The organism is Neorhizobium sp. SHOUNA12A (genome assembly GCF_023006505.1).
GTDB lineage: Bacteria > Pseudomonadota > Alphaproteobacteria > Rhizobiales > Rhizobiaceae > Neorhizobium.
On record NZ_JALBGV010000045.1, the window covers coordinates 1 to 47,705 of the forward strand.

The following is a 47,705-nucleotide window of genomic DNA, read 5'->3' on the forward strand; positions in this document are numbered from 1 at the left end:
ATGCTCTATGGGATGCCGTCGGCGCCTTGATCCCCCGCTTCACACCGGCAGAATGCGCAAACTACTTCAGGGCTGCTGGATATGACCCGGATTGAACAGGATGTGCTCTAGTATCGGTGAAGTTGCCCGACGTTACCAAAATCGAGGCGTTCTTCGATTCCTCGGCAAATCATCTGATTTCATTGATCGATGCCAATTCTGAATAAAGTTGGTTGCGTCAGAGAGCCACCCCATGCAAGCACGATCATCGCCACCGTAGCATAAAAAGCCAGAAGGATTTTCAGCGCATTCATTTCATCCCTTTGCGGCCCGCGGCTTTCCCTGCGCCACGATGGCGCACGTTGAAGGGCAGCTCCATCGCGAGCGTTGTGTGCTCCACCACCAACGCGGCATTCTCCGGCGACGGGTCTTTCCGGTAGTTTTCATGGAAATCCCATCGGATGCCGGCAGAAGCTTCTAGTCGTGCCTGTCGTCAGGCTAGGGCTCGGACGAGTTCCAGAAGCGGATCTGAACCATCATCGGCAACCATGAGAGGCCTCCTCCTCGCGTGTGGATGGTGAGGGGAGCGTAGCCGGTTACACAATAGAATCAATGGCCGCCGTGAGGGGGTAGGTGAGGGAATTTCGGACAGCCAAAACGAAAAAAGCCCAGCGTTTGCAGGGCTTATTGGGCTGTTTTCATGTGAAAATTTGGTGGGCGATAACGGCAGACCTCACACGTGGTCGTACTACATTGACGAAGGTATTCACGCGCTCCGCCAACCAGAGAATGGCTCAGTCTTATCTTCGGATGTGGTCCGGAAAGGGTCTGCTGTTTGCGACGGTTTTTCGACTGCTTCGCGATCAGGATCATCGCCGTTTTTCGAGTTGGCATGGTCGCCGTCGACGACGCGATGTCCATCTGGCACGGAAATCACGGTCCTCTCAATTGAAGCCGTCCTGGCCAAAACGCGCGGGATAATAAGCAAACCGCCGCCCGGCAGAGTGAAGAGCGGCATCTCCACTAGGCCCATTGAGAAGTGGAGACCGGCGTGGCGTGGGAGGTACTCAGCGATAACCTCAACTCCTTCGCGAATCCCATCACTGACAATCAATAGCAGAAAGCGCCCTCGACGGAGATGAAGACTTAACGCGTCATTGAACGTAACCGCCCGATTGCTACCGCGGAGATTTTGCTTTGATGCGAGCGACGAGCAGCTCGTCGTCAACAAAGCTGTCGAGGAAGTCGTCCCATTCTTGGGGTGAGCGGCGGGCGTCTTTGAGCATCTGCTCCAATTCGTCCATGCCGTCGTCTGTCAGTGCGGTCACGGATTCGTCGTCTCCGGTGTACACGGAGATGATGCTGCCGTAGCTCAGATTATCATCGTTGGAGACGATTGCCTGAAGAAGCTCCGGGTCCTCTTCGAGAATTTCGGCAACAAATTTGATCGTACGGACGTAGGTGACTGTTGCCATCAGGCTGCCTTTGCGTCGATTGTGGTGATCGCCGACCAGTTCCACGGAAGCAATTCGTCTATCCTCATTGAGTGTTTTGTGCCCGCAGCCGGAAATTCAAACAGAAGCAGCGACTGTGCCGGTTGATAGCTCCTGCTGTTCCTTCAATCACTCAGGACAGGACAAGATGTTTGCGATATCCGCGACGCAGGAAAAGGGGGATCCAAGCCTTGCTATTGTAAATGCCAGGGCACCAGAGTGCTGTGATGACATGCGATGGGACGTTATTCTGTGTGATGACCAGGGAAGCTGCCCCCGAATAGCCAAGCGCGTCTCGCTGGCAACTCTCAAGGTCAACCGTGCCATCGCGGGTGCGCACCTGCTTGAGGACTTGTACCCCACATTTTCAAGAAAAGTCCTCATCCCAGTTGAGACTGAAAACGTGTGGCTATCCAGCTTCTCGTTGAAGCGCACCGAGAAGTGTTCGAAACCCAATTCAGCAGCAGCTTCCTCAACCCTCTTCTTGCCGGCGTTGGTTCCATACGTAAATCCAAGGGCGATATGGCTGGTCTTCATCATGGCGTTTTTAAGATCCGGCAGGATCTCGGTCGTATCGATGTTCTGCTCGTCACGTATCAACGGTGGCCATTCGGAACGTGTCTGTCCCGCCCAATGCCGTACCTGTGCAACGAACGCGGCGCAAAGATCGTCATCTCCCAGCATCCAAGACCGGCATCGCGCTGCCGCTCGACGCCGAACTCTACAAATGGCGGGACCTCATCGAGAATTTCTAACACAAATTCAAAGTTCAAGCGCATCGCGATGAGATCCGACAAAACCGACCAAAGCTTCTCAGCCATCATCCATCTCTGCTCAACGGACATCAATTCACGATGAATATCAATGAAGCTTAGATTGCGCGCGCAAAATAAGCACCCCACGGGGGGAGAGCGACAATGTCATCCTCAGCCATCGCCTCGAAGCCGTGGCCGGTCAGCACTTCCCAATCGCCGGTCGGCAGCTCGGTTGTCGTTTCCGCCGCGCTCATGTTGAACAGGCAGAGCAGCGTCTCGTTTCCGTATTGGCGCTTATAGCCGAGAACGGCACCGTCCTCGGCCAGGAATTCGATCTCGCCCTTGGCAAAGGCCGGGTGCTGCTTGCGGAAGGCGAGGAACCGTCGGTACTGTTCCAGAACAGATGCTGGATCGCCGTATTGAGCGCCGACGGCCCGAAGCTGATGCTCTACCGGGATAGGCAGCCAGGTTTTCTCCGCCGTCGAGAAGCCAGCCTGCAGTGCCTGGCTGTCCCAGACCATCGGCGTGCGGCAGCCGTCGCGGCCCTTGAATTCCGGCCAGAACTGAATGCCGTAGGGATCCTGAAGGTCGGCATAGGCGATGTCGGCCTCGGTCAATCCAAGTTCCTCGCCCTGATAGATGCAGACCGAGCCGCGCTGGGACATCAGGATGGCGGACGCCATCTTGGCGTAACTGTCGCGATCGAGAACGTCGTGGCCCCATCTGCTGACATGGCGCACTACATCGTGGTTGGAGAATGCCCAGCAGGCCCAGCCGTCCGGTGCAGCGATAGAGAACGCTTTCTGCACCTCTGAGACCCGCGCCGGCGTCAGCGGATCGGGCGCCAGGAATTCGAAGGCGTAGCACATCTGCATCTTGTCGTTGCCGGACGTATATTCGCCGACGATCTCCAGGCCCCGTTGGCTGTCGCCGACCTCGCCGACGGCGGCAATCGCCGGGAATTCGTCGAGCACGGCGCGGAAACGCCGCAGGAATTCCAGGTTCTCCGGCCGGTTCTTGTCGTAGAGATGTTCTTGGAAATTATAGGGGTTCACGGCCGGCGCGGTGGAGGCGTTACGGCGCGAGGGATCGAGCGCCGGGTTGTCGCGCAAGTCCTTGTCGTGGAAATAGAAGTTGATCGTGTCGAGCCGGAACCCGTCGACGCCGCGCTTCAGCCAGAAGCGGGTCATGTCGAGCAGCGCATCCTGCACTTCCGCATTGTGCAGATTGAGATCCGGCTGCGATGTCAGGAAGTTGTGCATGTAGTATTGCATGCGGGTCGGATCCCAATGCCAGGCCGACCCGCCGAAGATCGACAGCCAGTTGTTGGGCGGCGTGCCGTCCGGCTTGGCATCGGCCCAGACATACCAGTCCGCCTTGGGATTGAAGCGGCTCGACCGGCTCTCGATGAACCAGTGGTGCTGGTCCGAGCTGTGCGACATCACGAGATCGATCATCACCTTGATGCCGAGCCGGTGCGCCTCGGAAATCAGACCGTCGAAATCCGACAGCGAGCCGAACATCGGATCGACATCCGTATAGTTCGAGACGTCATAGCCGAAATCCCGCATCGGCGACGGAAAGAAGGGCGAGATCCAGATGGCGTCTGCGCCAAGCGCTGCGACATGTGGCAGGCGGGCGGTGATGCCCTTCAGATCGCCGATGCCATCGCCGTTCGAGTCCCGGAAGGAGCGCGGGTAAATCTGATAAATAACGGCCCCACGCCACCAGTCCTGGTCACCTTGCAAATCCAGATGACTTCCATCCCGAGCTATATAACCACCGGTATCCATAAAATAATTCCCGCTGAAGAAATTTTGAAAAATGGAAATCTATATGGGCCTCGGAAATCGAACGAGGCAACGCGTTTACGTTTACATATGAAATATATTCAAGTGTCGGCTTCCAAAAATACTGCAGCATTTTCTGTTTTGTGGGGGCGGTTGGCCAACGTCATGCGATGTCATCAACGTCATAAAAAATGTCGGTTTGACTTCAAGCGGCCACTCACGCGATGTCTTGAACTTACATCTAGCAAAGAGGGAAATTTTTGCTGACCCTTTCGCGGAATATTCATCGCCCGATGATGGCGCGTTCGCTTATGCTTCCAAAGAGGAGGTGATTGGAGACCTCGAGTTACCGCTGAATTGGTGATTGGCGGCACGCCCTGATGGCTGTTGGTGGCTTTTGCCTCCGATTTCAGGTTGGATTCGTGGTGTCACTGCCCCTTTCGGGGCGGCGTGCATCATGCGGTGACTTGACGGAGCGCCATTCCTCACAATAGCTTAGCGCCATTCACCAGGGGGGTCCCGTCAAGGGGCTGAGATACTGCTGGTCGGACCGGCTTTGGCCGCCCGAGGCGCAGTGACCCGTTGAACCTGATCCAGTTCATACTGGCGTAGGGACGGTGCGGGCGCTGCGGTAACAAGGGCGGGAAACCGTCCTTCGGATTCCGAGGTGTTTTTCCATCATTCCAACTCTGGAACTGGGTCTCCAAACGTCAAACCTTGGAGCCTCGAGCCATGAATATCGCAATCACCAAACTCACCCCGGTCGTCACCACCGGCCCGCTTCCCGCCTCCACGAAAGTCCTGAAGGCGGGAGCGATCCATCCGGACATCCGCGTGCCGATGCGCCAGATCGCATTGCATCCGAACTCCGGCGAACCGCCGGTGACCGTCTACGATTCCTCCGGTCCCTATACCGCGGAAGGTGCGGCGATCAGCATCGATGCCGGCCTGCCGCACCTGCGCGAAAGCTGGATTGTCGCCCGCGGCGACGTCGAGGTGGGCGTCATCACCTACAAGATCGCCGCGCATGCCGCCGGTCTCGCCAAAGGCCATCCGGCGGAGCAGGCCCGCGACGGCGCGCTGTCGCGCGCCCGTTTCGAGTTCCGCTGGGAGGACCAGTTCAACCTCTCGCTCGATCCGGAAACGGCCCGTTCGATGCATGACGAGACGCTGCCCAAGGAGGCGCACAAGGTGGCGCATTTCTGCTCCATGTGCGGCCCGAAATTCTGTTCGATGTGGATTTCCCACGATATCCGCGCCGAAGCGCAGAAGGAGGGCCTCGAAGCGATGGCCGCGAAATATCGCGACGGCGGCGATCTCTATATGCCGGTCGAAAACCTTCGGAGCGACGCATAATGCCCGCGGTTCTCGTCAAGGGGGCCGGCGTTGCCGGCCTCGCGGTTACCTATGAACTCGTCAAACGCGGCTTCTCCGTCGAGGTGGCCGAGAAAGGAGACGCGGTAGGGCTTGGCGCCTCGCATTTCGCAGGAGGAATGCTCGCCCCTTTTTGCGAACGGGAAGCGGCCGAGGATATTGTCACGACACTCGGTCTGGCTGCGGCCGGCTGGTGGGAAGCGGCCGTGCCCGGCGAGGTTCATCGCCGCGGCACGCTGGTCGTGGCGCAACCGCGTGACCTGCCGGATCTCGTTCGGTTTGCCGCGCGTACCAGCGGCCATGTCTGGCTCGACCGCGGGGGCGTCGGCGATCTGGAGCCTGCGCTTTCCGGTCGTTTTGAAAAGGCCCTGTTCTTCGAGCAGGAAGCACATCTCGATCCGCGCCGGACACTGGCCGGGCTCGCCGAAGGCCTCCGCGAACGTGGCGTCGTCTTCCATCTTGCCGGACAGCAGCCGGCGGACCGGCGATTTGCGGCCATGCTTGATTGTACGGGGGCGGCTGCGATACGGCTTTTCCCAGAGCTGCGCGGCGTTCGGGGCGAAATGCTCTATCTGGAAACCCCGGATGTGACGCTGTCCCGGCCGATCCGGATGCTGCACCCCCGCCATCCGATCTACATCGTGCCTCGTGACAATCACCGTTTCATGGTGGGTGCGACGATGATCGAGGCGGAGGATGACGGGCCGATCACCGCGCGTTCGCTGACGGAGTTCCTGAATGCCGCCTATGCGGTGCATCCTGCGTTCGGCGAGGCGCGTCTCTTGGAAACAGGAACAGGGATACGCCCGGCCTTTGCCGACAACATCCCGCAAGTCATCGAAACGGAAGAGGGCCTCGCTGTCACCGGCATGCACCGGCACGGCTTCCTGCTGGCGCCGGCCATGGCGGTCCGAGCCGCCGATATACTCACTCGAAAGCGTCTTTGAAAGGTTGAACCCATGACACTGATCATCAATGGCGAAACGCAAGTCTGCGCGGTCGTAACGCTCGCCGAGCTTCTTCACATTCTGGAATACGACGGTGACTGGTTGGCGACCGCCGTCAACGGGGCCCTCGTGCATCGCGAGGATCGCTCCGATCAACGGCTCGAAGAAGGTGACCGGATCGAAATCCTCGCGCCCATGCAGGGAGGTTGAGCCATGCTCTCGCTTTATGACGCCAAGCTCTCGTCGCGGCTCCTGCTCGGTACCGCGCGCTATCCGTCACCGGCCGTGCTTGCCGATGCGGTAACCCGGTCCGGAGCGGCGATCGTCACGGTCTCGCTTCGCCGGGAAACGTCCGGCGGAAAGACAGGCGGAGCCTTCTTCGAACTCATCCGCCAACTCGGCGTTCGCATCCTGCCGAATACAGCAGGATGTCACAGCGCATCCGAGGCGATCCTGACCGCCAGAATGGCGCGCGAAGTATTTAGTACAGACTGGATCAAGCTCGAGGTCATCGGCCATCATGACAGCCTCCAGCCGGATGTGTTCGAACTGGTCGAGGCCGCACGCATTCTTTGCGCGGACGGTTTTTCTGTGTTTCCCTATACCACCGATGATCTGGTTGTTGGTGAAAAGCTGCTTTCGGTCGGATGCCGGATACTGATGCCCTGGTGTGCCCCGATCGGCTCTGCCGCCGGTCCGCGCAATCCTTCTGCGCTGACCGCGATGCGGGCCGCCTTTCCCGATGTGCCGCTGATTGTCGATGCCGGCATTGGCAGACCCTCACATGCGACAATGGTGATGGAGCTCGGCTACGACGCTGTGCTCCTCAATACGGCGGTCGCGGGCGCCGGCGATCCGCCGGCCATGGCTGAGGCGTTCGGCCAGGCGATCGAGGCCGGAAGGCTGGCCTATCGTTCCGGCATGCTCGAGCCGCGCGACATGGCGGTACCCTCCACGCCGGTTTTCGGAAAGGGCGTCTTCGCATGAAGCTTGATCCCTTCTATCTCATCGTCGACAGTTCCGAATGGATCGAGCGGCTGGTGCCGCTTGGCGTCAAGCTGGTGCAGTTGCGTGTAAAGGATCGCCCGGACGAGATCCTGCGCAAGGAAATCCGCCGGTCGAAAGCTGTTTGCACGGCGGCGGAGTGCCAGTTGGTCGTCAACGACTACTGGAAGCTGGCGATCGACGAGGGATGCGAATTTATTCATCTCGGGCAGGAGGATCTCGCCGCGGCCGATCTCGATGTCATCCACAGAGCCGGGCTGAAACTCGGCCTCTCCACCCATGATGAGGCGGAGCTCGAAACGGCTTTGGCTACGAAACCTGACTATGTGGCGCTCGGCCCGATCTATCCCACCATTCTCAAGCAGATGAAATGGGCGCCGCAAGGTCTGGAGCGGATCACAGACTGGAAGAGGCGCGTCGTACCGCTGCCGTTGGTGGCGATCGGAGGGTTGCATATCGACAGGCTACAAGGCGTGTTTGACGCGGGCGCCGACGCGGCGGCCGTTGTCACGGACATCACCTTGAACGCCGATCCCGAGGCGCGGACACGCGAATGGATCGAACGCACGACACCGTGGCGTCAGGGAGGGTGCCACCACGCTTCGTGGCGTTCTCCAGGACGGTCCAGTCCGATATCGAGCGTCGACGCGCCGTGCGTGCACCCGCCGGGCATCGAGCCAGCGCCTCGGGCGCGGCCTTGCCGGCTCGATGCCCGAGAAATGACCAAGAAATGACCGAGAAAATTGAACCCCGTGCGTTCCGCCATCAGCAGTCCACGCGATGATCCCGAAATCGTCGTGATGATATAGCAGGCTAACGAGCCTCGTGATCCGGGTACTCGACGATAATCGCATTGCGCCCCTTTCACAGGATGATGCTGATGGTCGGCTTATCATCCAGATGGGGCAGTTGATCATCAACGGCGCGACAACGATCGACATATACGGCGGGCGATTTCATCGCACTCTATCTTCCTATTCATCGAACATCGTGAGGGCGTTCGTTTCACGCTGTTCTCGCCAATACCGCTCCGACTGCCTCTGCGGCGAGGATCCAGCGGCGGTGGGCACTTGATCGCGCGTTTCTTTCGATGCAGCACGACGCGGTTTGCTATGCGGCCCTCCGTCGCGGTCACCAAGTCCAAGAACCGGATTCGTCGCGGGAGCAGACAGGTGGCTCAGGAAAGTGGTTTCGCTCAAAAGAAGCCTGCCGCTGAGTTGACGACCCCTAACACGCCTGATTTCTACAGCGGGGGCATCGGATGATGGAAGCAAGGCGGGTTGGGATGCTATCGCTCTTGTCATGGCTGACTCAGCGCTTGTGCCAACCGGCGCACGTGGTAGCTGCACCACCGTATGACCATATCGGCCACGGATGGATGTGGGACGAGAATAAACGAGCTGGCCGCGAGGAGTGCTGCCGTCTGCCTCCAAACCGAACCCAGGATTGTCTTGCGGGCCAAAAACCGACACCCAAGTAGGCTCTGCAGGGCTGAACCCTTCGAATGCGAAGTACGGTCCTACGGGAACCGCGGCCCTGACATAGGCCTGGAGCGCGAGATAGCTTTGATGAAATCCTTTCTTCTCATCGTCACCTCCATGAACCGCGGCCATCGTCTGGAGCAGCATATCCGCGCCGATGGAAAAGATCGGCAGACCGCGATCCAATGCGGTTTTGATGTAGTCACGGATCGTCTTTTCCGCTGTTCCATCCAGTCGCGCGGTTAGTGCGGCTGCAATTATTGCCCCGTCCGCCAACGCCGGGAACCAATCCATTAGGTTCCGTACCCATGCCTGGCGCTCGGTAAGTTTATTGTTCCGCAGCAGGACGTACCCGGCCGCTGCTGCGGAAATCGGATCCTCGATCTTATCCTTTAAGAGCTGATTGGCGATATCCAACGTTTCAGCAAGTGTGTTCGCCTCACTGATCGCGCCCTCCCTGAGATACGAGAGAATGATTTCGTTGTCCGCCTGTTTACGCGCGATGGTGATGTCGATCGAATCGCCGCCACGCCGTGGGCTTCGTGTCAGTGCGACACGCACTGTCTGGTCGGGAGGTAGGGTCACAAGGCGCCAACCGACCTCATCGCCACCGACCTGCAGAAGGTGCGGATTGTTCGGGACGTCGATGGTAACTTGCTGCATGCCATTGGGATCGGCGTCTCGAGATGCGACCTCCAGAGGTTTGCTTTGCCAGCGGCCATCATTTAGGGACCAAAGCGTCATCCATACCCTGCCGATGCGGCGGCGGGAAAAAGGATCAGTTTCGCTGCCGTCGCGCAAGTGATCTAAAGATTGGAACGGCGCGACCCATTGCAGCCATTCATGTGGAGAGCGCAAATCGAATCGCACGCTTCGTTTGTCATCGTTGGTGTCGACGCTTTCTTGAAGCGTTCGGCCGTTCGGCAGTCTTACAACGACATACACCCTGTCCGACCTCCTGCGGTCGTCGGTAAGGTTGAAGGTCGCCGGTCGGTTAGGGGAGGCCGCGCCAGATGCGAGGAGATCGCCCTTTGACGAAAAGATGTCGAGCGGAAGCGTAAGAAGCCTATCGTCTTGGCCGGAGCCGGAAATATACACGGTTAGATTCACCGGACTATCCTCCCTCAGGTCTCAACGTTGATCAATCGGCGCATGGCTGCGCCTGTCAGCAGTTTTCTTGCAAGGAGCTTTTCCGGAAACGATGTCGAATCCGAGGAGTTCGCTCCGTATGTCCATTCGCCATGTTCACGGATGAATTGGACCGGACCCCCGGCCAGTGGTTGGGTATCTCGGGGGAAAGCAGCGCTTTCCATGAAAGCCTGCCCGATTGCCCGAAATCCTTGCGGCTCTATGTCCAGTTCGAGGAGAACCGATGGTCGCTTCGTCAAAACGTGCATCGGCACATTCCCGTTGCCTTCACCTTCGGTGCTTCCGAGTTTCTGCCGGTCGTCAGTGTCACCGGGCTGTGTGAAATCGAGGAATTCAGCGACAGCCGGACGAAGCCTGTTCACGTCGATGCCGTACCCGGTTCCGCTGGGATGTTCAATGCCACAGCGACCACGAAGAGAGGAAAGCAAAGCCGCTGTAAAGTAGGCAACCTGGCCAGCCGGCGCATAGGCGAGGCGATTTGTCGTCGTGGCCCGCAGGATCGCCCATTCGGTCGTCGTTGCTTTTCCAGTTCTCGTCATATCGAAGAGTGGCTGTGGCGATGCGACTTGATTGATGATCTCCTGACTCAACTCCATGCAGGCGTCGATAAAGTAGAACAGGCTAGCTTTGGCTTTCCGGATCGTGCCCTGTACTGTGTTCGACAGATGGAAAACCGCATCGAACGGTCGGATTTTGTTTTCGCCGAAGTCGTCCGCGACCAACTGCTGCGTCAGCCCGTCGCTCACGCCGTGGCCGCAATAATAAAATATTCCGCGACTTTTTGAATTTAAGGCAAGCCGCTGAACCCATTCGAAATAGGCTGTTCTGATGTTGTCGATCGATGGTCTTTCCGGCGTAATCGTGGCCCCGAATGGTGTTTTGAACGGCGCGCTTGGAGACGTTAGCATGACGACTGAACCGAGTGGTGCTTCGTCATTGAAGAAGGCCTCCTCTGATCCCTTTCCCTGCCCCTCAGGCATTGCATCGACGCCGGTGAGAAACCAATTGGCCACCGCCTCGACAGACACCCTTGGTGAGGTTAAAGAGGAAAGACTACCGAATGCGGTTTTCGATAGGCTGGGATATTCGGCGCATCCGATAAGAAGGACATGGGTAACCGCCGAGGACGGGTCGGCCTTGATGGCATCCGATTCAAATATCAGCGTCATGATAATGCCTATGCAAGCAGCCGCGTCTGGAGACGCTTGTAAAAACTCGGACGCGCGAAGTATCCCCCATGCGCGCCAAGCCCACCATACCCAGTGTCGTATCTGAAATCCTTGACGTTTTGGTAGATTCCTTCGGCGCTGAACGAAAAGACGTCATTTGTGTCGAAGACGTTCAGCCATTTGCCAATGTTCGGGTTGGCCGCGATGCGATCCTTCAGCGCATCGTTCGGCATTCCAGCTGGCAAAGCTCGGCTATAAAGTGACATTTCCTCGAAGAGGCCGACTTGTGATCCGATGGTCGCGAGATAGTCGACCTTTAGATCAGGCGCGAAATAGGAAAGGATATCGTAGGTGATGACGCCGCCAAGGCTGTGCCCCACGATGACAAGTTTGTCGTCGTCCGGATTCCTGGCAATATCCGCCTCGCGAAAAGCCCTGAGAACGGTGCTGACGATCGGGCCGGGGGCTCCCACCGTTCCGCGGTTTTTCAGGTAAACGAACACATCCCCCAGGAAACGGGATGCCTTTTGGTGTGTCGATTTTCGACCGAGTGCCAGCACGCCACTGGTGGCCAGGTCGGCGGGTGCTGAACCTAGCCGATCCAGCGCCTCCTTCGTCGAGGTCAACCAATCGCTCAGGCCGAATGTCTCGGGTTTCTTTTCGTCCGCAGGGAGCTCATTAATCCCTTTCAGGAGGGCGTCGACGAATTCCTTGTTTGAAAGCGGTTCAGCCTTCAACGCCCAGGCTGGCGCCGGGTGCTTTGCGATATAGCGTTGGGAAGCCTGATATGCCGTTGCGATCTTTTGGATGTTCTCCGGGCTGTTTGCCGTCGCGGCAGCGGAGGTGTCCCAGATAAGGTCGACGGCCTCCGCAAACGACTTGTCGCGGCTGATCTTACCGAGAATCACCGAGTTCGCTCCGAACGTCTTCTGGACGTCCGACAGCCAAAAGTCGATTTCATTGGTTTGGTTACCCAGCCCCAGGCTTTCGAAGCTGCCGCCCGGGAGCGACACCTGATTCCACAGGAATTTGACGCCATCGCCACCCCAGTAGGGAAAGCTGACAGCAACCTTTGTTGGATCAAGCCCGAGCGGTGGCGCAACAAGAGTTTTCAGGAACTCCTTTTTGCGCGCGAGATCATCGTTAAAACCGGCGTCTTCCTTGCGGTTGTTCACGCCGTGAACAAAAACTATTGGCATTTTTTCCCCCGAGCCGGCCGATACATTAACGTAGTTGTAGTCGAGGAATCGCTCGCCTTCAAAGGGAAAAACATTTTCCACCACATCGGAGGCTAAGCCACTTAAGACCGCGCCGGGTCAGTTTACGCAGGAATTCCGTCCAGATCGGCTCGGCTTCGGATGTGCCGATCTCCATGCCGAAAACTTCCCGCCGGCCGTCGGTGTTGACGCCGGTCTATACGGGACGCCCTCAGCGCGCAGTTGCTTTCTAAACTCACGCGCGCGATCGCCCGCAAGGGTGCCAACGCGGAAGCACGAACCTCAGCGGGCTTTGCCTTGAGCAAAAGGGTTCCGAACCTCCCCTTGCAAGGACGTTCTGTCATCACAGTCCTCAGTGTTTGGCGATTGCGTTGCGGTAACAAGCAATGTCCTCGTGACTGGGTCAGCAACGTCCACGTCGTAATGATCTTGAGATAGCGTCATAGCAAACAGGAAAATATCGAGCAGATCGCCGAGACCTGATGATTTGCGAATTTAGAACACTTAAACTATAGTAAATTGTGCTTAAATCAACCGCAATCGTCTGGAAAGGGTCCACGTATCGGCAAGATGCGCAAAGTGCTCTTGTCTTTCAACTGTAATGTTATTTCAATTTTATTCGCATCGGAAATGCTGCACACTTAAATAAATTTAAGTTATTCCAGTCTGGACCATTTTCATGAATGTATATGTAGGAGAAATTCTCAAATACGGCGATCAAGGCGAGGTCGTCGAAAATCAATACGCAGTAGAAGCGGATAACGTTCAAATGGCACGCTCAATTATTGAAGAGCATCTCCTCAATAATTATCCTGAAAGCCAAAAGAATACATGGTTGCGTATCACTCGGGAGGGTGTCGAAGTTGAAGCGCGCCAACTCCAGATCCTGCCTGGTACCGAGCCCCCTTGTACCGAGTCGTAATAAAAGAGTACTTTCTCTGACGACCTACACAGACTTCCGATGCACACTTTCGCCAACGCAACGGCGACATATGGCTTTCGGATTGCGCCATATTGCACGGCATCACGACGGCTAGCCGGCAACTGACTGCATCTTATCTATGTAAAGTGGCCGGAATGGCTTCGAAGCGCAACCATGAGGAGCGTGACTTGAAACTCTCCAAGCACTTGCGCGCCTGACAGCAGCTCTGGCTTGACAAGCGGGCCGTCCGTTGGAAGGCTGCAAACCGACGCGGATGTCTTCGGAAGCGTATTTGAGACTGTGTTGTGGTTGGGATTTGCGCCGCTACGGCAGTCGACCTGAAGGGTGAGGATTAGGTCACCCAATAGTCCAAGCGGGCATGTATTTCCAACAGGGCGAGATACCCCAAAGCACGATATAGAAGTCCGCTCGAAAGGGTCCCCAGCCCCGGAACCCCTGCGAGCGCTTGTATCGCCGCCGGCTATCGCCTAGGCGAGGCCAGTTCCGATACCGGTTTCAAAGAGAATGTCTGCTCTGGCCTATCGGGTCGCCTTTTTGGCTCTATAGGCCTATCTTGCTCGTTATTTTCAAGGATTGCCAAATCGATCAGGTAAGCGAGCAGCGAACTCCCCTCCTGTTTGCGAGAGAGCAGCAAAGCAGCTTCAAGATGTTGAGCGATATGCTCGTGATAGTTCATGGTCACCCTCCAGTCGGTATGGAAGGGCAGGCTTAATTCCCGATCGTGATTCCACCGTGAATCTGGTTCGGTTGCTCCTGAGAATTCCCGCAACTAGCGGGCTACGGCCTCTATCAGGCGAATACGACGCATGGTCGTGACCGGATAATCCTCTCTCAGAAACCAACTTGGGTGGAATTCAGGCTCGACGCGTTTCAGACGCTGAACGGCTCGGGCCAACTCGTTGCTCATTCTCATCTGCGTGTAGAGAGCGACGAGGTATCGCAGTGGGGCTACGAAGGACGGGCGAAAAATGAGCGATGCCTCGGCATGGTCGATCGCGGTTTGGTAATCGCCCAATGCCGCAGCCGACATGCAGCCGAAGAACTCGATAAACGCGCGTTGCTCGCCAGATCCCGCTAAGCTGAGGGCCATAAGCGCCGATCTGCGGCTATCTTCGCGCTTATCCAGTGCCAGCTCCGTATTCGACAGGATGGCGTAAGTGACCGCGTTCAAGGGATCGATCCCGACGGCCCGTTCGGCCAGGCGGAGCGACGTACGCGGCGATCCCGCACAAAGATACTCGATATGGGCGCCGATCGCCAAGGCGCTGGCACTGCCGGAGGCTTGCCGGAGCGCTTCCTGCGCCAAGGTCTCAAGATCGACCCGGTCGTCCAGGAAGCGGCAGGAACGGTGCTGAAAATTCGCCATGTTCCGCAAGAACGCCCGCCACGCGAGATATTGCGGTCGGGGTTCGAGCTCGTAGGCGAGCTGCAGATAGCGGTCACCCTCCCGAAGGCTCGCCTTGTCGAACCGGAACAGCAGGTTCCGGCCATGGCTTGCGAGCAGGGCGGCGGAGTTTTTCAGGCCAAGCTCATCCTCCCGTTCCCGGAACGTCGACAGCACAGCCTGGACGATTTCCCCACATACCAGGAGAACCCGATCCTCCTCGAAGGCATTTTCCCCGGTGGCCAGCATAAAGCTGCGCGACCAATACCGTTTGCCGGTCGCCGGGTGGGTGACAGTCACATAGACTTGGGTTTGCTTCGCCAATGTAGCCGTTACCACAGTGACGGAAAGACCCGAGCACAGGTCGCGCCCCTGAACGGTCGGCCATGCCGGAGATTGCGAAAAAATTTGGAAGTTGTCGAAATCGAGCAGCGCCATGGTCGTCAACGCCTCCAGGCTTCTGGTGATGACCTCGCTGCGCGGGTGGGCATCGCTGCTGCAATGAAAGAAGATGGCCGGATCGGCGGGACGGTGACTTATCGGTTTTGGAGGAGTTTTTACTGCGGGATCGTCGGCAAGAGCCATCCGCTGGTTCCGGATCCAGTCCTCGAACTCGGGATCGGGTATATTCAGATCGTGGAAAACCTCGTTCTCGTCGTTCCAGTCATGCTGTTGGGCGGGGCGGTTGTAAACCACGGCAAAGCGCTGTGGGTCGAGCGCAACGTTCTCACGGTCCGCCTTCAAGACCGCCGCATAGGGGCCGAGCGACCGCCGTATCTCCACAAGGGTCTGCCGGAGGCTGCAGGAGCCTTTCTTGGTATCCCGGTCGCTCCAAAGCTTGTCCTGCAACCAGGCCCGGTTGCGGCAATGGTGCTGCGACAAGGCCAGCAAGGCCAGGATGCCCCTCGCTTTCAGGCTTTTCGGACTTCGGTCGATGCCCAAGGCATCGATCAGGAGAAAACGCCCGAAGATCTTCAGCGAAAGCATTCCCGGCAGCCCTCACGAAATAGAGCGTCATGAACATCAGGCTTTACGGTCACCTGTCAAAAAGCTTTCCGGTGGTGTCGCGCGCATCATCGGTCACCGGGTCCGTCAGGGTCTGCGACAACGGCGCCATGAGTGCTGCCGCTGCCGTTGGCTTGAACGGGTACGGTGTGACGTCGGTGGTGGCGGATGCCTCGCCCGGAAATTTGTCCTGAACCCAAATGCGGAAAGCTGCTATCCCCTTGGAGACCTGCAGCACATAGTCAAGTGACTGGGTGTTGGGGACAGGCGAAGCACTGCCGATGTTGCGGAAATAAGCCTTGACCGCAGTGTCGTCATAGGGATCGTAGGGCACATCGGGCAGCAGGGCCTCCGCCTGGCGCGCTTCCGGGCTGTTCGGCAGCACCGCTCGGCCCCAGTCCATCGCCCGCTGGTGGCAGGTGATGCAGGCGGATTTGGGATTGTCCACCGGGCCGTTGGCGCGGCCGAACAATCCCAGATGTTGGCGCGGCAGGGAGAAAAATTTCACAGCGACAGCCGGATTGACCCAGCTTTCCGTAGCGGTGGCGGCCGCCTCAAGATAGGTTTTCGCAATAAGGCCGGGGTCGCTGCCCCAGATCAGCCCCACCGGAACAAGGCGCTGATACGGATTGTCGCCCGGTTCCATCGCGTCATACATGAAGGTCCCGAAGAACCACCCGTTGGGCGACCGCTTGTCCTTGACGGAGATGTCGAGTTGCAGGAGGCGCATGGTGATCGTGCTGCCGTCCTTGTTGGCAGCGACGGTCCATTCCTTGGAACCGGTCAGATAAGGCACTTGCGAGGCGGTCGCGGACGAAAACAACATCTTGGCTGACAGCGCGCCCTCGGCGAGGGCGAACCCACGCGTCTTCGGGAATGCCGGATCGCCCCAAATCTGGCCGAAGCCGTAGCATGCGACGTCATTGTAGATGCCGACCGCGAAATTCTGCTCCCAGTCGGTCTGCAACGCGTGCAGTTCCTTCGGGCGCGACCACCGCTCGCTGGTCATGCCATGCAAGGGCTCGCGCAGCATATAAAACCATGGAGCGTCGCACCACCGCTCTTCCTTGTTGTCCTCGATCCGCCAGTCGATGTCCGGCCGGGCGTTTACCTTGATCACGTAGTTGAGGATGGATTTCATATAGCCGGAGGGGTCGGCCATGGGATCGACCGCCAACCACGGCAAGTGGGTATTGTCCGGCAGGGTCTGCGGAAAGTCGTAGTGGATCTGGAATTTTCGTTCCCCTTCCGCGCCCTTGAGCGGCAGGCTGCTCGAACAATCAAAAAGAGCTTTCGCCGAGGATTTGAAACTGCTGTCGGCGGGTGGGGGACATTCCGCCGCGGCCCCGACGGCGCTGAACAAAAAGAGAAGCATGCAAGAAACCAAGGTCTTCATTTCGGCACCCCCGCCTGATTGATGACCCGATGTAGAACCAATTACCTCAAATTGTAAATATGCAGATCTCAACCCTAGGCCTGCTACCAGAAATTGCTGACGACGACGGAGGTCGGATCGACAGGGCGCATGTAGATAAGGTATGTGTTGAATTTGCTGCACCTTAGAATTGCGAGACCAAATGCCCTCCAGAGATGACGTGATAAGGAAACTGCTGGGCGCTCGAACCCAGGCGGAGTTTGCCAAACGGACACCGCCAAGGACAACGCTGGCAATCCTTCGGGATATCCATACAAGGCAAAAGCTGGCAAATTCGGCTGTTTCTGCGCAACAGGAGCTTACATTGTCCGAGCCGCCTTCATCCCCGCGTAGAACACCAAAATGCTGAGCTAAAAGTAATTTTCAGTTGCATCAGGTTGCGTGGCGGTATCTTTCCCTGGGGCACGGTCATTTCCCGCCTTCTCTTTAAATAGTTTCCTTGCAGTGCGTTTCCGCTCTTGAGGCGGACCCGGATCAGGTCCATTTCATGCCTGGGCGTGGCGATGCCGTCTTCGATGTCTTCTGAAGGCCTCGTGGCACATAGATCACCCGATAAAGCGGACGGTATAGACCGCGCGGTATGTGTCGCCGTCACAGTCATCGACGAGTTCCGGCGTGCCACGCCCACCAAGGCACAATGACGGTCACTTTTTCCACCAGTCCAAGTAATCGTCCGGCTCCAGATCCTCGCGCGGCATGTCTGTCAGCATCCGCTCTTCGTCTTCATGGTGCATGGTGCGGATGCCGTTCGTCCTGAACCCGCTCTGCTGCCGGGTCCGGTGCATCAAGCACCGGCCGAAGCCAATCCAGGTGGTCCTCGTGAGCCCGGCACCTCCGTTTGCCATTCCTGCGCGGCGGCCACCAATCCGGCTGTTCTTCCCGTTTGGCGGGTAATTGCCGGGTTTGCACTTGCTCGTCACCATCGCGGGTCGACAGGCGTTCGGCCTGGCCAAGTTCGGTCCCTCATCGGCGACACCCAGAGCTGGTCAAAGCCAGTCGGTCTTCGACGGAGGCAGGAGCTTACAGAACCCACCCGTTCAGGCCCATCTGGAACCACCGAAAAATGACGTAAGCTACTGTGTGCGGTCCTGCTCGGGCTCCGACCACCGTTCGCCGGCCGGAGAGGGTGACGTTTGGGGCGCTCCGCTCTCCAGCCAGTCTAAGTGATTTTCCCACCGTTCCAGCGTCTTCAGATCCGCCAGTTCCTCGGATGAGACAGGCCTATCCTCGGCGCCAAAGAATTGACCAACGAGACCGAAGGCTCCGGCACAGGAGCGGAGGTAGTTTCACGGAGCGCAGCGCTTCAAAAATGGGACTAGCCATCAAAACGTGTGGGTTGAAATGAACGCAGTCCCTGGTAGCTTTTGAATAGGGGGACGGATCAGCCATGGATGATTTGAAAAAGGTTGTTGAGCACCTGCGCGGGCTCCTAGAGCTGGTCAAGCGCCATCCGAATCTGACCATGCTCGGGTATTTCCTCGAAATGGCTCTTGTCGAAGCCGAGGAAGAATTCGCCCGTAACGGCTATAGAACGCCTAATCCATCGCCCCCAAAGTAATGACTACGGGTGGGCTGGTCCCGCTCCCGAATATCGAACTGGGAAGCATCACCGAACGACTCGACAGTAGGGATGCCTCACGCGGCTTGCGTAAGTCAAATACTAATACTATAATGTTAGATATAGCCAATATTGGGATGTTTCTAATATCATGATGTTACTTACAAGCCCATCTCATGCCCAGCAAAAGCTCGCGGATCATGTCCGTGCCCGGCGGCTGGCCATCGAATTGACGCAGGAGGGATTGTCCAACCGCTCCGGCGTGCCGCTGCCGAGCCTGCGCAAATTCGAGCAGAAGGGCGTGATCTCGCTGGAGGCCTTTTTGAAGCTTCTCATGGTAGTCGGCGGGATGGAAGGTGTTGTGGAGGCTATCGCGCCGAAGGAGACGCCCTTTGCCTCGATCGATGACGTCCTCAAGGCCGACAGCAGTAAGGTCACCCGCAAGCGGGGGCGCCGCTCATGAATAATTATCTGTCCGCCACAGAGCTCAAGGTAAGCTTGGACTTTGGGGGCGAAATCGTTCCTGTCGGAAGGCTCGCCACCCGCGAGCGTCGGGTCTATTTTGAATACAACGTGGCATTCCTTCGCAAGGACATGGAGATTTCCCCGCTCCGGTTGCCGCTGAAACCGGGACTGACGACATTCGACAGCTCGCTGTTTGAAGGCTTGCCGGGTGTGTTCAGCGACAGCCTTCCGGATGGCTGGGGCCGCCTTCTGTTCGACCGCTTTACGCGGTCCCAGGGGATCGCATTGGAGACGCTGACCCCCTTGGACAGGCTGGCGCATGTCGGCCGCAGCGGCATGGGTGCCCTGGTCTTTGAGCCGGATTACAGCGTCGAGGATGCGGAGAGCGCCATCAACCTGGATGAGCTGGCCAGGCAGGCGCAGGAGGTGCTGGACGGGGCATCGGAGGATGTCCTGAAGGAGCTGTTGCTTTTGAGCGGCTCTGCCGCCGGGGCGCGTCCCAAGGCAATGATCGGACTGGATGGCGCGCGGCAGCATATTGCCCATGGCGTGGCCAAGTTGCCGCAGGGGCATGAACATTGGCTTGTGAAATTCGCCAACACCCAGGACGGAAATGACGCCGGGGCGGTCGAATATGTCTATGCCCTGATGGCGCAAGAAGCCGGTGTTGAGATGCCGGATGTCCACCTTTTCCCGGCCCAGAAGGGTGCGGGTTATTTCGCGACCAAACGATTTGATCGGAACGGGGAGAAACGGCTGCACATGCATACCGCCTGTGGCGCGCTGCATTCCGATTTCCGCGTCCCGGCCCTTGATTACGAGGATATGATTGCCCTGACCGGCTTCCTTACTAAGGACGTCCGTGAAGTCGAAAAGATGTTCCGCCTGGCCGTCTTCAACGTGCTGGCCCATAACCGTGACGACCACAGCAAGAACTTCTCGTTCCTGATGGACGAAACGGGCCGATGGGCGTTGTCCCCGGCCTATGACCTGACGTTCTCCCATGGACCGCGCGGGGAGCAAAGCACAATGGTCATGGGGGAGGGACGTAATCCCGCCACCAACCATCTGCAGAAACTTGGCGAAGCCGCCAAACTAACCAAGAAGACGGTCGCCGATGCGATTGACCGGACGCGTGAGGCTTTGTCCCGCTGGCCTGAACTCGCGGGCGAGCATGAGGTCAGCAAGGCGACGATCGACCGGGTTCGCAAGGCAATAGCTTAGGCCGTTGCGGTACGCCGGACGCTATTCCAGGACCAGCGTGGGTGAGAGTTTTGCCCGTCGCCGCATGTTGTTGATGGCCTTGGCATCGCAGGGCCGTGATGTAGAGGCCGACGCCTGCGACCCGGAAACATCACCAGAATGCGCCGTGCTGTCAGGCGGCGCAACGTTCGCCTCGGCGTCGTTTTTCGGTACAGACGCCCTGTGCGCTTATATGGATGATTAGCCGTAAAAACGCACGCTGATAATGTCAGCCCAACCAGGGATCGACAATGATGGCGCCGGTCCTCTCGAAGTCCTTGACGTTGCGCGTGACCACTGTGAGCCCATGAATGAGCGCTGTTGCAGCAATCAGCGCATCGCATCGACTTCATTGCGCCGATCGGGGATCTGCAAGTGCGCAGAGCGTGTGGCGACGGCATCGTCGATCGATAAAATCCGGCCGGCAAATTCAGGCCGGACATGGTTGTCGAGCCAGGTCCGTAGCCGCGCCCCCTGCCGGGCATCGCGTCGTTGCAGGCCAAGGATACCGCGCTCCAGTTCCAGGATGGTAATCGCCGACAGGAAGAAGGATGCTGAATCTTCCCGTCCGACCCAGGCGACGACATTGGCGTCGGCCTTGCCGTCGCCGATCTTGCGCAGTTCGGAGACGACATTGGTATCCAGCAGATAGGTCAAGACAGATCCACCGCACGCGGCGTGATGTCGACACGCTCGGGGGAAAAAATGATCTCCGAAAGTCCAGGCATGGACAGAGTTTCGATCAGGCTGCGGCGCTTGCCGGACCGACGCTTGAACTCGTCATAGGTCATCAGCACATGCGACGGCTTGCCCCGGTCGGTGATGATCACCGGTCCATCTTGCGCAGCCTTCTTGGCGCTGCTGACGTCATGATTGAATTCACGGCTTGTAAGCGTGGACATGGCACGGCGCTCCGATGTAGGTATGTACCTACACATCGCATCGATCGGTGTTGATGCAAGGGCGACGTCAATCGCGAGCAGGGGTGTCTCGAAGGCGAGAAATCCGCTGCTGCGAGCGACAATGGTCGAACTTGCCTGGCTATGGTTGCGGCTCCAACCGAAATCGGCATTAACGTTATGGTTCAAGGAGCGCATTGCACGTAATGCCGGCCGCCTTAAAACGCCTATGATCGTGGCGCTGGCGCGTAAATTACTGGTCTCACTTTTGAAGTACGTGAACTCCGGTGTCGTAATCGCAGGTGCGATCATGAAAACTGCCTGAAGTGATGCCATTCCTTTCAATCGACAAGGAAGAGCCCGATCAGTCGGCCCATGGGTCGATGATGTCTATTCCGAAGCCTTCGAAATCCTTGGTGTTGCGCGTCGCAAGGGTCAATTGGTGAGCGACGGCGGTAGCGGCAATCAAGCCGTCCATGGAGGCGAGCCCGCGACCACTTCGCTTGGCAAGAGCCATAAGATCACCCCAGGCCAAGGCGACAGGCGCTTCGACCGGAACAATCCTGTTTTCGAAGCGCTGAGGCAGATCGTGCGTGAGCCATTCATCTAGGGCGTCGCGCTTTCGCCCACCATCCATCAGCGCGACACCGCGGCGGATTTCTGCAATCGAGATGATACTGATGAACGTGCGGTCTTCGTCCAGCCCGTGGAGCCAGTTTAAAACACCTTCAGCGGCGCGGGGTTTTGTAACTTCCGACAGGACGCTCGTATCGAGAAGGAGCCTCATAGCGACAAGTCACGCGGCTCGTCGTTTTGTCTCTCAGTATCCAGATCGGTGCCACGCAGAGGAGATGCTAGCAGAAACTCCGCGAGCGATCCCCTGCGCGCAGTCTTCTTCTGCCACTCTTCTGCAGAAACGACTACCACGCTCGGCTTTCCATTGCGGGTAATGGTTTGAGGCGCCAACTGCGCGCGCTCCATGACCTCCGAAAGCTTTGCCTTTGCCCCGGCGACCGTCCAGCTCATATCATCGTGTGTTGATGCTTGCATCGTCTCACCTATAACCAGAATGACTATAGTGACTATAATGCGCTAACGGCCTTTCTGCAAGCACTTGGCCGGAAGGGGAGGGGACAGCTAAAGCCCGGATGCCTGGGTGAGATTGACCCGGAAGCGGTCGCGGCGGCGCTGATACTTGCGGGTCATGTCGGCGCTGGCATGGCCGAGTTGCTTTTGCACATAGCGCTCGTCGACCTCGGCCGAAGAGGCGAGGCCGGCGCGCAGGGAGCCTGGCGCTATCCGCCGACGCCTGCGACCCGGAAACATCGCCAGAATGCGCCGTGCTGTCAGGCGGCGCAACGTTCGCCACGGCGTGATTTTCGGTGTTCTGATCGATGATTTGGGCCATTCCCTATATCCTATATAAGGGGCAAAACATCCGATAATGCGCCGTTCCATCATTGACCTCGGAGGCCCACCTTCTTCCTGAAGTCGATCAGCGACGGGCGGATTGGATCAAGAAGGTCAAACCGTGCGTCTTCCATTTTTGATCCTCGCCAGCGGCCTTCAGGAAATCCATGCGTCTGGGCCACGATCGACGCCTCGTACCACACCTGATCATGGATATTTTCAAACCAGTTTCGCTCAGCCGGATGACGGTCGCAGAAGCTGATCACCATTGTCTCTGAATATATCAGCGCGCGACGAACCGGTGCGGGGTGGGTCCGAATGTCATAGTCGATGACGGGTTCATGCGTCTGGTCGAGGATCTCGCGGACCAATAGCATGGCAAGCATCTGCAGGAAAAACATATCCTCGATCTCAGCGTCAGGCCAGGCGGCAATTTCAGCAAATTTGCCCATCTCGCTCATCTGCAAGTCGAGGGCTTCGATGTCGGCGTCAAATTCGATGAAACGATAAAGGTCATCCCCTTCCTCGGCTGCATGGAGGGAAAGTATCTCACCAAGCTCCGCCACTCCGCGTTCCTCGTCCAGCAGCCCTAGGTGATCGCGGATATCATGTGCGATCTCGTGATGAACGACGAAGTCGAGCATATTGAGAGCAAGATGCGTTCCAAAACTCCCTCCTCTCTTCCGAGAGTTTGTTGGTTTGCGGCTGTGGCAGATAGGTGACGAGAAATTCCGGGTTCATCAGAGCGCGCTGTACAAAGGCCTCGATTGTCTCAAGCAGGCCGATCGTGATGGCGATGGCATTGCCGTCGGGATGGCCAAGCAACATCGCGTCTGGCTCGGAGGACGCGATGATCAGCAAGAGTACCGATAGCAGCCCCTCAACCGTTCCGCTCCGATCGAGCTCACCGACAATCTGTTCGAAGCAGTCCACGACCAGGCCGCAAAGACGATGCCCGTCGGGAATGGCAATCAGTCCGCCGGCCTCCAGAATCCGAGGGTCGGAGGTCCAGTCGTTCATTGCCCACGCCCCTTGCTTGCTAATCGCGCATATGTAGAAGTTCCACTTTTAATGCAATCAGATTTCCGAACAGGGTTCCAGGAATATTGGGAGATCCACATGAACGAGCAAGACGACAAAAATCCCAATACCTTGCCCGACAATTCGGTTTCCGATGCTGGCCAGGATACGAGCACAACCCTAACCTTCGCGGAAATGTTTTCAAAGGAAAAGGCGACGGTTGGCGCCGTCAGGAAGCGCGGCAAACCTGATCGTCTTTCGCTTGGCAAGGAAAAAGAGACAGCCAGCGCGAAGCCGCAGGTCGGTTTGGCCCTTTCGGGAGGAGGGGTTAGATCCGCCGCCTTCAGCCTCGGCGTGCTCCAAGCGCTTTCGGCGAACAAAGTGTTTGAAAGCGTCGCCTTTCTATCAACAGTTTCAGGCGGAGGTTACACGGGAGCCGCACTTGTGGCGGCAATGGAACGCGACGACGGCAAGTTCCCCTTCGAAACGGTGCCGGAAAGAAAAGACGGCTTTGAGCCCGCGGATATAGCGGACAGTAAGCTTGTCCGCGCGTTGCGAGACCGCAGTCGCTATCTCATGCCCAACGGAAAATTCGACCTCGTCGTTTCCTTTGGGATCATTTTGCGCGGGTTGATGGTGAACGCGACAATGGTTGCCGCCACACTGTTTTTTCTTTCAGCACTCACGCTGTTTTTTAATCCGATCGAGGACTCGCTCTCGCACGCCTGGCCATCCTATCTTGTATCGAATTCGTCCTGGCTCACGCCTTATCTCGACGTCGAATTCCTCTTCTCCAGAATTGCCGGCGTACTTTTCCTTGTTTGGCTTGTCTTTTGGGCTCTGAGGCGATCGTTCAATACGGCCGCTTCCTCGGACCCCGGGTCCAAATCGGCACGCGCCACTGGCTGGGCGATGCTCGGCATCGCAATCATCTTCCTTGCCGAATTGCAGGTGCCGATCTTGAGGCAAGCACTTTTTCTCCGCACGGATCCCAAAGGTTTTCACGTCAGTTGGGCTTGGCTGCCGCAGATCATGGGAACGTTGGCGACAGGAACAGGTATTCTTGCTCTTTCTTGGCGCTGGCTGACGTCGCAAATCCAGGCTGCGGCGAAGGATCCGGCTTGGACGGGCTTTTTCCGCAAGGTGCTTAGCCAACTGACCTTGTTTGCTCTGGCCTTGGCCTTGCCTACCCTGATCTACATTGCCTATCTCTGGCTGACAGTCACAGGCATACGCGTCAACGACGGGTTTCCGAATGCCGGCTTTGCCTTGATGGCGTTGCGTGGCCTCGGCGCCATCCTTTGGTTCGTCATTCTAAGCCTATCTGCTCTGATGATTTGGCTTAGCGTCTGGGCTAGCAACATTGGGCCTATCGGAGAGACGCTTCCACTCAGCACCTGGAAGCGACGCGACGCTGGGCGCCGCAAGCCGTCGATCAAAGCGGCTATCGGACTCGTGGCTGTTCCAGTTGCTCTCGCCATAGCCTTGTGGTTTTTCCCCACGCTTTATCGAAAGGAGTTCTTCGAGATTTTCGCCATGGGCGCGGCGTATTTGACGATTGCCGTGGTCCTGACTTTCGTCGCGGGATTCTTCACCGAGAACGCCAATTCGCTGCATCAACTCTATCGGGACAGGCTGAACGAGGCTTTTTCGCTCGGGCTTGAGAATAACAAGGCGTTCCCGCTCTCGCAGTTAGGCGCGCCGTTCAAGTCGGGTGCGCTCCGACGTCCCTACCCGATCATCAACACGGCCGTTAATTTGCAGGGATCGAAGCAGAACCGGCGTGGGCGTAACGCCGATTTTTTTGTGTTTACGCCCGAGCATGCCGGAAGTGACGCAACAGGATACGTGCCAATTGCAGAATTCCAGATCGCCGAGCCCCATATCGACCTCGCGTCTGCTGCGGCGATATCAGGGGCGGCTGTCTCATCGGCGATGGGTCGTGTCGGCGTTCCGATACTGGCGCCGACATTGGCTCTTCTCAACATCCGTCTCGGGTATTGGGTTCGGAATCCGAAGTTCTTGACATCGGCGGCGCTCGCAAAAACCGCAAAGCTCAAAGACTGGAAACTCTCATATCTCTTCTACGAAATGTTCGGCCTGCTTCATGAAGAACGATCGAAGGTCCTTTTGTCCGACGGAGGGCACATTGATAATCTCGGCCTGTATCAACTCCTCAAGCGTCGGTGTGACGTCATCATCGTGTCTGACGCAGAGGCCGATCCGGCGATGAATTTTGGCGCCTTGGTCGATGTCGAACGCTTTGCCAGGATCGATTTGGGAGTTCGGTTCGATCTGCCATGGCAAGCGATCCGGGATAGCGCGATTAAACGTCAAAACGAGCTCCAGAAAGGAGAGGCGGCCACAGTGAAGGCGTCTCCTCATGGCCACGCTGCAATCGGGAAGATCAATTATCCGAAGACGGCCGGAGGGCCGGGGGCGCCGGCATTGGAGGAGAAGGAAGGCATCCTACTCTACGTCAAATCATCGATGACTGGGGATGAGCGCAGCTATGTCCTGGACTATGAACGCAGATTTCCGCGTTTTCCTCACGAGGCTACCAGCGATCAGTTCTTTTCGGAAGAGCAATTCGAAGCCTATCGGGCGCTCGGGTTTCACGCGATGGATCGCGCGCTAACGAGCACAGACGAGACCGTCCCATGGAGAACTCTTCTTGATCGACTGCTAGCCGACCTTGCAAAGAAATGAACGTTGGGAAGCCGTGCCGCGAGAACATAATTACCCCTGCGGGCGAAATGGTAGGCATGCCGAGGGCGATGTCATGCGACTGCAGATTTCGGCTCTTGAGGAGCCGCCAAATGGTTCTGCCCTAACGCAAACTTTGAAATCAGCTGAAGGAGTCGAGCCGCTTCCGCTTCCATAGACTGACAAGCGGCCTTGGATTCTTCTGCGATTACCGCCGTCTGTTGCGTCGATATGTCGATTTCTTTGATAGTGGTTTTGAAATCATCCAGATGCCTCGCCTGGCTTTTGGCAGTCGAGGCAATATTCGAGACGACTGTTCGGATGAGATTGACATGCTCTGCTATGTGTTTCAGCTGAGCGCCGGTCGAACCGACAAGCTGAATGCCCCGCTTAACGCGCAGGGAGGAAATGTCAATGAGATCCTTGATCTCCTTGGCCGCATCGCCTGAGCGTTGAGCGAGAGCTCGCACCTCCGAAGCAACGACGGCAAAGCCTTTTCCGGATTCGCCGGCACGCGAGGCTTCGACGCCGGCATTCAGAGCTAGTAAGTTGGTCTGGAAAGCGATCTCTTCGATGACGTTGACGATATACGCGATCTGCAACGACGATCTCTCAATATCCCCCATTCCATCGATGGCCTGTGAGACAATCACTTCGGATGAGGCAGCCACCGCGTGCGCTTCGGACACCAACGTGTCGGCCCTGCTGGCGCTTTCCGCAGTCAGATTCACATCGGCAGAAATAGCGGTCAGTGTCGTTACGACGCCGTCCAGAACAATGGCCTGATGTTCTGTGCGATGGGCCAAGGTGTCGGACGCGTGGCTCATTTCCGTAACAATCGACAAGATAGAGGTGGCCTGCCATGCAACCGATCGAATGGTATGGTTTAATTGCGTGACTGCATTGTTGAAGTCGTCTTTGATTTGCCGATATCCCTCCGGAAACTCTACTTCGATCCAACGCGATAAGACGCCATTGGCCAAGGCCGTGAGGCTGTCCCCGATTTGTGAAACGATCGCTGCTTGGGTGCTGAGCCGGTCCTGGCGATCTGCCTCCATCGCAATCCGGTCCAGCTCAACCTTTTCCTCCGCCCGTCGCATGTCGGCCTCGGCCTCGGCTCTCGCGATCGCATTGTCCCGGAAGACAAGAACAGCTCGCGACATGTCACCGATCTCATCAAGTCGGCTTGTGCCATCGACTACGATTCCGGTATCGCCTGCCGCAAGATTTTTCATGGCAGCGACCAAACGTTCGATGGGTTGCGAGATGGATTTCGAAGCTATGACCGCGACGACAAGTGTGATGGCGGCTGTGATCGCCGCGATGAGCATGATGTTCCAGATTAGCGAAATGGCCGGAGCAAACACCTCTCGCGTCGGCTCCAAGGCGATAATTGACTAAGTCTGACCTCCCCTGTTCAGCGTTTCCGTTACCGCCAGAACGTTGTGATCACGATACTGCCCAAACGAGACCCCAGGGGAGAGGAGAGAGCTGTCCACTGAACGAACTGCCTCGTCTGAAAAGCGCGATGTTGAACGAAGGATACCGTCCTTGCCTGTAACAAGCGTCTCACCCGATGGACCAAGCCCAGAACCGTCCTGCATGATCTCGTCGATCATCTTTGTGCTGGCCGTGATCAGTAATGTTCCCGCGCGCTGGCTACCATGGATTGGGTCATCGACGCCGATCACGAAAAATGCCTGGCCGGGTCTGGCGCCGGAGGGAGGAGAGAAGTCCGTCATGACGACATTCGCTGCCCCTTTGGACTGATCGATCGCAGTCGCTGTCGCGCTCGTCGATGAAAGCATGCCGAGAGCATCGTGCGCGGAGCTATAGATCAGCTCACCTCGCGAGTTGACGAGCATGATTGCGGAATAGCCATGGTCAGCCCCAAGAGGCTTCAGCCATGTATCAACTTCCTGATACGACTTCAGATAGTATTTAAGCCCCTCCGTGGCCGCGTTCTCGATGTTCGCACCGCCAGCGATTGCCGCTGAGAAAGCGGTAATTTCCTCTTTTGGTGCCACTTTGAAGCCTACGCTCAGTCGATCAAAAAGTTGGACGAAAGCGCGGGTCGATGCGAGGCCTTTCGTCTCCGACTCTACCGAGCTCAACTTGGCTTCAAGCTTCTCGCGCTTTGTCGTGGCGATGTACGAAAGGTGCTGTCCGATCAGATTCTTTGTTGTCGAAAATGACGTCATCCCGGAGAACGTGGCAACGGCACCGCATGAAAAGGCCGCGAGGCAGACCATCAAAACCGGAATCTTCCGGCCAATACTCCATCGGATCTTGTGAACACCAAAAGCTCGCACCTAGTCCCCTCCTATTGAAATCTCGATGCTCGCCGCGAATATCATCGCGGCAACTGGCACGCTCAGCGAGCACTGGTTGCCGCTTCACGTCGAAGCAGCATGCCGAAGAGGTCTCGCGGCTCATCCGGATCGGCGACGAGATCGAGCTGGTTCGTGTAGTTGGAACCGCTGACCTTATCGCGTACATAACGAAGTGCAGAAAAATCCTCGATCGCGAAGCCGACGCTGTCGAACAGGGTGATCTGCTTTTCCGATGAGCGCCCCGTCTTTTCGCCAGTGATGACCTGCCAGAGTTCCGTCACCGGATGGTCGAATGAAAGCTGCTGGATTTCGCCCTCAACCCGTGTCTGCGGCGGAAACTCCACAAAGATGTCCGAGCGAAGCAGGACGTCGCGGTGCATCTCCGTTTTCCCGGGGCAGTCGCCGCCGACACCGTTGATATGCACACCGTGGCCGATCATATTGTCGGTCAGGATCGTGGCATTGTGCTTGTCGGCGGTCGCGGTGGTGATGATGTCGGCAGTCTCGACGGCCTGCTCGGCAGAGGTACAGGTTTCGATGTCGAAGCCAAATCGCTCAAGATTGCGGCGGCATCGGGCGGTCGCACCGGGATCGATGTCGTAAAGCCGCAGTTTGTCGATGCCGAGCAAAGCCTTGAAGGCGATGGCCTGGAACTCGCTCTGCGCGCCGTTGCCGATCAAGGCCATGGTGCGCGCCTCCTTGCGCGCCAGGTACTTTGCCGCAATCGCCGAGGTGGCGGCGGTGCGCAGCGCCGTCAGGATGGTCATTTCCGATAAAAGCAGGGGATAACCGCTGTCGACATCGGAGAGAACCCCGAAAGCCGTGACCGTCTGGAGGCCGGAATTGGTGTTCTTCGGGTGGCCGTTGACGTATTTGAAGCCGTAGAGCGTTCCGTCGCTGGTCGGCATCAGCTCGATCACGCCGTCCCTCGAATGGGAGGCGACGCGCGGGATCTTGTCAAAACTTTCCCAGCGGCGAAAATCATCCTCGATGTAATCCGCCAACTCGACCAGAAACCTTTCGACGCCGGTGGCGACGACAAGGTCCATCATGTTCTCGACACTGATGAACGGCACGATGTTGAGACTGGAAGGCGCACCCATTGTAGTTCCTTTCAAATCGAAATATCTCCTCAGGCAAATACAATCGAGGATTGTCTATCAAATGGAGGAATGCCGCGTCCCAAGCTCAGACTCCGGTTCTTCCCAGCGTTCGATCTCAGTCGCGTCCAGCTGGAGTCGGCCGCGGGCTCGGGTCTGAACGTCGGTAGCCTTGCGTCATCAGAGCCGCCATCTTAGCTCGGTCGAACGGACCGAGCTGAGGAAGGAGATCATTCTCCGCCTCGAAATCGCGGCCATAGCAGGCGCTGATGAGTTCAAGACCGCTCTGGTGGAGGGGAGCAGGAATCCCGGCGAGTTTCGCCAGCTGGAGCGTTGGCACGATCCCGAATGGGACGTCCTCAAGAATGTAACGGGTGTTCAAGTCCGTTGGACCAAGTGGATCGCTTCCGCCTTCGGCGAGGACCGCGGAGATCTCGGAAACGGTATCTCCAGTGACATTGTAGGAGAGCTTGAAGTGGTCGAAGGTCGTTATGACGGACTTGCCCAAAGCCTTGGCAATCGCAACACGCTCTCGGTCCATCGCCTCGAGAAGGCGTCCTATCGCCGGCGTAACCATGGTGTTCTGGCCCCAGTTCTCCGCCTTCTCGATCCGCGACAGATTGCAGAGCGCCATCCCAAGATGGTCTTGCGGATTGATATTGCTAAGGGCGATCGAAAGCAGATCGTCCTGCCGGTTGAAACGATCGCCAAACAGAGAGACGCACACGTCGAGCGCTCGATCAAAATAATCGATCGGAACCGTCGCCATGCCAACTTTCGCGCGAATGGCACCGACGTTGAAGCGATTGGGGCCCCGCGGCTTACAGGTAAGGACCGTCGTGTTCCAGGCGACGATCGGAATGTCGATCTGCCGCTCCGCGAGCTTTTTGGAAAGATAGAGTGCCGCGAAAGACAGATGACCGCTGATGATCACAATGTGGCGTGGTTCGAGGAACGGCACCAGGCTATCCAGAACGGACCGATGACCGTAAGCCGGAAGCGCCAGGACAATCACATCTGCTTGGGCAAGGTCTTCCGGTGACGCTGATACAGCCGGTCGGAAGACCCCCTCGATGGCACCCGTAATGGTAAGAGGCTCGCCGGCGACAAGCGCTTCAGTCCTCAATCCCGAAGGCGACCAGATCGTCGGGCGATGCCCGCTCTTCTCCAGGAAGGCCGCATAGCCCATCCCAATGTTACCAGCTCCGGCGATGCCAACGTTCATATCCGCTATCCTCACACTTGTCGGCTGGCTGCCTCGATGATGTTTACGCATACTGCACCGAAGTGGGCAGGTCGATTGCAGCCGATGACGTAGTCTGCTCAGTTTTTGTAGAGTCTATCGATCTTGAATGAGCTGATCTGCCTGCTCGTGCTTCCTTGCATGATGAGGTCGGCAACAATTGCTCCACAAACAGGCACGAGTTGAAAGCCATGGCCGGAGTAACCGAACGAATGCACAACGCCGCTTGCGTTAGGAGAAAGGCACAAGACCGGAAGTTCGTCCTTGGGACTGGACTCCATTCCCGCCCAAGTTCGCACGATCCGTACTTTATCAACGGCCGGAAATAGATCGGTGGCTGCTCTCGCCCCTCTCGCCAACTGTGTGAAATCCACAAAGGTCCGCTGTGCTTCGAGATCGGCTTTGCCTTTTAGGCCACCTCCAATCAAAAGAGTGCCTTGATGGGTCTGCTTGAACGAGAGCGGTCGCCCGACCACACCGACAACCGGCTTCAGCAGCGGCGCGATTCTTTCGGTTACGATCATCATTGATGCCTTGTGGCCCACCTCGACATTGTCGCCCACCATTGCGGCGATCTTGTCGGCCCAGGCGCCCGCCGCATTGACGATTGTGGGCGCAACGAAATTCCCCTGCTCGGTACGAACACGCCAGTCTATGCCGACTTGCTCGATAGCAATAACGCCAGCCCCCTCGTAGATTGTTACGCCTGCCGCTTCAGTGGCCCGTCTGAATGCCTGCAACGTCCGGTGCGGGTCGGCGGCGCCATCCTGCCGGGCGATGATTGCACCGACGCAATGCGGTGCAAGGGCCGGCACCAGCCGCCGCAGTTCATCGCGGCCGATCAGTTCCTCGTTTTCAAAGCCCATCGCTCGGGTCATGGCGTACCGCTCTTCAAGCTCAGGGAAATGGTGTTCGAACTCGGCTACCTCGAACTGGCCGTGAGCATGGAAACCGCAATCATCGCCGACGATCGTCTCGATCCGGTGCCACATATCCATAGCCTCCAGCGAGATCGGAATCTCGGCAGGGTCGCGATTGAGGGTTCGAACGCCTGCTGCTGTGCCGCCCGATGAATGCCGTCCAACCCAGGAGCGCTCCAAAATGGCCACCTTGCGTCCCGCTCGCGCCAGATAAAGCGCAGCCGAAAGACCATGAAGACCGCCTCCAATGACGATCGTGTCCAGTTCTTTGGTCATGGCGTTTGGTCCGCGTCGATGAGCGCGGCAAGTTCGCCGAGTGTTACGGGCTTGAGAGGCGGTCGAACACGCTGCAAACCGACATCCGGCACAGCGCGCCCTTCGGCGGCCGCAAGGATTCGGGCGATGGTGTAGCCGCACTGGCGTCCCTGGCAGGGTCCCATACCCGCCCGCGTGAAGGCCTTGATCTGATTTGGCCCTGGACGGCCGCTGGCTATCTCAGCGCGTACGGAGGCCACGCTCACCTCCTCGCATCGGCAGGCGATAGTGTGATCGTCTGGCACGAAAACCTTCTGTCGCGGGCGATAGAGCCTGTCGAGAAAGGGACGCGCCGCGAGGGCGCGTTTCAATCTGGCCCGGATGGGTTTTGCAGCGGTCTGCGCCTCAGCAGCCGAAATACGCCCTGCTTTTCGAGCAACGCCAAGACCGGCAAGTTCGCCACGCAGGCAGGCGGCGGTTGCTCCGCCGATTCCGGCATTGTCGCCGGCAACAAAGACACCGGCTTCGGACGTCTCGCCCCAAGCGTCGAGCCCGGGAGCGAAGCTGTCTTGATCGATGTTCCAGACATGCTTGCAGCCGAGCGCAAGGGTCGGATGTATCGTCGGAACCACACCTTCGTGAACAAGCAGCAGTCGCGCAGCAACCGTGGCAGTACGACCCTTGGCGGTTACGTAACGGATCTGCTCGAGCCGGTCGGTTCCAAATGCCTCGATCTCGGTGACATGTGCGATGAACCGCACATGCCGCTTCAGCGACAACAGCCAGCCAAGTCCTTTAAACAGATCGGCTGGCGCGTTCATCGCTGCACCGGTGAATTTCGATAGGGCCTCCACAACGCGCCCTGCCGGTGTCGTGTCGAGAAAGCCGGCGATCTGCCCTCCGGCCTTCAGGAGTTGAGCGGCATAGAGAAGAGACAAGGGCCCGCTGCCCGCGATCCAGACCGGTTCGGAAGGGATTTGATCGGACGATTTCAGCACGATCTGCGCGGCTCCGATCGTCATGACGCCCGGCAATGTCCAGCCGGGAAACGGAGCTGGACGCTCCTGGGCTCCCGTCGCCAGCAACAGGTGTCCCGCCTCGACCGAGCTCGCCGCCCCGTTGCGTGTCATGAAGGCGCGGGCGCCGGCTTCGATCTGCCAGACCTGGGTGCCGTGTTCGAAGACCGCTCCGCTCGCGCGGAATGCGTTGACCACATCCAACCCTTTCTCATAGGCCTTGCCAAGGATTGCCATGCGGGGCGTGCCGGACAAATGCTCTATATTACGCCAGATCTGGCCGCCAGGGCTCGACTGTTCATCGACGACGAGGACGTCGAGGCCATACCGGCGCGCCGTTGTCGCCGCCGACATGCCCGCAGGGCCTGCACCAACAATGAGAAGATCAACGCGACGGCTCACGAGGCAATCCTCTGCCGGCCTAGCTGGCGCTCAATCCGCATCCCGTCCCTTACCTCAACCAGACAGGTCTGGACCGAGACGCCATCAACCAGCGCCAAGCATTCGAAACACACGCCCATCATGCAATAGGGCGCACGCTTTACCGCCGATACCGGCGTCGTCCGCGACCAGAGGGGGTCGAGCCGCAACAGAACCGCTGCAACGCTCTCGCCAGCTTCCGCCGAGCATGGCTCGCCGTCAACCAGCAAGGTCAATGCGTCGCCGCCAACTGTATGCAATTTCCTGAACATCACATTTTGCCTGTAGTGAATGACCATACGAAGGCCGCGCAAGGGGCGCGACAACCCAGCTGTCACCATGATTTCTTCATCGGTGCATCACTCGCCCGATGAGTCGTCGTAGTGACTTAAGACCGCATGAAACAGCCTCCGACCGCTTAGTGGACCCTCGACGTGAACTGATCGAAATGTGCGTTTACACCCTTGGTGAATATCTCGTCAGGGCGTCCATCAACCTCAATCTGTCCCTTGTGGAGGAAAAGAATGCGATCGGACACTTCACGAGCGAATCCCATTTCGTGAGTTACGACGAGCATTGTGCGCCCTTCATTGGCCAGTCCCCGCATGACGGTCAGCACTTCACCGACAAGTTCTGGATCGAGTGCTGACGTGGGCTCGTCGAACAGGAGAACTTTTGGTTTCTGGGCTAGGGCACGTGCAATTGCGACGCGCTGCTGTTGTCCGCCCGAAAGCTCGGACGGATAGGCTCCCCGCTTGTCAACAACACCGACCTTTTCAAGAAGGGCTTCTGCCTCGGCGATGCACTCGCCCTTTGGCCGCTTCTGGACGTAAACCGGGGCTTCAATGATATTTTGAAGGATGGTCATATGAGACCAAAGATTGAAGCTCTGGAACACCGTTGCGACCTCGGAACGAATCCGATCGATCTGGCGCGGGTTGGCCGGGCAAGAAACTCCGTAGCGAGTTTTCATTGCAATGGCCTCGCCGTTGATGCTCACAACCCCGCTTGTCGGCGCCTCCAGCATATTGATGCAGCGTAACATCGTCGATTTTCCCGATCCCGACGATCCGAGGATGGAGATCACATCTCCTTCTCTGGCATCGAAGGACACGCCCTTCAGGACTTCGAAATGGCCGAATTTCTTGCGTATATCTCGAAGCGAAACAGCTGGTGTGCCGGTCATTGCTTCCCCCTGTGCGGATTAATGTGTTGCGGCTAGTGCACCGATGGTTTCAACCGGTCGGGTCGAGCGGCGCAAATGGGGCGACAATGCGCGCTCCACGAAAGCAATCAGGCGCATGAGAACGAAGTTGATCAGCAGGTAAATCGCGCCGGCTGCGGCAAAGACTTCAAACGCCCTATAAGTTTCAGCGATGAGTTTTGCTGCGATGCCCGTGATCTCCATGATTGTCACCGTCGATGCGAGCGAGGTAGCCTTGACCATCAGGATGATTTCGTTTCCGTAAATGGGCACGACGTTGCGCACCGCGATCGGGAGTGTAATCCGACGGAAAAGCAAGAGACCTGACATGCCACACGCTCGTCCCGCCTCGACTTGCTGTGCGGATACCGATTGAAGCCCGCCACGAATGATTTCGCAGCCATAAGCAGCCGTGTTAAGTGACAAAGCTAGAAGCACGCAAAAATATGGATCGCGGAACCAGTACCACAGGTGAAGTGCCTGAAGTGTGCTTCGAAACTGCCCAAGACCGTAATAGATCAGAAAAATCTGAACCAGCATCGGCGACCCGCGGAAAGCGAATACGTAGGCTGCGACGGCCCATCGTGCCAATCGAAAGCGGCTCAGGCGCAATACAGCGAGAAAAAGGGCTAGGATCATGCCGGCAACGACAGACACAGTTGCCAGCTTTAGAGTGACAGGCACGCCGGTGAGAAGTGCGAGGAAGGTTTCCCAAATAAAGTGCAGGTTCATCGTATCGCCTCGCTGAAGCCACGGCGCGATCGCTTTTCTGAATGGGCAAACAGCATTGTCGAAATGAACGTGATTGCGAGGTATATGAGAGCGCCGGCGAGGTAGAAGTCGAAGGGAAGTCGGGTCGACCCAGCGGCAAGCTGCGTCGTACGCATTAATTCTGCCAATCCAGTCACTGACACGAGTGCAGATTCTTTGACAACGAGCAGCCAAACGTTGCCGAGGCCTGGAATTGCATGACGGAGCATTTGCGGAACGATGATCCGGCGGAACATAAGTGTTTTGTGCATGCCGGCGGCATGCGCTGCTTCTATCTCACCTTTCGAAAGCGCATTGAATGACGCCCGAAAAACTTCGGCTTGATAGGCGGCGGACACCACGCCAATAGCGACCGCACCCACGGCAAAGGAGGGCAACCCGATGAAGCCTTGATGTCCGAACAGTCCGGCGATTGCCGCAAGAACAGCACTGCCGCCAAAGTAGAACAAATAGATGACTAGCAGGTCCGGTATACCGCGCAATATGGTCGTATATCCGACTCCGAGAAGGCGGAGAGGAGCGTTGCCTGCAATTTTCGCCCATGCAACAAGTGAGCCGAAGATTGCGCCGAGAAAAAAGCCGCCGAGTGCTACAGCGATTGTGACCGCCGCACCAACCGCCAGATCATCACCCCAGCCATCCGGTCCTGTTCCAAATAATGTCAAATAGTCTATCACAACTCGGTCCTCGATCGCGCCTCGTCCGAGGCAGCGTAGTCGATGTAGTGGAGGGAGGACAGCTTGGGAGGATGCGATTGAACGCCTTCATTTGCCCTTCCCTCCATTGTTAGTCGCGGTGGCTCTAGTCGCCGCGATGGTTTTAGTCCTGGGCGAGTGGCGTTACATCGACTGCAAACCATTTCTGGGCGAGGCGCTTGACGGTGCCGTCGTCAATGGCTTCCTTGACGGATTTGTCGAGGGTTGCCTTCAACTTCGTATCGTCCTTACGCAAACCGATGCCGACACCCGTTCCGAATGGTCCGCCAAGGAAGGTCGGCCCAAGGATGTCGTAGTTGTCGAACTGCTTGTTCTTCTTGGTCGTCGCAAGAGAAATATTCGACTGCACGATCGCGTCCACGCGGCCCGACAAAAGATCGAGTTCCTGCTCTTCGGTTGACTTGTATTGGCGGACTTCCACGCCATCCTTGAAATACTGCTCAAGGAAGGCCGAGTTCGTCGTCGAGCCCTGGACACCGATCACCTTACCCTTGAGCAGCGGTCGCATCTTCTCTATAACCGCCTTCGCTCCGTCCGCGTTGGTTCCAAGGTCGAAGGACTGGCCGGTTTCGGGCAGTTTTGCGAGATCGGAATTCTTCGCGGCAAAGAAACCGTTCCTGGCTCGAGCGTACGGGATACTGAAGGCAATCGCCTCCTGGCGCTTCGCGGTGATGCCCATAGCGGCAATGATAGCGTCGTATTTACCAGCGTTTAGCGCAGGAATGATGCCATCCCAGGCCTGAGGCAAGATTTCGCACTTCAGTTTTGCGCGGGCGCAAAGATCGATGGCGAGATCTATATCAAAACCCTTCAGCGTGCCGCCTTCGGTGAAGTTCCAGGGAGCGTAGGATCCCTCGGTGGCAATTTTCACAACCTGTTCCTGCGCCGGCGCGGGGATAGCGGAAGCCGCAAGCGCAACTGCTATTACTGCCGAAGACAGAATCGAAGAATATCTCATGACTTTCATCCCTCTGGAAAACCTGGCCCATACCGATCGCAGCATCTATTTTAATCTTCTCGCGATCAGTCGCGGGTAGCTTATTCGCCCGCGACGACAACTCTAGAGCTTGCTTTCGATAGCACAACTCCATAAATTGGCATTCCTTGATAACAAAACATTATCATTCCCACGGGTCGACTTTGTCGGGGAGCGTGAGCGATTGATTGGGGAGATGTAATGCTGCAGTCGCGTCAGCTGGAAATATTCCGGGCAGTCATGCTCACGGGGGGGATGAGAACAGCGTCTGACATGGTAGGTATCACTCAACCCGCGATCAGCCGCCTAATTCGTGATCTGGAAGCAGACGTCGGATTTTCTTTATTTGAGCGACTGGGTAACCGCCTTCGCCCAACGGAGGAAGCCATGATGCTTTACAAGGAGGTTTCACGCCACTTTGAAGGCATTGATCGAATCGATAAGGTTGTACAGAATATCAGAATGTCCCGCCTGGGCTCGGTTAGGGTTGCTTGCTACACGGCCTTGGCGATTAATTTCATGTCGGACGTGATCGAAACTTTTGCGGCGGACCGTCCCGACGTGTCGATATACCTTCATGACGATGCGTCACAGGTGGTGTTAGAACTTGTCGCGCTACATCATTTCGACATTGGCGTAGCTTTCGCCAAAGGCGATTATCCCGGCGTGTTTCTGGAGCCTTTGCCCACGCTTTGTGCGGTGTGCATTGTGCCAGAAACCCACCGCCTGAATAGGAAAGACGTAATTAGTCCGACCGATCTCGAGGGTGAGACGCTGATTTCGCTGGGCATGAACAGCCTTCTTCGCATGCAACTTGATGCGGTTCTGGCAGAGCATAATGTCACGTGCCAGCGGCGTATCGAAACCACGTTTGCCATGAGTGCTTGTGATCTCGTCAGCCGAGGATTGGGAGTTGCGCTTGTCGATCCCTTCACAGCGGACGCATACCCGTCAAGAGGACTGTCTCGGAAGAGCTTTGCCCCCGCAGTGCCATACAATTTCGGGATAGCTCTTCCGAGCGGAAAAGCTCCGCCAAGATTGGTTGAAGACTTCCGCGCATCGATATGGCAGGCGATAGATCGGCTGCCGTTTGAGCGATTGTAGGTGCTTACCAGTCTCCACAACGAAAGAATTCCGGACGGCGATAGGTACACCTGATTTTGCGGACGCTTTACCGAGTCACGAGAGGCGGGCAAGCCGCCTGTCGCGCTCATCCACGAATTCAGTCACGAACTTATGTACGAATGGACAAATGAACAAGACATAAATATATATCCTGCAATAGCCAGCAATAGCCAGCTATCATCAGGCCGGACAAAAGCATTCCCAAGTAGCTACGAATTCACGCCGATCAAACGAATTTTTCAGGCTTAATGATAGTTGTATTTTGCCTAGCTGATTGTTGTATTCTGCTTGGATGAAGGAGTGACCAAGCTAGCGGCTAATCCGCAACCGAACGAAGGCGAGTGTATCGCCAACTAAACCGATCTGACAAAGACGACGACAACGAAGTGAGGACTGTGCCACAACAGGCACTGGACGATCTGCAGCGTCATGGGACTAAAATCCGCAATCCTTGAAAAGGGGCACCTTCAGACCCTGAGCCTCAGCCAGCTTGTGGAAGACGTGTTCGGTGACATAGGCATCCAGAATGGGCATGCCGACCGCCTCCATGTGAATGGGCCCGTCCCGCTTTTGGCCAGGATTGAGCTCAAACATGTTCAGGACCCCGTGCGCACCGGCTTCCTTCAGAAAGTCCATGCCCTGCTTTGCGAAAAAACGAGGCAGGCAATCAACGCCCCGCGTGCCCACCAAGATGATGTGATCGACCACGGGGGTGCCGCTCTCAAGGACTTCCCAGAGATACTCGTCGGAATAGGTCTCGATGCCCAGGCTGGTCGTCGCCGCATCGGATTTCAGATCGGCAAGCTCAAAGAGAGCCTCGTCGGAGCTGTTGATGCTGGACCTGTTGACGCTGGCCCCGGTGACGGTGACCACCAGATCGGCTTCAGCAAGCAGGTCCTTGGTGGTTGTCGATGCGATAGGCAATCTGCCGAGGTCGGCTTTGAGCTCTTGCACCAGTCGATCAGCCGAGGGTCCCGTGCTCTTGACAAGCACGCTTCCGAATTTGCCCGGCTCCAACGTTTCGAGGTGAGCGAGGAACCGAACGATCCATCCCACGACCGGCCCCGCTCCGAAGATGAACACGTTGATGCCCGTGTCCTCGGAAAAGAACAGCTCCAGGATCTTGCTGACATAGACAGCAGTTCGGGCATGCGAGATCTGGGTCCCTTCGAGAAACCCGATGGGCCGGCCGGTGTAGCGATCGGTGGCCGTAATGGTTGAGGTCGATCGCTGAAGGCCAAGCTCGAGGTTGGCCGGCAGGGCGTTGAGAAGCTTTTTGACCAGCATGTGGTCCGAGGTCGCGGTGAGGGTCGAATGATGCGCTTCGCGGCGGTACTTCTCTTCGAAATGCGCATACTTCGGCAATCCGGTGAGCTGCTCGTTCGGAGCATAGTCGATGACCTTCTTGTCACCGGGGTCCTTGCCATCACGCAAACGCTGCCACATGCCCCGGGTCGCCTCCAGCACGAGCGCCGGCGCGAGGACCACGCCCTGCGCCTTCATGTCCTCCTCGCTCCAGTAGCGGCAAGGGAGATACTGCTCCATGTCGCCGGGTAGTTTTGTGCAAGGACGATTTCAAATTGAATGTGGATGCTGAGTTTGTGTTGCTTGCTGATGTTGGTTGCTGGTGTTGGCTCTTCGATCTGCGGCGACGCTCCATCAAATAGAACTTCGGCGGCCTAACCAGGCGCGAACAGATGACGTGGCACTGTCATTCGAAATCTCTCGTATGCGCTTCACGAACCCACCGCTTGCATCTGTCGATGACGTGGCTGTCGTTGGTTGGCTCGGTTTCCCGGCGCACGCAATCGTCGTCATCTGATGACGTGGCACGGTCATTCGAAATCTATCGTATGCCCGTCACGAGCCCACTGGTTCCACCTGTCGATGACGTGGCAAGATGACGTGGCCTCCGAAATACGGCCGGGCTCGCGCCGCTGACCCTGCGATACCTCATGCCCTTATAAACTCGACTTTCGAGATATTCTTGCTCTTCCTTCTCACAATCAAATCCAAACCACCGAACACACCAACCTGATCACCTCTTTATCATTCCTCGACGCGCACTGTTCACCCGAACCATGTCTTCCTCCGCGGGCAACAACGAGATCGGACCGATGGCCGACGCCCTCGCCGGCTTGGGCCTTGTCCCGACGGATGAACAGCTGGATCTGAGACCGCCTCCGGCAACGCAGGCGGAATGGGTCGAACGCTTGTCCGGCTCGGTGCCCGCCGACCAGGTGACGTTCCTGGCAACCATCTTTGCCGACATTGCCAAGCAGGACACGCCGGAGTTCCGGCGCAAGGTTCAGCCGGTCGTCACCAGAATGCGCCATCGCCTCAAGACATTCGAAGATGCCGTTCTGGCCGGCCCCGAACGTCGGCGGGCGGCCTACGATCTGGCGCGCCCCCGATCGTTCCTCAATGGGCGCTGGACCCGATCGCCTTTTGCGGCCCTGTACAACGAGCTTAAGAACTTTCGGCTCGCCGACCCCGACGCTGCCGAAGGTGACCCCATGGCCAAAGACGGTGGCACGTCGTGGCTGCAACGTGTCCTTTGGGCCCTCGTCTGCACCCTGCCCTACGCCATACCCGCAGCAACAGCGGCCGGGCAACACGCTCGCCTTTACCTCGCCATCATGTCCGCGAATGCCTCCCGTGGCTTTGCCATACTGACGGGCAAGGTACTCGATACCCTCTCCAATGCAGCCGTCATGCTCGATCATTTCGCCGACTGGATCATGCCTACGGTCGTCGGGCCGCCGATTTTCCAAGTTGGCCCCACCTTCGACCCCTCAAGCAAACATCTTCTGAACTTGATCGACTACAATGTCGGTACACTGGCGGGGGCGACCTTTATGTACCTCATGCCGAATTACCTCCCAACCTGGATCGATAAGCTCTCCGATTTCCTCTGGAAGACCGCCGATCCCGCCATCACCGATCAACAGGGCCAAGCCGCCGTTCGGGAACTGATCGAAGGCCTCAAGCTGGACAAGACGGATTTGAACAACACGAGGGATGCCTATACCCAGAGAAACCTCGGGTGGCTAGGGGACCAAAGCAAGATCAACGCGGCTGCCAGCGAGGCCGTCTCCCAGTGGAACAATGCCATCGACAAGACCATCAACGCGCTTGCCAAATCGGTCGGCGATAGCGGTCCCGGGAAGGCAGCTCCGGTTGAGAAGTTCCCGGGCGAACAATGGGCCCAATATGGGATGGTCCTTTTTACCGGCCTGCTGTTCGCTGCGCGGATTGGTACTGCCATCGTCGAGCAGCTGCTGGTTTACGGCCTCTCCATGTACGCGGCCTACGGCATGATCAAGATGTGGATCAACGCAGGTGGCGCACGCATCCCCATTCCGGGAACTGGTCGGGCTATTCCTCTCCCTGGAGACCAGAACAAGAGATTTTCCGACACTGCCAACAGCTTTTCCAACCTCGCCGCCAACGGAATGCCCCAGCTGATCGTCGCCATCGTCAATCTCGTACTCAAAAAGACCACGGGCATGAGTGCAGTGGACAGCGATATCGGTTTCGTTGTCATACTTGTAGGTCTTACCGCCATCAACCTTGGCGTCGGTTCGCACATCGGACCCGTTGGAAGCCACGCCGGTCTCAGAGCCATCGAGAAGTTGACGCGCGGACGGTTCGACCTCATTCCACGCGAGTTCGACACCAAGCCTGTCGAGATACGTCCGACAACCCGCCTTGATGATGCATCAGCCGAGGCGATCCGGGCATTCCTCCACACGGTTATCCAGTGGAGCAGTATTCCCGCCGAACCCGTGCCCGAGGATCTGGCTCACCCAACCGAAGACGAGACTGCCCTGGCCGGGTGGCAAGCCGCCGCAGAACAGGAAATCTACCGGCAGGCGGGAACCTACCTCCTGCCGATGATTGCGGAACGGGGAACCGATAACCTCGGGTTCGACCCCAAGGTCTTTCTCGACCATCTGCGCGCTTTCGCCCTGCCCGCACTCCTGCGCGCTAGAACCACCGCATCGTTCGAAGCCACTGTTCCACCGGAGCACCCTTACATCAAGCTAGAGGGCAAGATCTATGTCTATTGGGGCCACGAGGGGATGGACGACGAAGCGGATCCGGATGACGCCGTTTCGGACTGCTCAGCGGACCACCAGTCGTGAGGCGACGTAAGTTGTCTTCGAACGATAATCAACACCATCAATGATTGATCTTCAACAGATCATGGCAGGACATCGACATTTTCTTCAATGAGCTCAACACTCAGGCACTTCGCCTAAATCTGAAAATCGGGTCCAACACCTGGCAAAAAAACAGTGCGATAAGTTTGGATCGATTTTTCTTTTCCATAGCAGGTACAGCAGATTATGAACAATAAAACACGAATGTTCTCTGCACTCTTATGCAATTTTTGAGTGCATCCGTGATGTCTCGTTTCCCGTGCCCAACTGCGCCAAGCCTCAGGTTAGAGCCAGGAAATAAGCCATATCCGCATCCAGTTACCGGCCTTTTCGGCTCCGCCGAATTGCTTGCAACTCCCGCAGCGCAGCAGAGGGCCAGAGGCGGAGCCGAAAAGGCAGGAGGTAACTACATGCGAATATATCCTGCAAAACCCCAAACCGTTGAACGCGTCTATCAGCAGGTAGACACCAAACCGGGCTATGGCTCCGGCGCAGTCGTCTTGTCATAATATCTTTTACTCTCGGCATCCAAGCCGAAGTCAGGCGGAAATTCCATTGATCTACGCTGTTCAAATTCCCGAGCCACCTCTATCTGAATGCCGGTTGGCAGATACAAAGATTTGGTCGAGTTCATTTTCACAGCGGCCTGTTAAACCCTGCCTGCTCGACGCGGTCTGTGCTTACGCAATCCGCTGCAACGCGGTTGGACAAAACTAAGTCACTTAGTCTAATTTCACCTTGAAACGCGGGTCGAGAGGATAATTGAAGAGAGGGTACGCTCAACACCTTCGACCGTACCTATCTCATCGATCAACCGATCAAGGTCGGCGATGGAAGGTGCGGCGATGATGGCGATAAGATCGAAGGTTCCGCTGACAGAGTGAACCTCGACCACCGCATTTACTTTTTCGAGCGATGCGGTCACCTGCGAGAGCGCCTTTGGCGCGATCGTGATGAGGATATGTGCTCGAACGAGGCTGGAAGCGTAACTTTCCGACAGCCTTATGGAATAACCGGAAATAATCTTGTCTCGTTCGAGACGCTCAAGGCGGTGCCTGGACCGTCGTGCGCGAAAGCGATAGCCGCTTGGCCAAAGTTGCGACCGGCATCCGGGCATTTTCGCTGAGCACCGCTAGCAATTCGCGATCCTTATCCGACAATTTCATGGATTTCACAATTCGCTAACTGTGCTCGGCATTCCGCCAAATTATGTACATCATATTGCTCATTATGTCGCTATGAATCGTTTTCCCTCGGCGGCAAATCTATAAAAATCTTATAGGCAAACTCCAGGGGATTTATATGAAGGAAATAGTGGTCATCGGTGCTGGAAAGATCGGCGGAGCGATTGCGCTGATGCTGGCGGAGACGGGCGACTACAAGGTCGTGGTCACCGATCGCGACGAGAAGCAGCTTGCTAAGGTCGATCGCCATCCAGCGATTTCGACGGCAGCCGTCGATATCACCGATAGCGCCGCGCTGGGCGCCGTCCTCGAGGGCAAGTTTGCCGTTCTCTCGGCCGCACCCTTCAATCTCACCGGCAAGGTTGCCGAAGCCGCTTTTGAAGCATCCGTCCACTATCTCGATCTCACTGAAGACGTCGCCACGACCAAGAAGGTCAAAGAGCTCGCAAATGGCGCCGATGTCGCCTTTATTCCGCAGTGTGGCCTGGCGCCGGGTTTCATCTCGATCGTCGCCAATGAGCTGGCGACCCGTTTCGACACGCTCGACAGCGTCCGCATGCGCGTGGGCGCGCTGCCGCAATATCCGTCGAATGCCCTGAACTATAACCTGACCTGGAGCACGGACGGGCTGATCAACGAATATATCGAGCCTTGCGAGGCTGTCGTCGAAGGCAAGCTGATAACGGTCCCGGCGATGGAAGAGCGCGAAGAGTTCTCGCTCGATGGCGTCATCTATGAAGCCTTCAACACGTCGGGTGGCCTTGGCACGCTGGCAAAGTCGCTCGAAGGCCGCGTGCGGACCATGAACTACCGGACGATCCGCTATCCCGGTCATCAGGCCATCATCAAGGCGCTGCTGAACGACCTGAACCTGAAGAACCGCCGTGACGTTCTGAAGGACCTCTTCGAGAACGCGCTTCCCGCCACCATGCAGGACGTTGTCGTGATCTTCGTCACCGTCTGCGGCTGGAGGGATGGTCGCTACATGCAGGAGACCTACGCAAACAAGATCTATGCGGGCGTGGTTGCCGGCAAGAAGATGAGCGCGATCCAGATCACCACGGTTCTCGATCTCCTCGCAGACGGCAAGCTTCCGCAGAAGGGCTTCGTCCGCCAGGAAGAGATCACCCTTGCCGATTTCCTGAACAGTCGTTTCGGCCGGGTCTATGATCCCGAGGCCATGCGCCTGAAGCAGGCGATGTAATCCTGCACCCAACAGTTAAGAGCGCCCGGTCGCGAAAGCGATCGGGCGTTTTTTGCCTAACCGAGTAGCTGGCTCAGAACTTCAAGCGGGTGCGGAAGGTGGGTGGTATCGATCGCCTTACCTGCGACCGGCAGGAATAGCCGGTCGCGATGACGATGGTGTCGTCCGACACGGCGGCGATGGCCCCGGCCCAGCTCATGGCATAGAGCTGTTCCGAGACAGCGCGGTTGCGGGTTTCGTGGCCGAAGGTTCCGGCCATGCCGCAGCATCCGGCCTGAATCGTTTCGAGCTTGATCTGGACGGCATCGAAAATGACTTCCCACTGGGCAGTCGATGCCGGAGCATTGCTGCGTTCCGTGCAATGCGGCAGCAGCTGAAAGCGCTTGCCGGAGGGCGGCGTGATGCCTTTCGCCAATCGCTCAAGATTGGCAGCAAGCCATTCCTGCGGCAGCAGGACCGGCGCGGATGGCTCGACGCCCGGGATCCCTTTGTATTCGCTGCGGAAAGCAAGCGTCATCGACGGATCGAGACCGACAAGGGTCACGCCTGTATCGGCAAGCCGCTGCAGATAGTTCGCGGTCTTGAGAGCAGCCTTCTCGAACTGGCCGAGATAACCATGCACATGCAGCGCCGTGCCGTTGACATGCGATGCGGCAAGCAGCGGAGAAAGCCCCATCTTCTGCGCCAGCGTAATCGCCGCCATCACCACGTCAGGATCGAAAGACGCGGTGAAGGCATCCGGCACGAACACGACGATGGTCTGCCGCTCCGCGGCCGGGAGCCTGGCCAGAACCTCGGGTTCCGCAGTGGCAATGCCGAGCCGGCGCGCCGCCGTTTGCAGCGAGATTTTCGGCAGAAGTGGAAGCGATGTGAGTCCAGCCGCCTTCATCAGACGCCGGCCGGGAGCTGTCCCGGCGGCGAGAGTGTAAAGCGGCCTGATCCTTCTCATCCACGGCAAAGTGGTCTCGATGGCCGAGACGAGCGGGTCCTTTAGCGGGCGAAGGTAACGGCCATAATAGGGGCCGTATGTATCTCGTGATCCGTGACCGGCCTTTTAACCCCTCCTTATTTCTGTTGATCAGGATAATTCTGTCTTTTGCGATCGGAGCGCTTGTTGCCGCAGTGCCGGGCTTTCTCGGAGTTACGCTTAACGGTCCGGGCGTTGCCATCCGCGCCGGGGGCGGCATCGCGGCCTTTGCTCTGACTTTTTTCTTTTCGCCAGGGACCATAACCTCGCTTCAGCCGCCCGCCGGACAATTGTCGATGGACCCGCTAAAGGTGATCGATTTCCGGACCTTGGCAGCTCCAAGGAAAACCGAAGAAGAGCGGCGAGCCTCTCAGATGGCAGTGACGTTTCCAATCGTCTTCAGGAATTGAGTAGACCCGGCCAAAACCGTATCTGTTGAAGCAACGGACGTGGAATTTACGTTTGCGGGTCAGGCGTACAGCTATCATTGGCGTGACTTTGTGAAGATGCATGAAGAAAATTTTGGGAAATGGCCGGGCAAGGAAGACGAGGCCGCGCCTTTCGAGTTGCCTGCTGGGCAGATTATCTACAAAGAAATTCTGCATATCCCAAAGGCTGGTGAAATCGCGACATGGGGAGCCTTTATCGATGCTGTCAATCGCATCAAACCAAAGAAAATTGAGGTCACGTTCGAAGCCGATTCCAACTCGGGCACGATAAAATCCGTTGCCATGCGCAGATGGAAGCCAGAGTAAAGGAAATTGGCGATTTTATCGCAACAGCAAAGACAGTACCCGGCCGAATAACCACTTTGTGTGAGGTGCTTTGAATGCGAAAGCTCTTATACGTTAATGTTATGCTCGTCGTGATGACGGGCAGTTCCGTACACGCCGACGACAAGGAGAACGTCTTCAAGACGTTCCCAGGACTGGCAGAATTCTATAACAACATCAGTCGTCGGATAGCATCACGATACTTGCGTGCCCGCCGGGTGTCGCGAAAAAGGATTTCGCACCAACACCACGCCCTGTAGCCCCGGCGGAACGCCAACCGTCCCAATCGGAGGTGGGATCCAGTTTCGCCTTGTTCCGCCGCGGGTGCCCGTGGCCCTGGGGTCGGTTTCGAAGGCGGCCTCGTGAGGCCTTCGCTGGAAAGGTGGAAAATTGACGCCGCTCCCACTCAATAGCGGTGATGATGCGTTCTAAGTCCCAGCGCGACAGATTCTGACCAGTGTCAGGGTTTCCCATGAGCTGGACCGGCAGCGGCTTCACCCAGCTAAGCCCGATCCGGTGTGGAGACTGCGGTAGATTCCAACACCTTTTTGTACTAGATCCGCAGCTCTTTATGCTCTTGCAATGAGCGCGAGCTTCAGCGGGTCCTATAGTTAGCCATGGCACGTCCTAAACAAATCCCTGTGCGCACTCCTCTAAAGGAAACGGAAGTATTGGCCGCCTGCTACTCGGGCAGCGGTGAACACAAGACCCAGCGATGGTGGGGTGGGCTGCCCCTTGCGAGATTCGACAGAGACGGCAAACCGACCAGGCCGAAGAAGGAAATGACCACTATCTGCCGATACCGTTGAAAAAGTCGCGTGCTGATCTTGCTAGAACGCTTCCGTTGTAGCGACATGCCGAGATGTATTTCCCGTCACGCCGGTTTTGGCGTTGGTTGCGGGATCA

General features: G+C 57.3%; 42 protein-coding genes, 7 pseudogenes and 1 riboswitch. Of the genes and pseudogenes, 16 read left to right on the forward strand and 33 right to left on the reverse strand.

The genetic code is table 11. The annotated features are described in order from the left end of the window. Positions 1-1,157: 1,157 nt before the first annotated feature. From MOV63_RS19465 to MOV63_RS19480, 4 genes are all read right to left on the reverse strand, one after another. Positions 1,158-1,454: a hypothetical protein gene (locus MOV63_RS19465; RefSeq protein WP_247036081.1), complete on the reverse strand. Its 297-nt coding sequence runs from the start codon at positions 1,452-1,454 to the stop codon at positions 1,158-1,160. A 147-nt stretch (positions 1,455-1,601) separates the two neighbouring features. Then, positions 1,602-2,072 carry a hypothetical protein gene (locus tag MOV63_RS19470; protein ID WP_247036009.1) on the reverse strand — a complete coding sequence of 157 codons (471 nt, stop codon included), beginning with the start codon at positions 2,070-2,072 and terminating at the stop codon, positions 1,602-1,604. Then, entirely contained in the window at positions 2,069-2,296 is a 228-nt protein-coding gene (locus MOV63_RS19475; protein ID WP_247036011.1) for a hypothetical protein, read from the reverse strand. The genes MOV63_RS19470 and MOV63_RS19475 overlap by 4 nt, the downstream gene beginning before the upstream one ends. A 47-nt stretch (positions 2,297-2,343) precedes the next feature. Beyond that, positions 2,344-3,975, reverse strand: coding sequence for an alpha-glucosidase family protein (locus MOV63_RS19480; RefSeq protein WP_405029355.1), 1,632 nt, complete (start codon positions 3,973-3,975; stop codon positions 2,344-2,346). Between the two features lie 542 nt (positions 3,976-4,517). Beyond that, a riboswitch (TPP riboswitch) is annotated at positions 4,518-4,650 on the forward strand. A 99-nt stretch (positions 4,651-4,749) separates the two neighbouring features. Here MOV63_RS19480 and MOV63_RS33060 point away from each other — a divergent pair. The 5 genes and pseudogenes from MOV63_RS33060 to MOV63_RS19510 all read left to right on the forward strand — a co-directional run. Continuing rightward, complete coding sequence (locus tag MOV63_RS33060) at positions 4,750-5,373, forward strand: phosphomethylpyrimidine synthase ThiC (protein ID WP_258719244.1); 624 nt, start codon at positions 4,750-4,752, stop codon at positions 5,371-5,373. After that, positions 5,373-6,338 (forward strand): glycine oxidase ThiO, encoded by a 966-nt coding sequence (gene thiO / locus MOV63_RS19495; protein ID WP_247036015.1) that lies wholly within the window; start codon positions 5,373-5,375, stop codon positions 6,336-6,338. The genes MOV63_RS33060 and thiO overlap by 1 nt, the downstream gene beginning before the upstream one ends. 12 nt (positions 6,339-6,350) lie before the next feature. Continuing rightward, positions 6,351-6,548 carry a sulfur carrier protein ThiS gene (thiS, locus tag MOV63_RS19500; protein WP_247036017.1) on the forward strand — a complete coding sequence of 66 codons (198 nt, stop codon included), beginning with the start codon at positions 6,351-6,353 and terminating at the stop codon, positions 6,546-6,548. Between the two features lie 3 nt (positions 6,549-6,551). Then, a complete protein-coding gene (locus MOV63_RS19505) occupies positions 6,552-7,325 on the forward strand; it encodes a thiazole synthase (RefSeq protein WP_247036019.1) in 774 nt (257 codons plus the stop codon). Beyond that, positions 7,322-7,924: pseudogene (locus MOV63_RS19510) on the forward strand (thiamine phosphate synthase); the annotation flags it as partial. The gene MOV63_RS19505 and the pseudogene MOV63_RS19510, both read left to right, overlap by 4 nt. A 393-nt stretch (positions 7,925-8,317) precedes the next feature. Here the strand turns inward: MOV63_RS19510 and MOV63_RS19515 are convergent. The 4 genes and pseudogenes from MOV63_RS19515 to MOV63_RS19530 form a co-directional block, all read right to left on the reverse strand. Continuing rightward, positions 8,318-9,769: a hypothetical protein gene (locus MOV63_RS19515; protein WP_247036020.1), complete on the reverse strand. Its 1,452-nt coding sequence runs from the start codon at positions 9,767-9,769 to the stop codon at positions 8,318-8,320. 179 nt (positions 9,770-9,948) lie between these two features. Beyond that, a complete protein-coding gene (locus MOV63_RS19520; RefSeq protein ID WP_247036022.1) occupies positions 9,949-11,142 on the reverse strand; it encodes a caspase family protein in 1,194 nt (397 codons plus the stop codon). A gap of 8 nt (positions 11,143-11,150) precedes the next feature. Then, a complete protein-coding gene (locus MOV63_RS19525) occupies positions 11,151-12,422 on the reverse strand; it encodes a hypothetical protein (RefSeq protein WP_247036024.1) in 1,272 nt (423 codons plus the stop codon). A gap of 7 nt (positions 12,423-12,429) precedes the next feature. Next, positions 12,430-12,552, reverse strand: a pseudogene (locus MOV63_RS19530) (transposase); the annotation flags it as partial. Between the two features lie 486 nt (positions 12,553-13,038). Between MOV63_RS19530 and MOV63_RS19535 the strand changes: the two are divergent. Further along, positions 13,039-13,281: a hypothetical protein gene (locus tag MOV63_RS19535; protein WP_247036025.1), complete on the forward strand. Its 243-nt coding sequence runs from the start codon at positions 13,039-13,041 to the stop codon at positions 13,279-13,281. Between the two features lie 481 nt (positions 13,282-13,762). Here MOV63_RS19535 and MOV63_RS19540 read toward each other — a convergent pair whose 3' ends face one another. The 4 genes from MOV63_RS19540 to MOV63_RS19555 all read right to left on the reverse strand — a co-directional run bounded on the left by MOV63_RS19540 (position 13,763) and on the right by MOV63_RS19555 (position 17,911). After that, positions 13,763-13,978: a hypothetical protein gene (locus MOV63_RS19540; RefSeq protein WP_247036027.1), complete on the reverse strand. Its 216-nt coding sequence runs from the start codon at positions 13,976-13,978 to the stop codon at positions 13,763-13,765. A 93-nt stretch (positions 13,979-14,071) separates the two neighbouring features. Next, positions 14,072-15,673, reverse strand: coding sequence for a hypothetical protein (locus MOV63_RS19545; protein WP_247036029.1), 1,602 nt, complete (start codon positions 15,671-15,673; stop codon positions 14,072-14,074). 49 nt (positions 15,674-15,722) lie between these two features. After that, positions 15,723-17,159 carry a hypothetical protein gene (locus MOV63_RS19550; protein WP_247036031.1) on the reverse strand — a complete coding sequence of 479 codons (1,437 nt, stop codon included), beginning with the start codon at positions 17,157-17,159 and terminating at the stop codon, positions 15,723-15,725. Positions 17,160-17,770: 611 nt separating this feature from the next. After that, a complete protein-coding gene (locus MOV63_RS19555; RefSeq protein WP_247036033.1) occupies positions 17,771-17,911 on the reverse strand; it encodes a hypothetical protein in 141 nt (46 codons plus the stop codon). A gap of 602 nt (positions 17,912-18,513) precedes the next feature. Between MOV63_RS19555 and MOV63_RS19560 the strand changes: the two genes are divergently transcribed. From MOV63_RS19560 to MOV63_RS19570, 3 genes are all read left to right on the forward strand, one after another. Next, positions 18,514-18,684 carry a hypothetical protein gene (locus MOV63_RS19560; RefSeq protein ID WP_247036035.1) on the forward strand — a complete coding sequence of 57 codons (171 nt, stop codon included), beginning with the start codon at positions 18,514-18,516 and terminating at the stop codon, positions 18,682-18,684. Between the two features lie 151 nt (positions 18,685-18,835). After that, positions 18,836-19,147 carry a hypothetical protein gene (locus MOV63_RS19565; RefSeq protein WP_247036037.1) on the forward strand — a complete coding sequence of 104 codons (312 nt, stop codon included), beginning with the start codon at positions 18,836-18,838 and terminating at the stop codon, positions 19,145-19,147. Next, complete coding sequence (locus MOV63_RS19570; protein ID WP_247036039.1) at positions 19,144-20,373, forward strand: type II toxin-antitoxin system HipA family toxin; 1,230 nt, start codon at positions 19,144-19,146, stop codon at positions 20,371-20,373. The genes MOV63_RS19565 and MOV63_RS19570 overlap by 4 nt, the downstream gene beginning before the upstream one ends. Before the next feature lie 247 nt (positions 20,374-20,620). Here the strand turns inward: MOV63_RS19570 and MOV63_RS19575 are convergent. Together MOV63_RS19575 and MOV63_RS19580 are read right to left on the reverse strand one after the other, a co-directional pair. Next, positions 20,621-21,048, reverse strand: a pseudogene (locus MOV63_RS19575) (type II toxin-antitoxin system VapC family toxin). Beyond that, entirely contained in the window at positions 21,045-21,293 is a 249-nt protein-coding gene (locus MOV63_RS19580) for a type II toxin-antitoxin system Phd/YefM family antitoxin (protein WP_247036041.1), read from the reverse strand. The pseudogene MOV63_RS19575 and the gene MOV63_RS19580 overlap by 4 nt, the downstream one beginning before the upstream one ends. Positions 21,294-21,372: 79 nt before the next feature. Here MOV63_RS19580 and MOV63_RS19585 point away from each other — a divergent pair. Then, positions 21,373-21,615: pseudogene (locus tag MOV63_RS19585) on the forward strand (IS110 family transposase); the annotation flags it as partial. A 39-nt stretch (positions 21,616-21,654) separates the two neighbouring features. Here the strand turns inward: MOV63_RS19585 and MOV63_RS19590 are convergent. The 5 genes and pseudogenes from MOV63_RS19590 to MOV63_RS19610 all read right to left on the reverse strand — a co-directional run bounded on the left by MOV63_RS19590 (position 21,655) and on the right by MOV63_RS19610 (position 23,720). Continuing rightward, positions 21,655-22,077, reverse strand: coding sequence for a type II toxin-antitoxin system VapC family toxin (locus tag MOV63_RS19590; RefSeq protein WP_247036043.1), 423 nt, complete (start codon positions 22,075-22,077; stop codon positions 21,655-21,657). Continuing rightward, a complete protein-coding gene (locus MOV63_RS19595; RefSeq protein ID WP_247036045.1) occupies positions 22,074-22,340 on the reverse strand; it encodes a type II toxin-antitoxin system Phd/YefM family antitoxin in 267 nt (88 codons plus the stop codon). The genes MOV63_RS19590 and MOV63_RS19595 overlap by 4 nt, the downstream gene beginning before the upstream one ends. 87 nt (positions 22,341-22,427) lie before the next feature. Next, positions 22,428-22,586, reverse strand: a pseudogene (locus tag MOV63_RS19600) (integrase); the annotation flags it as partial. A gap of 161 nt (positions 22,587-22,747) precedes the next feature. Beyond that, on the reverse strand, positions 22,748-23,344 hold the full coding sequence (locus MOV63_RS19605) for a hypothetical protein (RefSeq protein ID WP_247036046.1): 597 nt from the start codon (positions 23,342-23,344) through the stop codon (positions 22,748-22,750). Then, positions 23,307-23,720 carry a hypothetical protein gene (locus MOV63_RS19610; protein WP_247036047.1) on the reverse strand — a complete coding sequence of 138 codons (414 nt, stop codon included), beginning with the start codon at positions 23,718-23,720 and terminating at the stop codon, positions 23,307-23,309. The genes MOV63_RS19605 and MOV63_RS19610 overlap by 38 nt, the downstream gene beginning before the upstream one ends. A 99-nt stretch (positions 23,721-23,819) precedes the next feature. Here MOV63_RS19610 and MOV63_RS19615 point away from each other — a divergent pair, with 99 nt between their 5' ends. Next, positions 23,820-26,429: a patatin-like phospholipase family protein gene (locus MOV63_RS19615; protein ID WP_247036048.1), complete on the forward strand. Its 2,610-nt coding sequence runs from the start codon at positions 23,820-23,822 to the stop codon at positions 26,427-26,429. A 71-nt stretch (positions 26,430-26,500) separates the two neighbouring features. Here MOV63_RS19615 and MOV63_RS19620 read toward each other — a convergent pair whose 3' ends face one another. The 11 genes from MOV63_RS19620 to MOV63_RS19670 form a co-directional block, all read right to left on the reverse strand. Beyond that, positions 26,501-27,757 (reverse strand): methyl-accepting chemotaxis protein, encoded by a 1,257-nt coding sequence (locus MOV63_RS19620; RefSeq protein ID WP_247036049.1) that lies wholly within the window; start codon positions 27,755-27,757, stop codon positions 26,501-26,503. 66 nt (positions 27,758-27,823) lie between these two features. Continuing rightward, complete coding sequence (locus tag MOV63_RS19625; protein ID WP_247036050.1) at positions 27,824-28,738, reverse strand: hypothetical protein; 915 nt, start codon at positions 28,736-28,738, stop codon at positions 27,824-27,826. Positions 28,739-28,800: 62 nt separating this feature from the next. After that, positions 28,801-29,862 (reverse strand): ornithine cyclodeaminase, encoded by a 1,062-nt coding sequence (locus MOV63_RS19630; protein WP_247036082.1) that lies wholly within the window; start codon positions 29,860-29,862, stop codon positions 28,801-28,803. A 115-nt stretch (positions 29,863-29,977) separates the two neighbouring features. Beyond that, a complete protein-coding gene (locus MOV63_RS19635) occupies positions 29,978-31,084 on the reverse strand; it encodes an NAD/NADP octopine/nopaline dehydrogenase family protein (protein ID WP_247036051.1) in 1,107 nt (368 codons plus the stop codon). Positions 31,085-31,182: 98 nt separating this feature from the next. Beyond that, on the reverse strand, positions 31,183-32,298 hold the full coding sequence (locus MOV63_RS19640; protein WP_247036053.1) for an FAD-binding oxidoreductase: 1,116 nt from the start codon (positions 32,296-32,298) through the stop codon (positions 31,183-31,185). Then, entirely contained in the window at positions 32,295-33,695 is a 1,401-nt protein-coding gene (locus MOV63_RS32850) for an FAD/NAD(P)-binding oxidoreductase (protein ID WP_247036055.1), read from the reverse strand. Before MOV63_RS32850 ends, MOV63_RS19640 begins: the two co-directional genes overlap by 4 nt. After that, positions 33,692-34,054, reverse strand: coding sequence for a (2Fe-2S)-binding protein (locus MOV63_RS19650; protein ID WP_309500840.1), 363 nt, complete (start codon positions 34,052-34,054; stop codon positions 33,692-33,694). The genes MOV63_RS32850 and MOV63_RS19650 overlap by 4 nt, the downstream gene beginning before the upstream one ends. Positions 34,055-34,131: 77 nt before the next feature. Continuing rightward, positions 34,132-34,899: an ABC transporter ATP-binding protein gene (locus MOV63_RS19655; RefSeq protein WP_247036065.1), complete on the reverse strand. Its 768-nt coding sequence runs from the start codon at positions 34,897-34,899 to the stop codon at positions 34,132-34,134. 18 nt (positions 34,900-34,917) lie between these two features. Further along, positions 34,918-35,649 (reverse strand): ABC transporter permease, encoded by a 732-nt coding sequence (locus tag MOV63_RS19660; RefSeq protein ID WP_247036067.1) that lies wholly within the window; start codon positions 35,647-35,649, stop codon positions 34,918-34,920. Beyond that, positions 35,646-36,362, reverse strand: coding sequence for an ABC transporter permease subunit (locus MOV63_RS19665; protein WP_247036087.1), 717 nt, complete (start codon positions 36,360-36,362; stop codon positions 35,646-35,648). The genes MOV63_RS19660 and MOV63_RS19665 overlap by 4 nt, the downstream gene beginning before the upstream one ends. A gap of 145 nt (positions 36,363-36,507) precedes the next feature. Next, on the reverse strand, positions 36,508-37,407 hold the full coding sequence (locus MOV63_RS19670; RefSeq protein ID WP_293405347.1) for a transporter substrate-binding domain-containing protein: 900 nt from the start codon (positions 37,405-37,407) through the stop codon (positions 36,508-36,510). A 174-nt stretch (positions 37,408-37,581) separates the two neighbouring features. Between MOV63_RS19670 and MOV63_RS19675 the strand changes: the two genes are divergently transcribed. Further along, positions 37,582-38,484: a LysR family transcriptional regulator gene (locus tag MOV63_RS19675; protein WP_247036069.1), complete on the forward strand. Its 903-nt coding sequence runs from the start codon at positions 37,582-37,584 to the stop codon at positions 38,482-38,484. A gap of 456 nt (positions 38,485-38,940) precedes the next feature. On the opposite strand, the gene MOV63_RS19680 is transcribed toward MOV63_RS19675, so the two are convergent. Continuing rightward, positions 38,941-40,008, reverse strand: a complete 1,068-nt coding sequence (locus MOV63_RS19680) for a hypothetical protein (RefSeq protein ID WP_247036071.1) — start codon at positions 40,006-40,008, stop codon at positions 38,941-38,943. A gap of 614 nt (positions 40,009-40,622) precedes the next feature. Here MOV63_RS19680 and MOV63_RS19685 point away from each other — a divergent pair. Beyond that, entirely contained in the window at positions 40,623-42,653 is a 2,031-nt protein-coding gene (locus tag MOV63_RS19685) for a hypothetical protein (protein ID WP_247036073.1), read from the forward strand. A 751-nt stretch (positions 42,654-43,404) separates the two neighbouring features. On the opposite strand, the pseudogene MOV63_RS19690 reads toward MOV63_RS19685, so the two are convergent. Continuing rightward, positions 43,405-43,837 (reverse strand): annotated as a pseudogene (locus MOV63_RS19690) (Lrp/AsnC family transcriptional regulator). A 136-nt stretch (positions 43,838-43,973) separates the two neighbouring features. Between MOV63_RS19690 and MOV63_RS19695 the strand changes: the two are divergent. Beyond that, positions 43,974-45,059 (forward strand): saccharopine dehydrogenase family protein, encoded by a 1,086-nt coding sequence (locus MOV63_RS19695; protein ID WP_247036075.1) that lies wholly within the window; start codon positions 43,974-43,976, stop codon positions 45,057-45,059. Between the two features lie 56 nt (positions 45,060-45,115). Here MOV63_RS19695 and MOV63_RS19700 read toward each other — a convergent pair. Next, positions 45,116-46,077, reverse strand: a pseudogene (locus MOV63_RS19700) ((Fe-S)-binding protein); the annotation flags it as partial. A gap of 8 nt (positions 46,078-46,085) precedes the next feature. On the opposite strand from MOV63_RS19700, the gene MOV63_RS19705 reads away from it, so the two are divergent. Both MOV63_RS19705 and MOV63_RS19710 read left to right on the forward strand, forming a co-directional pair. After that, positions 46,086-46,436, forward strand: coding sequence for a hypothetical protein (locus tag MOV63_RS19705; RefSeq protein ID WP_247036077.1), 351 nt, complete (start codon positions 46,086-46,088; stop codon positions 46,434-46,436). A gap of 39 nt (positions 46,437-46,475) precedes the next feature. Continuing rightward, entirely contained in the window at positions 46,476-46,781 is a 306-nt protein-coding gene (locus MOV63_RS19710; RefSeq protein WP_247036079.1) for a hypothetical protein, read from the forward strand. Positions 46,782-47,705: the final 924 nt, after the last annotated feature.

Excerpts from the sequence above, each read along its gene's own strand:
- MOV63_RS19605 (WP_247036046.1), bottom strand. The coding sequence starts at position 23,344 with ATGCTCGACTTCGTCGTTCATCACGAGATCGCACATGATATCCGCGAT.
- MOV63_RS19615 (WP_247036048.1), top strand. The coding sequence starts at position 23,820 with ATGAACGAGCAAGACGACAAAAATCCCAATACCTTGCCCGACAATTCG.
- MOV63_RS19535 (WP_247036025.1), top strand. The coding sequence starts at position 13,039 with ATGAATGTATATGTAGGAGAAATTCTCAAATACGGCGATCAAGGCGAG.
- thiO (WP_247036015.1), top strand. The coding sequence starts at position 5,373 with ATGCCCGCGGTTCTCGTCAAGGGGGCCGGCGTTGCCGGCCTCGCGGTT.
- MOV63_RS19705 (WP_247036077.1), top strand. The coding sequence starts at position 46,086 with ATGTATCTCGTGATCCGTGACCGGCCTTTTAACCCCTCCTTATTTCTG.
- MOV63_RS19670 (WP_293405347.1), bottom strand. The coding sequence starts at position 37,407 with ATGCTGCGATCGGTATGGGCCAGGTTTTCCAGAGGGATGAAAGTCATG.
- MOV63_RS19660 (WP_247036067.1), bottom strand. The coding sequence starts at position 35,649 with ATGAACCTGCACTTTATTTGGGAAACCTTCCTCGCACTTCTCACCGGC.
- MOV63_RS19595 (WP_247036045.1), bottom strand. The coding sequence starts at position 22,340 with ATGCAAGCATCAACACACGATGATATGAGCTGGACGGTCGCCGGGGCA.
- MOV63_RS19630 (WP_247036082.1), bottom strand. The coding sequence starts at position 29,862 with ATGGGTGCGCCTTCCAGTCTCAACATCGTGCCGTTCATCAGTGTCGAG.
- MOV63_RS19570 (WP_247036039.1), top strand. The coding sequence starts at position 19,144 with ATGAATAATTATCTGTCCGCCACAGAGCTCAAGGTAAGCTTGGACTTT.
- MOV63_RS19695 (WP_247036075.1), top strand. The coding sequence starts at position 43,974 with ATGAAGGAAATAGTGGTCATCGGTGCTGGAAAGATCGGCGGAGCGATT.
- MOV63_RS19590 (WP_247036043.1), bottom strand. The coding sequence starts at position 22,077 with ATGAGGCTCCTTCTCGATACGAGCGTCCTGTCGGAAGTTACAAAACCC.
- MOV63_RS19640 (WP_247036053.1), bottom strand. The coding sequence starts at position 32,298 with ATGACCAAAGAACTGGACACGATCGTCATTGGAGGCGGTCTTCATGGT.
- MOV63_RS19685 (WP_247036073.1), top strand. The coding sequence starts at position 40,623 with ATGGCCGACGCCCTCGCCGGCTTGGGCCTTGTCCCGACGGATGAACAG.
- MOV63_RS19560 (WP_247036035.1), top strand. The coding sequence starts at position 18,514 with ATGGATGATTTGAAAAAGGTTGTTGAGCACCTGCGCGGGCTCCTAGAG.
- MOV63_RS19620 (WP_247036049.1), bottom strand. The coding sequence starts at position 27,757 with ATGCTCATCGCGGCGATCACAGCCGCCATCACACTTGTCGTCGCGGTC.
- MOV63_RS19555 (WP_247036033.1), bottom strand. The coding sequence starts at position 17,911 with ATGCACCGGACCCGGCAGCAGAGCGGGTTCAGGACGAACGGCATCCGC.
- MOV63_RS19580 (WP_247036041.1), bottom strand. The coding sequence starts at position 21,293 with ATGTCCACGCTTACAAGCCGTGAATTCAATCATGACGTCAGCAGCGCC.
- MOV63_RS19465 (WP_247036081.1), bottom strand. The coding sequence starts at position 1,454 with ATGGCAACAGTCACCTACGTCCGTACGATCAAATTTGTTGCCGAAATT.
- MOV63_RS19680 (WP_247036071.1), bottom strand. The coding sequence starts at position 40,008 with ATGAAGGCGCAGGGCGTGGTCCTCGCGCCGGCGCTCGTGCTGGAGGCG.
- MOV63_RS19655 (WP_247036065.1), bottom strand. The coding sequence starts at position 34,899 with ATGACCGGCACACCAGCTGTTTCGCTTCGAGATATACGCAAGAAATTC.
- MOV63_RS19565 (WP_247036037.1), top strand. The coding sequence starts at position 18,836 with ATGATGTTACTTACAAGCCCATCTCATGCCCAGCAAAAGCTCGCGGAT.
- MOV63_RS19650 (WP_309500840.1), bottom strand. The coding sequence starts at position 34,054 with ATGGTGACAGCTGGGTTGTCGCGCCCCTTGCGCGGCCTTCGTATGGTC.
- MOV63_RS33060 (WP_258719244.1), top strand. The coding sequence starts at position 4,750 with ATGAATATCGCAATCACCAAACTCACCCCGGTCGTCACCACCGGCCCG.
- MOV63_RS19540 (WP_247036027.1), bottom strand. The coding sequence starts at position 13,978 with ATGAACTATCACGAGCATATCGCTCAACATCTTGAAGCTGCTTTGCTG.
- thiS (WP_247036017.1), top strand. The coding sequence starts at position 6,351 with ATGACACTGATCATCAATGGCGAAACGCAAGTCTGCGCGGTCGTAACG.
- MOV63_RS19635 (WP_247036051.1), bottom strand. The coding sequence starts at position 31,084 with ATGAACGTTGGCATCGCCGGAGCTGGTAACATTGGGATGGGCTATGCG.
- MOV63_RS19505 (WP_247036019.1), top strand. The coding sequence starts at position 6,552 with ATGCTCTCGCTTTATGACGCCAAGCTCTCGTCGCGGCTCCTGCTCGGT.
- MOV63_RS19475 (WP_247036011.1), bottom strand. The coding sequence starts at position 2,296 with ATGATGGCTGAGAAGCTTTGGTCGGTTTTGTCGGATCTCATCGCGATG.
- MOV63_RS19520 (WP_247036022.1), bottom strand. The coding sequence starts at position 11,142 with ATGACGCTGATATTTGAATCGGATGCCATCAAGGCCGACCCGTCCTCG.
- MOV63_RS19610 (WP_247036047.1), bottom strand. The coding sequence starts at position 23,720 with ATGAACGACTGGACCTCCGACCCTCGGATTCTGGAGGCCGGCGGACTG.
- MOV63_RS19675 (WP_247036069.1), top strand. The coding sequence starts at position 37,582 with ATGCTGCAGTCGCGTCAGCTGGAAATATTCCGGGCAGTCATGCTCACG.
- MOV63_RS19545 (WP_247036029.1), bottom strand. The coding sequence starts at position 15,673 with ATGCTTTCGCTGAAGATCTTCGGGCGTTTTCTCCTGATCGATGCCTTG.